Source organism: Mycoplasma sp. 1232 (genome assembly GCF_034863345.1).
In the GTDB taxonomy this organism is placed as follows: domain Bacteria; phylum Bacillota_I; class Bacilli_A; order Mycoplasmatales; family Metamycoplasmataceae; genus Mycoplasmopsis.
In genome coordinates, this window is record NZ_JAYFFB010000001.1 from 1 (window position 1) to 57671 (window position 57671).

28 protein-coding genes and 1 tRNA gene (1 of these 29 running past the window's edge) are annotated in these 57671 nt (G+C 28.5%); 15 read left to right on the forward strand and 14 right to left on the reverse strand.

Translation table 4 applies throughout. The features are described 5' to 3' along the window. The 7 genes from VBM88_RS00005 to VBM88_RS00035 all read right to left on the reverse strand — a co-directional run. A partial coding sequence (locus tag VBM88_RS00005; protein ID WP_323680121.1) for a lipoprotein 17-related variable surface protein occupies positions 1-11290 on the reverse strand: 11290 nt, incomplete at its 3' end. Between the two features lie 349 nt (positions 11291-11639). Further along, the gene (locus VBM88_RS00010) at positions 11640-21281 is read right to left on the reverse strand and encodes a hypothetical protein (protein WP_323680122.1); all 9642 of its coding nucleotides are present in this window, start codon (positions 21279-21281) and stop codon (positions 11640-11642) included. Between the two features lie 329 nt (positions 21282-21610). After that, positions 21611-31423 carry a hypothetical protein gene (locus VBM88_RS00015; protein WP_323680123.1) on the reverse strand — a complete coding sequence of 3271 codons (9813 nt, stop codon included), beginning with the start codon at positions 31421-31423 and terminating at the stop codon, positions 21611-21613. Positions 31424-32284: 861 nt separating this feature from the next. Next, the gene (locus VBM88_RS00020; protein ID WP_323680124.1) at positions 32285-32728 is read right to left on the reverse strand and encodes a hypothetical protein; all 444 of its coding nucleotides are present in this window, start codon (positions 32726-32728) and stop codon (positions 32285-32287) included. Continuing rightward, positions 32686-34083 (reverse strand): hypothetical protein, encoded by a 1398-nt coding sequence (locus tag VBM88_RS00025; RefSeq protein ID WP_323680125.1) that lies wholly within the window; start codon positions 34081-34083, stop codon positions 32686-32688. The genes VBM88_RS00020 and VBM88_RS00025 overlap by 43 nt, the downstream gene beginning before the upstream one ends. A 185-nt stretch (positions 34084-34268) precedes the next feature. Continuing rightward, on the reverse strand, positions 34269-34646 hold the full coding sequence (locus VBM88_RS00030; protein ID WP_323680126.1) for a hypothetical protein: 378 nt from the start codon (positions 34644-34646) through the stop codon (positions 34269-34271). Positions 34647-34774: 128 nt separating this feature from the next. Further along, positions 34775-36535 (reverse strand): GIY-YIG nuclease family protein, encoded by a 1761-nt coding sequence (locus tag VBM88_RS00035; protein ID WP_323680127.1) that lies wholly within the window; start codon positions 36533-36535, stop codon positions 34775-34777. A gap of 132 nt (positions 36536-36667) precedes the next feature. Here VBM88_RS00035 and VBM88_RS00040 point away from each other — a divergent pair, with 132 nt between their 5' ends. From VBM88_RS00040 to VBM88_RS00090, 11 genes are all read left to right on the forward strand, one after another. Next, positions 36668-38470, forward strand: coding sequence for an ABC transporter permease (locus VBM88_RS00040; RefSeq protein WP_323680128.1), 1803 nt, complete (start codon positions 36668-36670; stop codon positions 38468-38470). Further along, positions 38470-39183 carry an ABC transporter ATP-binding protein gene (locus tag VBM88_RS00045; RefSeq protein ID WP_323680129.1) on the forward strand — a complete coding sequence of 238 codons (714 nt, stop codon included), beginning with the start codon at positions 38470-38472 and terminating at the stop codon, positions 39181-39183. The genes VBM88_RS00040 and VBM88_RS00045 overlap by 1 nt, the downstream gene beginning before the upstream one ends. Beyond that, entirely contained in the window at positions 39161-40114 is a 954-nt protein-coding gene (locus tag VBM88_RS00050) for an aromatic motif membrane protein (RefSeq protein ID WP_323680130.1), read from the forward strand. The genes VBM88_RS00045 and VBM88_RS00050 overlap by 23 nt, the downstream gene beginning before the upstream one ends. Continuing rightward, a complete protein-coding gene (locus tag VBM88_RS00055; RefSeq protein ID WP_323680131.1) occupies positions 40107-41102 on the forward strand; it encodes an aromatic motif membrane protein in 996 nt (331 codons plus the stop codon). Before VBM88_RS00050 ends, VBM88_RS00055 begins: the two co-directional genes overlap by 8 nt. Further along, complete coding sequence (locus VBM88_RS00060) at positions 41092-41967, forward strand: aromatic motif membrane protein (RefSeq protein WP_323680132.1); 876 nt, start codon at positions 41092-41094, stop codon at positions 41965-41967. The genes VBM88_RS00055 and VBM88_RS00060 overlap by 11 nt, the downstream gene beginning before the upstream one ends. An 8-nt stretch (positions 41968-41975) precedes the next feature. Next, entirely contained in the window at positions 41976-42845 is an 870-nt protein-coding gene (locus tag VBM88_RS00065) for a hypothetical protein (RefSeq protein ID WP_323680133.1), read from the forward strand. A gap of 179 nt (positions 42846-43024) precedes the next feature. Then, complete coding sequence (locus VBM88_RS00070) at positions 43025-43168, forward strand: hypothetical protein (protein WP_257088689.1); 144 nt, start codon at positions 43025-43027, stop codon at positions 43166-43168. Positions 43169-43205: 37 nt separating this feature from the next. Continuing rightward, on the forward strand, positions 43206-44591 hold the full coding sequence (locus tag VBM88_RS00075; protein WP_323680134.1) for an ABC transporter ATP-binding protein: 1386 nt from the start codon (positions 43206-43208) through the stop codon (positions 44589-44591). Further along, positions 44575-45414: an ABC transporter permease gene (locus VBM88_RS00080; protein ID WP_323177435.1), complete on the forward strand. Its 840-nt coding sequence runs from the start codon at positions 44575-44577 to the stop codon at positions 45412-45414. Before VBM88_RS00075 ends, VBM88_RS00080 begins: the two co-directional genes overlap by 17 nt. Beyond that, a complete protein-coding gene (locus VBM88_RS00085) occupies positions 45407-46186 on the forward strand; it encodes an ABC transporter permease (protein ID WP_323680135.1) in 780 nt (259 codons plus the stop codon). The genes VBM88_RS00080 and VBM88_RS00085 overlap by 8 nt, the downstream gene beginning before the upstream one ends. A gap of 2 nt (positions 46187-46188) precedes the next feature. Then, a complete protein-coding gene (locus tag VBM88_RS00090; protein ID WP_323680136.1) occupies positions 46189-48237 on the forward strand; it encodes a hypothetical protein in 2049 nt (682 codons plus the stop codon). Between the two features lie 84 nt (positions 48238-48321). Here VBM88_RS00090 and VBM88_RS00095 read toward each other — a convergent pair whose 3' ends face one another. The 3 genes from VBM88_RS00095 to rpsD all read right to left on the reverse strand — a co-directional run bounded on the left by VBM88_RS00095 (position 48322) and on the right by rpsD (position 50334). Further along, complete coding sequence (locus tag VBM88_RS00095) at positions 48322-49314, reverse strand: YwaF family protein (protein ID WP_323680137.1); 993 nt, start codon at positions 49312-49314, stop codon at positions 48322-48324. Positions 49315-49494: 180 nt separating this feature from the next. Next, positions 49495-49707 (reverse strand): 50S ribosomal protein L31, encoded by a 213-nt coding sequence (gene rpmE, locus VBM88_RS00100; protein WP_323177431.1) that lies wholly within the window; start codon positions 49705-49707, stop codon positions 49495-49497. Between the two features lie 27 nt (positions 49708-49734). Further along, positions 49735-50334 carry a 30S ribosomal protein S4 gene (gene rpsD / locus VBM88_RS00105; RefSeq protein ID WP_257088713.1) on the reverse strand — a complete coding sequence of 200 codons (600 nt, stop codon included), beginning with the start codon at positions 50332-50334 and terminating at the stop codon, positions 49735-49737. 375 nt (positions 50335-50709) lie between these two features. Between rpsD and trpS the strand changes: the two genes are divergently transcribed. The 3 genes from trpS to VBM88_RS00120 are packed head-to-tail and all read left to right on the forward strand — an operon-like array spanning position 50710 to position 54041. Beyond that, the gene (trpS, locus tag VBM88_RS00110) at positions 50710-51732 is read left to right on the forward strand and encodes a tryptophan--tRNA ligase (RefSeq protein ID WP_323680138.1); all 1023 of its coding nucleotides are present in this window, start codon (positions 50710-50712) and stop codon (positions 51730-51732) included. Between the two features lie 13 nt (positions 51733-51745). After that, on the forward strand, positions 51746-53491 hold the full coding sequence (gene thrS / locus VBM88_RS00115; protein ID WP_323680139.1) for a threonine--tRNA ligase: 1746 nt from the start codon (positions 51746-51748) through the stop codon (positions 53489-53491). Then, positions 53484-54041: a hypothetical protein gene (locus tag VBM88_RS00120; RefSeq protein ID WP_323680140.1), complete on the forward strand. Its 558-nt coding sequence runs from the start codon at positions 53484-53486 to the stop codon at positions 54039-54041. The genes thrS and VBM88_RS00120 overlap by 8 nt, the downstream gene beginning before the upstream one ends. A gap of 148 nt (positions 54042-54189) precedes the next feature. Here the strand turns inward: VBM88_RS00120 and VBM88_RS00125 are convergent, their stop codons facing one another. Further along, positions 54190-55485 carry a hypothetical protein gene (locus tag VBM88_RS00125; protein WP_323680141.1) on the reverse strand — a complete coding sequence of 432 codons (1296 nt, stop codon included), beginning with the start codon at positions 55483-55485 and terminating at the stop codon, positions 54190-54192. A gap of 245 nt (positions 55486-55730) precedes the next feature. Then, positions 55731-56528 (reverse strand): PTS glucose transporter subunit IIA, encoded by a 798-nt coding sequence (locus VBM88_RS00130; RefSeq protein WP_323680142.1) that lies wholly within the window; start codon positions 56526-56528, stop codon positions 55731-55733. 143 nt (positions 56529-56671) lie between these two features. Here VBM88_RS00130 and VBM88_RS00135 point away from each other — a divergent pair. Further along, positions 56672-56747: transfer RNA gene (locus tag VBM88_RS00135), tRNA-His, on the forward strand. Between the two features lie 88 nt (positions 56748-56835). Here the strand turns inward: VBM88_RS00135 and atpC are convergent. Both atpC and atpD read right to left on the reverse strand, forming a co-directional pair. Continuing rightward, entirely contained in the window at positions 56836-57255 is a 420-nt protein-coding gene (gene atpC, locus VBM88_RS00140) for an ATP synthase F1 subunit epsilon (protein ID WP_257088725.1), read from the reverse strand. Further along, a protein-coding gene (gene atpD / locus VBM88_RS00145) for a F0F1 ATP synthase subunit beta (protein ID WP_323680143.1) crosses the window boundary here: on the reverse strand, positions 57255-57671 show its end. The gene runs 1020 nt beyond the window's last position; 417 of the gene's 1437 nt are visible here — the last part of the coding sequence; its start codon lies off the right edge, out of view; the stop codon is at positions 57255-57257. The genes atpC and atpD overlap by 1 nt, the downstream gene beginning before the upstream one ends.

Consider the following 57671-nt stretch of genomic DNA (forward strand, 5'->3'; position numbering starts at 1 on the left):
AAGTTGCTACTGAAGTAGCTACAAAGTATGGTCAGATTAAGATTGGCGATATTTCTTTTATTTTTTTATCAATAGTTGTTTGTTTAACTACATCTTCGTTGTTATGAGAGTTAAGATTATTTAAAATTTCATCTGAATCAGTAATTGCTTTATTAATTGCATCTTTTTGATATTTAGTTAATTTTTCAAATTTCTTAGATTCGGTTAAATCCACTAAATCATTTTTAGCTTTAGCTAATTCTTCAGCATCAACATATAATTGAGTAATTTGATTATGTTTATTATCAAATTCTTCGCTTGTAGCATTATTATCTAAAATGTTATTGATCAATGTTGCTTTGGTTGTGTCATTAAGCACATCGCTCGCTTTAACTTGTTGAATTAATTTGTCTTTAACTTTAACGTTATTTAAGTTATTTATAAAGCTTGAATCATTAACTAAATTGAGTGTTTCGCTAATTAATTTATCTCTAGTTTCGTCAGAAATTTTGTTGTCTTTAGCTTCTTGATGTAATTGATCAATTAATTCTAATCTAGCTTTTTCATTGTCTAATTTATTAGTAAATTCTTCGCTTGTTTCATCTAATTCTCTAATGTTTTGAGAAATTGAATCTTTTTGTTCTTGTGTCAAGTTTGGATTTTGTCTAATTTGATCAATTGCTTCTTGTTTTTTGTTAATGTTTTTAGCTATTTCATTGTAGTTTTGTTCAGTTGGATCGTTAGCTAAAACATCTTCAACTAATTTAGCTTTATCATTGTCACTTAAAGATTGATCATTATTAATTTTACTTAATTTATTTAATTGATCTTTGATGTTGTCAAAGCTTACTAAAGCATTTTCGCTATTAGCATTAATTGGGTCTAATTCAGCAATTAATGCATCTTTTTGAGCTTGTGGCAAGTCTGATTGGTTAATTTGTTCGTAAAGATTTGCTTTTTTATCAACATTACTAATTTGATGATCAAGACTTGATTTGGTTTGATTGTTATCTAAGTCAATAATTTCATTAACTAGATTTGCTTTATTTTCTTTAATTAACTCATCATTTGCTTTAATTTGTTCAATTGCTTTAACTTTAACTGAAATATTATTTGCTTCAGTAGCAAAATTATCTGAATCTTTTGCTAAGTTATGAACTTGATCAATTAAAGCTTCTTTAGTATTTTCATCTAAATTAGGGTTTTGTTTAATTTGATCAATTAAATTCAATTTAGATTCAATGTTATTTAATTTATCAGTTAATTTACTGTCATCATGAGGCACATTAATTACTTCATTTACTAATTTGTTTTTATCTTCATCGCTAATGTGTTCATTAGTTTGAATTTTTTCAATTAGTTCAGCTTTTTGGTCAATGTTAGCAATTTGATTTTCTAAATCATCTTGTTTATTGTTTAAGTTAGCAACTTCATCAATTAATTGTGCTTTTTGTTCATCAGTTAAATTAGGATTGCTTCTTATTTCTTTGATTTTATTTTCTTTAAGTTCTTCATTAGCTAATTGATCAGCAAATGTTTTATCTCTAGGGTCTAATTGACTGATATTATCACTTAATTTTGCTTTATCTTCAGCGTTTAATTGAGAGTCTTCAGTAGCGTTAATTCTTTCATAAGCTTTTTCTTTAGCTTTAATCTTGTCTAATGTATCACTATATGAATTTTTGTTAGCTTTGCTGTTTAATTTATCATCAACATTAGCTTTTTCAATATCGTCGATTAAATCTGCTTTTTGTTCAGGTGTTAAATTAGGATTATTTTTAACATCATTAATTAAGTCTGCTTTATTAACGATTTTATCTAAATTGTCTTTGAAGTTTTGAACTTCATCAGCATTATCTGAATTAGAAGGAATAGCTAAGTCTTTAACTTGATCTATTAAAGCTTGTTTTTCAGCAGGAGTTAAGTTGTTATTTTCATGAACTTTTTCAATCGCTTTTTGTTTAGCATATTCAAAGTTTTTATCACCATCAAGAGCATTTTTCGCATCAATTAATGCTTTTTCTAATTCTAATACTTTAGCAACGTCTTCATTAGTACCTTGTTTACTGATTAATTCATCAACTTTGGTTTTAGCTTCATCATAGTTAGCTTTTGGTTCTTGAGAAGCTGCAACATATTTAGGATTATCTGGTTGAGTTAATTCATCATTAATTGCCTTAGCTGTTTCTTTTAATTGACCCATAGCATTGTTCAATGTTTGAGCTTTATCAACCACTTTGTCAACATTAGCTAACAATTTAGCTTTATCAACTTCTTCAATTAAAGCTGTTTTTTGAGCGTCATTAAGATGTTCAAGGCTATTAATTAAGTTTTTTGCTTCAGCTTTTTTGTTATTGATTTTTTCATCACCGTCAAGGTTTTGAGCGGCAACATTTAATTTTTCAATTAATGAATCTATGTTGTCAACACTTAATTCAGCGCTTCCGTTTTCTTTATCAGCTAAATTACTTGCATCATTAAACGCTTTATCAAATTCACGCATTTTTTCTTCAGTTGCATTTTTGTAATCAACACTATTAGGTATGTCTTGATTGTCGACAACTGCTTGTTTAAGCTCAGCCATTTTTCCATCTAATGCTTGCGCTTCTTCAGTTACAGCTCTAACATCTTCAGGAGTTGTAGCCTTATCAACTTTAGCAATTAAAGCTAATTTTTGAGCATCATTAATGTTTTCTAAAGCATTAATTTTAGCAATTTCTTCAGCTCTAACTGTTTTAATGTGTTCTTTACCATTTAAGTTATTAATTGCTTCATGAACCGCATTGATTTTTTCTGCAATCTTGTCATTGCTTAAGATGTCTTTTGTATCATCGCTCGGTTCGTTTAAAGCTGTTTCATAGTCTTTTAAAGCTTGAATAGCATCGTCATATGCTTCTCTTAAATCTTCTTCTGAACCTGTGTAATTAATATCGTTTTTAATCTTAGATTCGTTGTTTAAGTATTGATCAAGTGTAGCCATTGTACCATTAACCAAAGCATTATTTGCATCAACTGTATTTACATCGGCAACTGAATTTTGCTCATTAATTTTAGCAATTGCTTCATCTTTTTGTTGATCGGTTAAATTGTTATAAATTGGGTTTTCACCTTTAATTTTAGCAATAGCGTTTTCTTTAGCTTGAGCAACTTTTTCATCACCGTTTAATCCGTTGATTGCATTATTTAGTTCAGTGATTTTAGTATCAATTTGCTCAACACTTAAATTAGTTCCATTATCACCTAAATCTTCAGCTCTAATTGCTACTTGATTATTGTATTTAACTTGACGATCTTCGTCAGCTTCAACATAATCAACACTTGTTTTGTCAACTTCGGCAATATCTTTGTAAGCTTTCATTTTGTCATTAATTGCTTTAGCTTTTTCAACAATATTATTAACTTCACTTGCCTGGTTATTTTTGACTTTTTCAGTTAAGAATGATTTTTGAGCTGGATTTAAGTTAGTTAATTTATTAATTGTTCCAATAGCTTTTGCTTTAGCTGTTTCATCAGTTTTGGCTTGATCTAAAAGATTTTTAACATTAATAGCAAAATCTTCATTTGTCTTATCTAATGTGGCAGCATCAATTTTAGCAATATATGTATCTTTTTCAGCTTTAGTTAAATTATCCAGTTTAGCTAATTCATCTTTGGCATTGGTTTGTGCATATTTAAGAGCCTTGTTATAAACAGCTTGTGTTTCTTCTTGTGTTGGAACTTTTGGTAATTTTTCGATTTCAGCTTTCAATAAGCCTTTTTGGTTTTCGTTTAGACTTGGGAAATGATTCTTAATGTCATTTCTTAATACTTCTCTATTTCCATCAAGGACTTCATCAGCAGTTTTTAAGGCTTCTTTACTTTGGTTTGCTTCATTAGCTAAACCATTTAATGAATCAGCAGTTGCATTGCTTAAATCTTTAGCTTTTAATTCTGCTAATTTATCTTTAGCATTTTTCAAGGCTTGATCAACAGTTTCTTTTCTATCTTGGACATCGTTGGTATAAATACTTGTTGCAACTTTAGCTTCTGTAGAAGTAATTTGTTTTTCTAAGTCACCAAGATCTAAGTTTAATTTTTGAGCTTTTTCTAAGATTTTTTGTGCAGCTTCTTCATCAGTAGCATTATTTAATAAGTCTTTAATTTTATCTTTTTGATCTTTTGATAAATTATCAAGTTTATCAACTGCTTTAGCTTTTTTGTTTTTGTTTTCTTCACCATTAAGTGCATTATAAGCAGAAATTAATTCTGTTTTAGCATTATCAATTTCTGTTTTTGAAGCATTATCTTTAACAATTAAATCATTTAAAGCCTGTAATTTTTCATCGTAAGTTTCTTTTAAAGCAGCATCTGCTAATCTATATTTGTCAGCAACTTTATTTGCTGATTTAGCTGTTTCATAGGTTAATCTGTCATCTTTTGCTAATTTTTGAATTTGTTCTTTTACAACATTCTTAGCTTCTAAAATGGCAGTATTTAAAGCTGTAGCAGTTTCTTGAACAGTTGAAGCTTGTGATGTTGGCGATGATTTAACTTGATTTTCAAATACGGCTTTTTGATTTGGGGTTAAATCACTTAAATCATTGATTGCGTTAATAGCTGCTTGTTTATTTTGATTTAATTGTTCAGCTTCTTGAATTATCGCTTTAACAGCAGCGTCATATTTGCGACCTTGAGTTTCATCAAGTGCAGCATTATTAACTTTTCTTACTAATTCAGTAATTTCATCATTTGAAAGATTTGCATAATTATTATTAATTTTGTTTGACGCTTTGGTTTTACTTAAACTTAATCCTTCTTGAAGGATGCTTGATTTTTCTTCTTGTGTTGGTTGTTTTTGTAAATTATCAACTTTGCCCTGTAAAGTTTTAATTTGACTAGCATCTAATAATTCTCAATTATTAAGATCTTCTTTGAATTTGTTTCTAAATCCATCTAAGGCATCAATTGCATCATTTAAGGTTGACGTTTGAGTGTTAATTTCACCGGTTTTTTCAGCAATTTGATCTTTGTTTAAATTACTTAAATCAGCTGTTTCATAGCCTTCTAAGGCTTTTTTAGCATCTTGAATTGCTTGGTCAAATTTAGCTTGGTTACCCGTTGTATCACCTGTATATTCAAGTTTATCTTTTTTGCCTTCAGCTTCAGATATTTTAGCTTTAAGATCAACAATAGCTTTATCTAAGTTTTTAGCTGCTTCATTAATTTTGTTTGCTTCTTCTTTATTAGCGGCTCCATCAATTTTATCTTTGATAGCTTGTTTTTGTTTAGGTGTTAAATTGTTTAAATCATCAATTCTTTGATTTAATGCATTTTGGTTTTGATCACCATTTAACTCACCATAAGCAGTTTGTAAATTGCTTAATACTGTTTCAACAGCACTTAATTCTGAGTTAGCGCCATTAGTTTTATTAAGTAATTCTTGAGCTGCTGATAAAGCATTATCATAAGCTTGTTTTTTATTAGCATCTGCTAAAGTATAAACAATAGCTGTTTTAGCATCATTGTTTTGATCATCTTCAACTGCCTTTTTAGTTAAAGCGGTTAATTCAGCTTTAACAGCATCACTTAATTCATTCATTTTGGCATTTAATGTGCTTGCTGTTGCACTACGAGTTTGAATTGCTTCAGTTGAAGTAGCTGATTTTAAATCTGCTTTATAAGCGTCTAATTGATTGTTATTTAAATAAGGGTAATTATTTGTTGCATCAGCAATAGCTTTTTCAATTTCTGCTTTAACTTGAACTTTAGCTACTTCATTAAGATTATTGGCTTTTTCTAATTCATCTAATAAAGTTTGTTTTTTTGCTTCAGGAACATTGTTATTAATGTATTGGGCAACTTTTTCTTTTTCAGCTTGTAAAGTAGTTTTAAAGCCTGTTAAAGTAATTTTTCTTGTGTTAGTTGAAACAACCGCTGGATTTTGTGGGTCATTATTTGAATTCAATATTGCTTTGGTAGAAGCAATTTTGAATGTTATATCTAATGTACCATTATCATTGTTTGGCGATAACTGAATACTGTTTAAATAACCTTCAACATCTAAGTTTGCTGGGTTGTTAAACGCTTTAATAGCTTTTTTAGCAACTTCACTTGGCAATTGATTTCTATCAATTGCGTTAGTATCACTTTCATCAATAGTAAATGAATTATTTGAATCAGCTAAAATAGCATCTACTCTTTCTTGTTCAGTTAAAGTGCTTAAGGCATTATCATTATTTAAAATATAAGTTTTACTTGATTGGATACTTTCAAGATTTTCCTTAGTTGATTGATATTTGTAACTTAAGTCTAATTTACCTGTTAGTTCATTTCGATTTGAAATAACTCAATCAACTGGTTTAACATCTGCAGGGATTGTAGAATCGTTAAATTCAACATCATCTTTAGTAATTTCACTAGCAGTTTTAGTATTTTTTGAATTATCTTTAACTTTGGCAGTTGCAGTTTGTAATGAATTTAATCTAGTTAATTCATCATTATAACGTTGTTGACCATTTAAATTATTAATTGCATTTTGAATTTCAGTATTCATTGAGTCAACATTAGTTTTATTCATCAAGTCAGAATTATTTTTAGTATTTAAAGCAGTTAATAAATCTTCTGCTTTTTTAATTGCGCCACCTTTTTGACCATTATTTTTAACAGGATTACCATCATAAGCAGATCTTAAATCATTTGTTGTGTAAATATAATCGCCACCTGTTACAACAGTATTTTGTTTCGTGATGTAATCACGCAAGGTTTTCATTGATGAATTTAACGCATTATTAGTTGCATCTTGACTGTTAACATCTGCAATGGTATTTTTAGCATTAATTAAAGCAATTGCTTTTTCTTTTTGTTTATCAGTTAATGATGAATAATCGGAATTAACTTTAGCAATTGCTTTTTCTTTAGCTTCTTGTAATCTTTCTTCACCGTTTAAATTACTAATTGCATCTTGAATTGCTTTAGTTCTCTTTTTAACTTCTTCTAATGATAAATTAGATCCTTTAGTCTTATCAACATCAGTTTTTTGTTGATTTACTGCATCATCTAAAGCACTTTGATTGTCTGCTTGAGTATAATTTGTGCCTTTTTTAATTGTTTCAATATTATTAGTTGCGTCAATGTAAGCTTTCATTGCATTATTTAAATCATTTGCATCAGAAACTTTTTGGTCTAATTGATCAATTGAAGCATTTTGGATCGCTTCTTTAATAGCATTTTTTTGTGCATCATTTAAATATTGATAATTATCAATTGCTTTTTTCTTTGCATCTTTTTGATTTTGTTCATATTGAGCTTGAGTTAAGAAACCAGCTCTAGTTTGAGGATTAGTTACATTACTATAAATATTGTTATTATTTACAGTTTGCCCTTCAATTGTTACAAGATCACTCGCTAATCTTGTAGTCTTAAATTTATATGTATAAGTAACTGAACCAGAATCATCATCAGTTGAAGTTTGATTCACATTTGTTAAACTAATTTTATTAGCATTAGCAAAATTAGAATCAATTAAATTAACATTATAATCAGTATTTAATGTTGAATCTGAAGCACGTTTAATTGGATTAGAAACAATTTTTATATTAGTAATTTTATTTGCATTAGAATCTTGATTTACTAAATTATTTAATCTAGTTACCTCATTTTGAAAACCAGTTATTTCTGCAGTCTTTTCTGTTGAAATTGCATTAACATCTTTGTTAGATTGCAATTTATAAGCAATTTTAATTTTGCCAGTTATATCGTTATAACCAAGATACTTAACACTATTTTCATAAATTTTTGTATTAGTTGGTAATTGTCAAACAATATCAATATTTGCTTTATTTGCTTTTACCACAGTTGAGGCTTGAATATTTGATTTTTGACTCGGATCTTTATATTCTGGAGTAGCGCTTAAAGTTTCAATTCTTGATTGTTCATCACTAAAACCAGTAATTTTATAAGTTTTATTTTCTGTATAGATGTTGTCTTTATCACTTGATTTAAGAATTTTATAAGTAACTACTAAAGTACCAGCATTATCATCAGCTTTAATACCAATAATTTTAGTTTCTACCCCTTGCTTATTAGGATCAATACTATCAGTAGTAATTAAACCTTGTTTTGCAGTTGAAGGTTTAATGTTTTTATCTGGATAACCAAAAGTAGCACTATAATCTTTAATTTTTTCACGTTCATTATTAATATCAGTTCATTTATCGACAATAGTTTTGATATTTTTATCTGAACCGATTAGAACTTTATTAGAATAGTCTTCATCAGCTACATAAGTATCTTTATACAATTGAGCTTGTCCAATTAATTGTTTAACATTATCTTTTTCATCTTTACTTAAATAAGTAAGACTATTAATTTGATCTTTGGCATTTTCTATTGCCATATCAAATGCAATTTGCATTTCATCATTAATAATTGAATAATAATTTGCATTAATTGCTAAAGTTTTAGTTTGAGCATTATAGGTAAAAGGACCTTTTCATCCCAATTTTCCTTCTAGAGAATTAATGATATAGAATTTTTCACCAATAGTTTCATTTCCATTTAAGAAAGTAAAATTGTTGATTTCTTTTTTAAATTCTTCAACAGCTCCATTAAGTTCATCACCAGTTAATTTATTGATTCAATTTTGTTGTAAAGTATTTTTTCCATTAGTGTAAAAAGTGGTTAACATGCTAGTTGATTCAAAAATGTTTGGAATTGTCTTATTATTTGCATCTTTTAAATTTGCATCAAAAGTATCAAAAGAATTTAAATTAATAGAATTGGTTGATTTTGTAAAAACAGCATAATTTTTAAAATCATTTTGAGGTTTTTGTTGCTCTAAAATTTGAGTTTTTAAATTATTTTTTTCTGTGACAAGAGAATTTAAATTTGCAATAGTATCTAAAACATTCTTAATATTAGATTCATAAGGCTTTGATTTTGTTGAGTCAAATGTTTTAACTTGTTCTTCAGTTGTTAAAGTATTAATAACATTTTGAATAAGATTATTAGTTAACAAATTAGTTGCTCTTGTATTATTTGTTGAATAAGTTTGAGAATTAGCTTTTGTAATTTCGTAATCATTCAATTTGCTATATAGAGAATTTAAATTATTTTTACCAGAAGTTAGAATTGCATCAAGTCTATCGCCTAAAACTTTTTTAATTGTTTGTAAAATTCGACTTAAAAAATCAAATGATTCTAATGTACTATATTTACTTGAATTACTTCTATCTTGTGCTTTTGGATCATCATTATATTCATCAGATTTAAGTTTAATAATGCTAGAATTTGTGTCAATAAAATCTTCTAAACTTTCTTTAACTGAGATATCAGCTAAAGCATAAAGCATTTTGTTTGTGGCAATTGTATTTCAATCACTATCATAAATTTCAGTATTAAGTGGAAATTCACAAACCTCTTTATATTTTTCTTCTATTGATTTTTGTAAATCATCAATTGTATCAATTTTGTTTTTTCAACTATTTTTAGCATCTGTATCTGTAAATTCATTATCAACATTAAAAGAAGTATCAGCTTCAACATATCTAGTTAAAGCATCTTTTTCACCTTTAGTTAATCATTTTTTAGATTGAATATATCTTTTAAGATATTCTAAATCTGTAAATGTGTATTCAATCGGTGCAAAATCAAGATACTCTCTTCCAAAAGTAGTTGACGCAGAAGCAGTTGAGGATTTAGTAATCATTCTTCATTTTTTGGTATCTGTACCTGGAACAAAAGAAGCATTTAGACGTAAATTATCCAAGTTATTGTATTTTTTATAATCTTGATAAATATTTCTGGTTCTAATTACATTTTTATTGTCATAAGAAACACCATTTTTATCTATATTGTATGCAAAAGCACTATTTCCGTTTTCAGAAATAGATAAATTAGCTTGTGGAATTCCATCAGTTACTTGATCGTAAAATTCAAGATCATTTTGAATTTTTTCTTCAGTATTAAATTTCTTTAAATATGACTGTTTCCGATCAGCCATTTTAATAAATCCACCAATAACCTTGTGTTCATCTCTATTATTTAAATTTCTATATTCTGAAACTCCAAAATATGTTTTCTTTTCAGTGGTTGAACCAGTATTACCAGCATATAATTGATTAAAAGGTTCAGTTGAATTATTGAATGGTTTCATTTCTAATTCAACTACAGCTCCTGCAACAATTTCATTATGTGATGTACTTGTATTAACTCTAAAAACAAATAAACCTCCTTGATTTTGAGTTATATTATTTTTAGTAATAACAGGAGTCTTATCCCTAATTATTGAGTGTTGAAATAAACCAAAAGCAACTTTATTGTATTTATCGGTTGTGAAAGTAAATTTAGAATTTCTTACCGCTTGTGGAGTATAACCTCTAATTAAAACATCATAAAGTTCATTACTTCCTTGTTGTCTAGTGTTTTGTCATCAGTTTCTTTGATTTTTATTTACATCTGACATATTATTTTTGTACTCATCAGGAATATGATCATAATATGGTAAATAAGCATAGTCACTAATGTAAGCCATTTTTGACTTACCATTTATGGTTGTACTAACTGATTTATCTGCGCTAGTTAATTGTTGCGTTTTACCTATTCATGGGCTTATTTCCATTTTGCCAATATTGGCTTTTGGATTATCATTGATATTTATAGTATATGTAGTTAATTTACCTTCAGTTTGATCAATATTAACACTGCTACTATCTTCTTTAACAAATAAGTGAATCTTGATATCACCAACTAATCTAATATCGTCAGAAAAGTAAATTCCAGCAGTAAAAAAGTCATTATTTGTATCAGCATTAGTTAAGTTAACACCAACTTTAACTTTTTTAGTATTAGTTAATGGATTATATCCATTTCCATTTCATCAAGAACCAGTGTTATCAGGTAATGATGATGAAGCACCATCTCTTTCTCAAGAATACATATTACCAATTTCATTAGCAAAACCCTCACCGTTTCAATTAGTTTGATTAATATTTGATGGTAAACCTGGGGTTGAAGCATCGAATAATCTATACCATGCATCGCCAGTTGCACTTCATTTAAGCTTATTATTTCCAGTTTGGCTTAAATTAGTTACTCCATTTGCATCTAAAGAGTTGTATCACCTATGGACTGTGCCATTACTATAATTATCATAACCTGTTCAAATATCATCTGAAATATTAGAATTAACTTTATCAAACACATAATTATCATTATTGATTGCAACATTCACATCTTGTTTTGAATGATTTGCTGAAAGAGTCAAAGTAAGTCCTATTAATGGTGCTGATGCAGGCACAATTAAAAGACCCTTTTTAAATGCTTTGTTTTTCATACATATCTCCTATTCTATATATATAACTATTCTGTAATATATATATATATATATAGATTTATTATATATTAATTGTAGAATTATGAAAACATTAAAACTTTTTTGAAAATTATATCAATTTCAGGTATGACATTAATTCCTGTGACATTTGTTGCTTCTTGTGAAAATTCTAAACAAAAGAAATAAACAGGGACACTAAAAGTGGACAGAAAGGTTAATTAGACATAATAACACCTCAATGTTGTTGGGGTGGTTTCACATTTATGAAATTTTTTGGTTTTTAAAAAATGCAAAAAAATCAGCACTATCTTTATCTAGTACTGATTGATTTTGATTGTTTATTAACTTCTTATTTCTTTCTACCGAATACAAAGATTAACATACCAATTAATCAAGTTGCAACTGAAGCTGCTATAAAGTATAGTCAAACCACCATTGGTGAGTTGTCTTTTAATGCTTTATTAATAGCTGTTGTAAGCACGTTTAATCCTTGAATATCTCCAGCCTTAGAAACTAATTGTTTAATGTTCTTAACGTCTGTTGAGTTAAGTTTATTCTTAGTTTTTGTAGATGTTTCAAAGTAATTGTGTTTAATTACAGCGTTTGCTAAAGTATCGATATTAGCAAGGTCTGAAGCGTCAGCTAATGCTTCAAAATTATTTCTTGATTTGTTTGTTGTGATTGAATCAACTAAATCAAGTAAGTTTTGAGCTTTAGCAATAGCAGCTTCTCCATTTGCATCTGAGAATGCTTTTGAATTAAATTCATTAATTGCTTTAACAACATTTTCCCTATGTTTGTTTGAAGCATCTGTTCCATATGTGCTTTGTAAGTATTGGTTTGTTAAATCATTTAATTCATCTACTTTTTTATCGTAGTTAGCTTTGTTTAAAGCTTTAGCATCTTCAATAGCTTTTTCTAATGATTCAGCATCTGTAGCGTTTTTAATAGCTTCAGAAGCTTTGGATTTTTCTGAATCTGATGAATTTGGTTCATCTGATAAGTATAAAAGTTTAGCAACTTCTTTAAGAGCTTCTTCTTTAGCAGCGTCTAAGCTTGCACTTCCATCAAGAGCAGCAGTTGCATTGTTTAATTTATTTGTTAAATCAACGATATTATCTACTGACTGATTAAAGTTAGTAATATCTTTAATTGCTTCTACATTAGCTTTAGCCGCATCAAAGTTAGCTTTTGGTTGGTCTGAAGCTTCTGTGTAAGCAAGTGTTTTTTGTGCTTTAGAAGCTTTATCTAGAGCTTCTAAAGCATTATTCATTAAAGTAGCATTGTTTACAATGTTATTTACATCTACAATAGCTTCTTTAGCATTAATATCAGCTTTAGCAGTATCTTTTTGCGCTTCTGATAAGTAACTTAACTTATCAATAGCATCAATAGCATCTGCTTGTGCTTTTGTTAAGTTTGAATCTCCATTCAATGCTTTGTGAGCATCTTTAAGAGTTTGCACTTTATATTGTAAGTTTTCTACAGCGTTCTCGAAGTCTTCTTTACTTTCTAATGAATTTAAATTATCTAATGCTGTAGTTAATGCATTTTGTTTGTCTGCATCAGCTTCTTTGAATTGAGCTTTTTCTTTAACTGGAGCAATGTCTTTAATTGTTCCTAGAGCAGCATCAACTGCTTCTGTATTTGAAACAATGTTATTTACATTGTCAATTGTGTTTTGTTTTTCAACTTTAGCTTTAGCAGCATCTTTTTGTGTTTCTGAGATGTTTTGTAATGCATCAATATCTTTATTAGCTTTTTCTTTAGCTTTAGCTAATCTATCTTTACCATCAAGGTTACTAATAGCATTTGCTAATTTGCTTGTTAATAATTCAATGTCTTGTACTTTGTTTTCAAAGTTCATTGTATCTTTGATTGCATTTACAGCGTCTTTAGCTTTATCAAATGCATCTTTAGCAGCATCTGAAGCTTGTGTGTAATCCACTTTATCTAATTTTTCGTTAGCTGATTTAAGTGTAGCTAATGCATTGTTTAATAATTTTGCATTATTAATAATGTCTTGTACTTTTGCAAGTGTGTTCGTGTCTTCAGATTTAATTGAATCTTTAGCGGCATCTTTTTGAGTTTTTGATAAGTTGGTTAATTTATCAATTTCTTTAATTGCTTCAGTTTTAGCTGTAGCTAATTTATGATCTCCATTTAATTTTCCAGTTGCTAATGTCATATCTGATAATAAGTTATCTGCGTTAGCAATTGGTTGCTTTGGATCTGTAAAGCTTGCAATAGCATCTTTGATAGCGTCTTTAGCATTAGCAAATGCAGTTTGTCTATCTTTATCAGCTTCTGTGTAATCAGGAGTTGTTTGTTTTGATTTAGCATCATCTAATGCATCAACTAATTCTTTTAATTTAGCAGCATTATCAAGGATTTGATCAATTAATTGTCTTGAATTTGTTGATTCATCTTCAATAGCAGCTTTAATTAAATCTTTTTTACCTTGAGATAATCCTTCAATTCCATCAACTGTTTTCTTAGCTTCTTCTTTTGCTGTCGCTAAGTTAGCTAAACCATCAAGCAATTCAGATTTAGCATCTAAAGCACTAATAAGTGCATCAGGATCATTACTTAATACTTCAAAGTTTGTTGTGTTCTTGATTGCATCAAGTGCTTCTTTAGCTTTGTTAAAGTTTTCTTTTGGTTCATCTGAAGCTTCTACATAAGCTGGTGTGTTTTGTTTATCAGCAGCTTCATTTGATTTAGCGATAGCTTTATCAACTTTTTGAGCATTTGAAAGCACGTTAGCTACTTGATCTTTAGTTGTAGCGTTTCTGATTGCATCCTTAGCAGCGACTTTTTGATCTGTTGTTAAGTTTACTAAAGCATCAATCTTAGCAATAGCATCATCCTGAGCTTCTTTTAAGTTTCTAGCTCCATCTAAGTTGCTGATTGAATTATTTAAGTTAGATGTTAATGTGTCGATGTTTGCAATAGGTTGTGAGAAGTCTTCAACATCTTTAATTGCATTAACTTTGTCTTTTGCATCATTAAATGCATCTTTAGCAGTTTTTGAAGCATCAATGTATGCTTTTGTTTTTTCAACTTCATTTGCTGCGTTTAATGCTCCTTTAGCAACATTTAACTTTTTAGCATTTTCAAGAGTTGCTTGAACATCGGCAATTGTTTGTTTTTTCTCAACTTCAACTTTAGCAGCTTGTTTTTGTGTATCTGATAAGTTTACTAATCCTTCTATTTCAGCTTTAGCAGCGACTTTTGCAGCATCTAAGTTTCGCTGACCATCGAGTGAATCAATTGCGTTTTTAAGTTCTTCTGTTTTGTTTGTAATTTGATCAATTTGACTTGTTCTAAAGTCCATAATTGATTCAACACCTGGTAATTTATCAAACGCTGTTTGAGCAGCTTGTTTTTTATCTGAATCAGCTTCTGTAAATTGTGGTTTTGATTTAACATCATTAAATCTTTGAACTTGTTCGATAGCAACATCAACGTTTGTTGCGTTTGTTGCAATGTCTTTTGCTTCTTGAACTGTTATAGCAGCATTTACTAATTGTTTTGCTTTATCTTTTTGAGTTTCTGATAAGTGTTGTAATCCTTCGATTTTAGCTTTAGCAGCGACTTTTGCGTCATCTAAGTTTTGTTGACCATCAAGTGAGTTGATTGCGTTTTTAAGAGCTTCTGTTTTCTCTGCGATGTCAGCAATAGGACTTGTTGTAAAGTCTGTTACTGTTTCAACATCTGATAAGTTATCAAACGCTGTTTGAGCAGCTTGTTTTTTATCTGTAGGTGTTGTTGATGCTTCTGTGAATTGTGGTTTTGATTTAACGTCATTAAATCTTTGAATTTGTTCGATAGCAGCATTGACATTTGTTGCGTTTGTAGCAATGTCTTTTGCTTCTTGAACTGTTGTAGCAGCATTTACTAATTGTTTTGCTTTATCTTTTTGAGTTTTTGATAAGTATTGTAAGTTTTCAATTTCTCTAAGAGCAGCATCTTGAGCATCTTTTAATTTGTTTGCTCCAGATAAACCATCTTTTGCGTTATTTAAATTATTAATTAATTCTTGTTTATTATCAACTTGTTGTGTTCCATCTGATTTTGCAGCAATAGCATTTTCAATCGCTTTTTTAGCGTCATTGAATTGTTGTTGCTCCTCAGGTGTTGATTGTGTGTATTTTGGAGAATTAATAATTTCTTTAGCTTCTTCAAGTTTTTGTGCTAATTCTTTTAAGTCATTAGCATTATTTTTAATGCTTTCTACAACTTGTGAATTTGCAGCTTTTTGAATTTGATCTTTAATTTTGTTTTTGATTTGTTCATCTAATGGAGATAACTTATCAATTTGAGCTTTAGCAGCATCTTTTTTACTTTGAAGTTCTGTTTCTCCATTAAGAGCATTTTTAGCATTAGTTAAGTTTGTTAATTTAGTTTTTAACTGTTCGTCTGCATTTTGGAAGTCAACTTTTTGTTTTAAGTCAGTAACTTTATCAAGCGCATTGTCAAATGCAGTTTGTAAACTTCCTTTTGCTTCTGTATATTTAACTTGTTGTTTAACTTTAGCATCTTCTTTAGCTTGTGCTAAAGCAGAATCAATATCTTGAGCATTTTTAGCAATACCTTTTATTTGTTCTAAATCATTTGAATTTGCAACTAAATTGTTGGCAGCTGTTACTTGAGTTGATGTTATGTTTTGTAAATTATCAATAATAGATTTAGCTTTTGCTCTTTCAGTTCTAAGTCTTTCTTCTCCATCAAGAGCACCTTTAGCATTAGTTAATGCTTGTTTTAAATTATCAATATTTGAAATTGGATTGTTAAAGTCAGTGTGATTGCTATATGCAGCAACTGCTTTTTTAGCATCATCAAATGCTTGTTGATTTGAAGCTTGTGTGTAGTTTGGTGTAGTTTCTGTTGCGACAGCCTCTTTTAAAACACCTAAAGCATCATTTAATTTAGATGCATTGTTTTTAATTGATTCGATTGAGCCAAGATTATCTGCAGCTTGAACAGCGGCTTTAGCAGCTGTTTTTTGAGCATCTGATAAATTAGACATTCCTTCAATAGCGGTTTTAGCTGCTATTTGAGCTGTGGTTAATCTACCTTGACCATTAAGACTTGCAATAGCATTTTCTAAGTTTTTAGCTAATTGAGCATTAACTGGTTGAGTAAAGTCTGTTTGATCTTTAATGTTGTTAACTGCATTTTTAGCATTAATAAATGATTGCTTTTTATCATCTGAAGCTTGTTTATAGTTTGCGGTTTTTTCTGCTTCTAATGCTCTTTTTAATTGAGCTTTAGCAGCGTCAAGATTTTTTACATTTGCTTTAATAGCATCAATTGTTGCAACTACATTTGAACCATTAACAGCATTTCTTGCAGCTGTAATTTGTTCTTCAGTTAAGTGTGATGCAGCATCAATAGCAGCAAGCGCTTCTTGTCTTGCAGTTTGTAATCTTTCATCTCCATTAAGAGCTTCTCTTGTAGTTTTTAATCTTTGTAAATCTGTAGATAAGTTAGGAGTTGGTTGTGTAAACTCTGTTACTGATTTTCAAGATTCTAATTCTCCAACAACTGAATCAAAGTTTCTTTGTGGATCGTCTTCAGATTGTTTGTAATCATCTGTTTGTTTAACAGCTTCATTATTCTTAAGCTGACCAATAGCATTATTTAAATCTCTTACATTTGCTGAAATAGAATCTATTAATGCGAAAGTTTGTGCATTATTAATAGCTTCAATAGCTTTTGTTTTTTGAACCTCTAATAAATGAGGTGTTTGAGCAGCATTATTGATTTTAGCAATAGCAGCTTCTTTAGCTTTTGTTAATCTATCATTTCCGTTAAGAGCAGCTGTTTTAGTATTTAAATCACTTGTTAATGTTTGGATATTTGGTGTTTCATATTCGAAATTATTTTGTGATTTAATTGCATCTACTTTTCCTCTGGCAGTTTCATATGCTTTTTTTATGTCTGTATCTGCTTGTAAATGGTTTGGTGTTTGTCATTGAGCATTTGCAGTTTCTAATGCAGCTAAAGCAGCATTAAGTTTTTCAGCATTAGCTTTAATTGATTGTACTTTAGCAATTGTGTTTGTTGCTTCTTTTTCTACAGTAGCTATTGCAAGATTTCTTTGTGATTGTTCATCTAATTTAGTATATGACTGGATATCTCTGATAGCATTCTCTTTAGCTTTTGCTAAGTTTGTATCCCCATCAAGAGCAGTTGTTTTTCTCTTAAGGTCAATTGCAGCTGCATTAAATTGACTTTGTGTTGTTTTGTTTACAAGTGATTCAAAGTTTGTCTCTGTTTCTAAGTTGTAAGCATTTATTTTACCTAATGATGTATCAAAAGCTGTTTTTAGGTTTGTTGGTGTTGTTGAAGCTTCTGTATATTTAGGTGAATTCTTTGCTGTTTTAGCATCATTAAGAATAGCAAGAGCACTATTGACTAATTTATATGCTGCTACTAAATCTTTAAATTCTTCATTTGTTGATTTTGAACTAATTAATTCTTTTGCTTTAAGTTTTTGCTCTTTTGATAAGTTTGTTAAATTATCAATTTGATCAAAAGCATATTGTTTTTGTGCTTCTAATAATTTATCATTAACACTAGCAATTGTATTTTGTGAATCAATTTCATTTTTAGCAGTTTGTTTTTGTGTTGTAGTTCACGTGTCAGAGCTAAATCCATCAATAGTATTTTTAGCAGCTGTTTTTGCATTATTTAAGTTTGTAGTTCCATCTAGATTTCTAATAGCATTTTGTAAATCAGTAGTTAAGCTATCAATATTTGGAATAGCAGTTTTAAAGTCGCTTGTATCTTTTATAGCATCAACAGCATTTCTTGCTGATTCAAAAGCAACTTTTTTATTTTTTGGTGTTGTTGAGGCTTCTGTATGGTTAGGTTGATTAAGATGATTGTTATTAGCAATTTGTAATTGTTCACGTGCAGCATTTAATTTTCTTGCATTTGAAACAATTTCATCAACTTTAGCGCTTGAGTTTGTATCTGCCTCATTTACTTGACTTTTAGCAAGTTGTGTTTGAGATGGTGATAAGAAAGTCAATTTGCCAATTTCAATTAAAGCGTTTGATTTAGATGTAGATAAATTTGTATTTCCATTTAAATCACGAATAGCACTAGTCATATTTGAAACTAAAGTGCTTAAATCACTAATTGGAGTAGTAAAGTTTGTATTATCTTTTACTCCATTAAGAGCTTCAAATGCATTATCCAAGTTTGATTTATTTGGATTCGGTGTTGCTTCAATATAGTTTGGTTTAGCTTTTTCTGCAAGAGCTTCATCATATTTAGCTCTAGCATTTGATAAACCTTCAACATTTGTTTTCACTGCATTAACTGAATTAATTGTTGTTTGTTGATTAATTTGTTTTTCAGCTTCATCTTTTTGTGTGTCACTTAAATTTAAACCTTTAACTGCAGCAATAGCATTTGTTTTAGCTGTGTTTAAATTTGTAACTCCATTAAGATTATCTGTTGCATTCGATAAATCAGTTAACCTAGTTTGTAAGTTTGGATATGCTGTATCAAAGTCTGTATATGTAGTTAAATCATTTAATGCTGAAATAGCATTATCAAAGTTTGATTTATTTGGAGTCGGTGATGCTTCTGTATATCTTATTTCATTATTTGTTTCAATTGCTTTAGCAGCAGTAAGTTTTGGAACTTCATTATTGACAGATGTTGCATTATTAACAATGGCATCAATTTGATCTTTAGATGATTTTGAGTCAATTAAACGTTTAGCAGCATCTCTTTGAGTATTTGTCAAGTTACTTAATTGATGAATTTTATTTTTAGCATCAAGTTTTTGTGCTTCAAATAATTTATCATTAACGCCAGCAATTGTAGATTGACTTTCAACTTGATTATTAGCATTATTTTTTTCTGTTCCACTCAAGTTTGGAAGTGAATTAATAGTTTGTTGAGCAGCAGCTTTAGCAGCATTCACATTATCAAATCCGTTAAGTGCTTTACGAGTTTTTACTAATGCATCTTTAGCAGATTTAATTGTATTAATAGATTCTGATGAGTAGGTTGAAATATCTTTTAAGTTTTCAGCAACTTTGATCGCTTTATCAAAATTATCTTTTTTATTATCACTCGGTTCTTTTGCACCTGTTGTAGCTTCTGTGTAATTACTATGATTATTATTATCTTGGTTTTCTTTAATATCCTTAGATAGCTCTAATTCTTTTCTTAAATCATTAAGCTCTTCTGCTCAAGTTCGAATAGGAGTAGCATCTGAAATACTTTTTGCATTACTAATTAAATTTCAAGCTTTATCTCTTTGAAGTGTCAATAATTTATTTAGAGGTATTAATGATACAGTAGTTCCATCTTCTTCTCAAGTAGGATTACTTTCAAAAAGGACTTTTCTAGCTTTCTCTTTGAAATTATCGAAGTTTATCTTTCCATTTAATTTCAATCTTGCTTGATTTAAACTTTGATATGCCGCGTTAACTTGAGGTTGTCTTGCACTAGCATTTTCAAATACTTTTTTAGCTTCTGTTAAAGCTGCATTGTAAGCATTTTTTAAATCATTATCTGCATCAAGATATGGATGCTGATTAAAGAAATCGCCTTTCGAACAATTAATTTCTTCTTCAAGTTTTGTTTTATCGGCTTTTTTTCTGTATACAATTTGCACTACTACAGCATCTTCTAGAAATGAATTATTAAGTTTTTTTCTATATACATTCTTATTTGTTGAAACAATATCAAATCCAGGTATTGCAGTAGGATTAAATGAAATAGAGTTCGCTTTCTGCTCATTTGAAAGTCCATTTAAACTAGCAGGAATAATATCATTTATTAAATATTCATTTTTCACTGTATAAGATGCATTACCTGATGTTGGAGTTAATCTTTGCGCAGGAATTTGAACATCTTTAGTGAATGTTTTATATGATCAATCCACTGGAGATGTAATAGTCTTTGTTAATGTTGAATTGGTTGCAGGTATATTTGTAGTGTCATAAATGTCCTCAAACACTTGTTCTACAATAACAGGATATCTTTCAAATTTCTTTGTTTCTTTCTTTCTAACACCATTTAAAAGAACTCTAGAGTACGTACCATCATCTTGCCGTGATCTTTCAGATGTCATAACTCCTGAAAAATAACCTTTTTGTGCCCCTGGAATAGGTGCTGTTTTAAATTTAATCTCATATTTTGAATGATCTCATCCAGCGGTTTGAAATTCATAATCGTAAGTAAAATCTCTAATTGATGTTTTCTTACCATCAATAAATTTACCACCTGGATCATTAATATCGTTTGTATTTCATGTCGAAAATAGAAGATTATCCCTATGATTAGAACTATCGCTTGGTTTATTCTGAAGGTTATATCACTCAACTTTAGCCAGTGAAGATCTAGTTAGTTCATCATTTGTACCATAGTGATGTCAAGAACCACCAAGACCAACTTGTTTTAATTGACTTGAAGATAATTCATGTCCTGGTTGTAACGTAACTGAACTAGTGATTAGTCTATCAGAACCATCTTTTTCGAATCTCTTAATTTCGACAGGTGAACTTAATTGTATGTCTTTAGTAAGAAAGAAAGCAAAATATGCTTTTTGTTCACTATCAATACCTTCTATTTCTACGAAACCAAAAGGTTTAAAATACTGAAGTGTCCAATCAATTGTACCATCTTCATTTACGACTTTATCTATTTGCATAGATTCTCTTACTTTGGACTCAGGAAACTCTTTTATGTGACTCCATGATCAATGTTTATAATAGTATGTTCCATATTCATCACAATCTTCTCATACATAATCTGTCTGACTTGGATGGAATGTTCCTATATTCTCTCTACCTGTTCAATTTTGAATACCCTCATCTCATCTACCTGTTGGTAATAAACTCACTTCACGGGGTTCATTATTTGCAGATGCACTTACTGTTGTAAGTAAAGCAAGTGGAGCTGTAACTCCTGCGCTTAATGGTAAAAGAATTCATTTTTTCTTGTTTTTTAAATTCATAAAATTTCCTTTTTCAACAAATACTTAAAGAAGCTAAAAACATCAATTTTTAAGCTAGAAAAGCACTTATTTTATTCTTTTTTATAAGTCAAATATTCATATTAAATATACTTATATATAGCATAAAAATCATATTTGAGGCAACTTTTTTTTTTTTTTTTACAAAAAATGTAATTTTTTACATATTTTCACCCTTAAAGTTTCACATTTATTAAATTTTTAAGTGATTTTTGTGAAATTTTTTGGTTTTTAAAAAAATACAAAAAAATCAGCACTATTTTATCTAGTACTGATTGATTTTGATTGTTTATTAATTGTTAATTAACTTCTTATTTTTTCTTTCTACCAAATACAAAGATTAACATACCAATTAATCAAGATACAAATGAAGCAGCTACAAAGTATGGTCAGATTAAGATTGGCGATGTTGCTTTTAATTTTTTATCAATAGTTGTTTGTTTAACTACATCTTCATTGTTATAAGAGTTAAGATTATTTAAAATTTCATCTGAATCGGCAATTGCTTTATTAATTGCATCTTGTTTATCTTTAGATAATTTTTCAAATTTCTTAGATTTCGTTAAATCTACTAAATCATTTTTAGCTTTAGCCAATTCTTCAGCATCAACATATAATTGAGCAATTTGATTATGTTTATTATCAAATTCTGTGCTTGTAGCATTATTATCTAAAATGTTATTGATTAATGTTGTTTTGGTTGTGTCATTAAGCACGTCGCTCTCTTTAACTTGTTGAATTAATTTGTCTTTAACTTTAACATTATTTAAGTTATTTACAAAGCTTGAATCTTTAACTAAATCCAGTGTTTCGCTAATTAATTTATCTCTGGTTTCATCAGAAATTTTGTTGTCTTTAGCTTCTTGATGTAATTGATCAATTAAGTCTAATCTAGCTTTTTCATTGGCTAATTTATTAGTAAATTCTTCGCTTGTTTCATCTAATTCTGTAATGTTTTGAGAAATTGAATTTTTTTGTTCTTGTGTCAAGTTTGGATTTTGTCTAATTTGATCAATTGCTTCTTGTTTCTTGTTAATGTTTTTAGCTATTTCATTGTATTTTTCGTCTTTTGGATCGTTAGCTAAAACATCTTCAACTAATTGAGCTTTGTCTTCTTGGCTTAAGTTTGGATCTTCTTGAATTTCTTTCAATTTATTGAATTGATCACGAATTTTGTCAAGAATTACTGGAGCTTTGTCATCGTTTCCTTTGAATGAATTTATTTCATTAATTAAAGCTTCTTTTTGTTCATTTGGTAGATTTGAAGCTTGAATTTCGTCTATTAATTTTTGTTTTTCTTTAACCTTATCAATTTGGTGATTTAATGCTGGTTTAGCTTGTTTATTTTCTAATTCAGCAATTTCATTAGCTAAATTGTTCTTTGTTGTTTCAGGTAAATTATTATCGTTTCTAATTTCTTTAATAGCATCTTGTTTGATTTTTTCATTGTTTAACTCTTCATTAAATTTAGGACTATTAGGCTCGATGTTGGCTATGTTTTCGCTTAATTTAGCCTTATCGTCTTCTGTTAATGAATCGTCATTATTTAATGTTTTATATGCATCTTCTTTAGCTTTGATTTTACCAAGCACATCATCATAGTTTGCTTGTGTTGAATCTGCTTTAACAATGTCATCAATCAAGTCTGCTTTTTGTTCTGGAGTTAAATTGTCATCATTCTTAATTGTTTCAATTAATTTTGTTTTATTAACAATTTTGTCTAAATTATTTAAAAATTCTTCTTTAGTAATTGCTTCATTGTCGTTAGGAGATTCAACATTATTTAATTGGTCAATTAAGGCTGTTTTTTCTTCATCTGTTAAATTAGGATTGCTTTGAATTTTTTCAATTGCTTTATTTCTAAAGTAATCATAGTTAGTTTCTCCATCAAGTGCTTTTTCAGCCGCTATTAAGGCTTTTTGTAAGTCTTGAACTTCTTTCAAGTTTAAGTTATTACCACTAGGAGCAACTAACGCATCAACTTTGCCTTTAACATTATCATAATTTGTTTTTGGCTCTTCTGTTGCTGCTACATATTTATAATTACCTTCTTGGGCTAAATCATTAGCTATTTCTTGAGCTTTAGCTTTAATTTCAGCCATTGCGTTATCAAGAAGTTTAGCATCTTCCCCAACTTGTTTAAGGTCGGCAATTAATTTTTTCTCATTTAATGATTCTTTAAGAGCTGCTTTTTGAGCATCATTTAAATGTTCTAAAGCATCGATATCAGCAATAATTTGTTGTTTTACTTCATCAAATTTCTCATTACCATCTAGAGCTTGTTCAGCAACTTTGATGTTATTAATTAAGTCAGCAACTGCTTCTGGACTTAGTTGAGCACCACCATTTTCTTTGTCAACTAAAAATGTAGCTTCATTTAATAAATCATCATATTTATTGCGAGGATCTTCATCAGCATTTAAGTATTTAGGTGTGTCTTTAACTGGTGCTTGATTTGCTAATTCCTCTTTCAATAAGCCCATTTGGTCATTTAAATTAGTTGCATTAGCAACAATTTCGTCAATTTCTTCTGGTGATGTTGCATTATCGATTTGAGTAGTTAAACCTGCTTTTTGTAAATTATTAATGTGTTCTAATTCTTCTAATTTAGCTAAAGCTTCTTCTCTACGTTTTTTAATGTTTTGTTCACCATTTAAGGCAGCAATTGCATCATGAACTGCTTGGTTTTGGTTTTTAATTCTATCTAAATCAACAATATTATTAGTATCTGAATTTGGCTGATTTAATTTAGCTAATAATTCTTTAGCTGCATCAATGGCTTCGTCATAATTCCCTTTTACATCATGTTCTGAACCTGTGTAATGAATTGAGTCTTTAATACCACTTTCACCATCAATATTGTCTTTAAGCATTTTGGTTAAATCGTTAATTTGCTTGTTCTTAGCATCAACTGTATTAACATCGGCAATTGATGTTTGAGCATTGATTTGATTAATTAAAGCTGTTTTTTGAGCATCTGTTAAATCAGTGTAAGTTGGATTATCACCATTGATTTTAGCAATCGCTTCATTTTTAGCTCTTTGTAATCTTTCTTCACCGTTTAAATCGTTGATTGCTTTATTTAATTTTTTGATTGCTTCATTAACTTGGTCTAATGATAAATTAGCACCATCAACTTTATTTAAAGCATTGTCACGATTAGTAATTTGATTGTTGTATTCGGCTTGTCTATCTTCGAATGCTTCTTTATATTTGATGCTATCTTTATCAACAGAGGCAATTTCGCTATATGTTTTCATTGCGTCATCTAATGATTTAGCATCTTTTTCAAATTCATTAAGTTCAGCTAATGGAGTTTTATAAACTTTGTCAATTAAAGCCGCTTTTTGAGCATCGTTTAAATATTGCTTGTCATTAATAGCTTTAATTAAAGCTTTTTTGGCCTCATCATCAGCTTTGGCTTGGGTTAAGATGTCATTAATATTTTTGTCATATTTTTCACCGTCTGCAGTGTTTAATTCAGCCTCTTTAACGGTATCTTTATAAGCTTGTTTTTCTGCTTGTGTTAAATGTGTTAATTTGTCTATTTCATCATTAATGTTAGTTTTAGTTAAGTTTAATGCTTGGTTTAGATAATCAGCCACTTTCTCAGCACTTAACTCTTTGTCATCGGCATTAATTAAATTGATTAATGCTTGCTTGTTGTCAGGAGTTAAGTTATCAAAATTGTTTAATTTATCTTTAAGATCGCTTCTAATACCATCTAATAGGCCTTTAGCTTGATTTGCTTCATTTACTTTGGCGTCTAAATTAGTAGCTTCACTGTTAAGATCGTCAGCGCTTACAGAAGTTAAGTCTTTGTTGCTTAATTCATCTAAAGCATTTTGAAGATTTTTAAGTGCTGTATCATAAGCGTCTTTATTTTCTTTATCTAATTTATAAACATCATTGTTTTTGTAATCATTTAATTCGTCTAATTGTTCTTTAACATCGGCAATTTTGGCATCTAATGTTTCTGCTGCTTCTACAATAGTTTCAGCATCTGCTTGAGCGTCGGCGTTAGCAATATTTTCTTTTAATTGTGCTTTTTGATCATCAGTTAAATTGTTTAAAGCATCAATTCTTTCGTTTAATGCATTTTGGTTTTGATCACCATTTAACTCACTATAAGCAGTTTGTAAATTACTTAATACTGTTTCAACAGCACTCAATTCTGAGTTAGCACCATCAGTTTCACTAAGTAATTCTTGAGCTGTTGATAGAGCATTATCATAATCTTGTTTTTTATCAGCATCTGCTAAAGTATAAACAATAGCTGTTTTAGCATCGTTGTTTTGATTATCTTCAACAACTTTATTGGTTAAAGCAGTTAATTCAGCTTTAACAGCATCACTTAATTCTTTCATTTTAGCATTTAATGTGTTCGCTGTTGTGCTACGAGCTTGAATTGCTTCAGTTGAAGTAGCTGATTTTAAATCTGCTTTATAAGCATCTAATTGATTGTTGTTTAAATAAGGGTAATTATTTGTTGCATCTGCAATAGCTTTTTCAATTTCTGCTTTAAGTTGAACTTTAGCTACTTCATCAAGAGTATTAGCGTTTGCTAATTCATCTAATAAAGCTTGTTTTTGTTCTTCAGGAACATTGTTATTAATGTATTGGGTAACTTTTTCTTTTTCAACTTGTAAAGTTGTTTTAAAGCCTGTTAAAGTAATTGTTCTTGTGTTAGTTGAAACAACTACTGGATTTTGTGGATCATTATTTGAATTCAATATTGCTTTGGTTGAAGCAATTTTGAATTTTATATCTAATGTACCATTATCATTGTTTGGAGATAATTCAATGCTGTTTAAATAACCTTCAACATTTAAGTCTGCCGGGTTGTTAAACGCTTTAATAGCTTCTTTAGCAACTTCACTTGCCAATTGATTTCTGTTAATTGCGTTAGTATCATTTTCATTAATAGTAAATGGAATGTTTGAATCAGCTAAAATAGCGTCCACTCTTTCTTGTTCAGTTAAAGTGCTTAAGGCATTATTGTTATTTAATGTATAAACTTTGGTTGATTTAACATTTTCAAGATTTTCTTTAGTTGATTGATATTTGTAACTTAAGTCTAATTTACCTGTTAATTCATTTGGATTTGAAATAACTAAATCAACTGGTTTAACATCTGCAGGGATTGTAGAATCGTTAAATTCAATTTCATCAGTTGTAATTTCACTCGCTGTATCTGTAGCTCGATTTGCATCTTTAACTTTAGCTAAAGCAAGAGATAAATCATTTAATCTTGCAACTTCTTCATCATAACGTTGTTGACCGTTTAAAGCATCAATTGCGCTTTTAATTTTTTTGTTTAAAGCATCAATTGTTTCTTTATTCATTAAATCAGAATTATTTTCAGTATTTAAAGCAGCTACTAAATCTTCTGCTTCTTTAATCACTCCACCTTTTTGATTACCATCTTTAGTTGGATTTCCATCATAGGCTTCTCTTAAGGCGTTAGTAGTATAAGTATAATTATTGCCTGCTGTTACAGCATCTTGATCTGCTATGTAATCGTTCAAGGTTTCCATTGAAGAATTTAATGCACTATTAGCTGCATCTTGACTAGTAACACCATCAATTGTTGTTTGTTCATTAATTAAAGCAATTGCTTTTTCTTTTTGTTTATCAGTTAATGATGAATAATCAGAATTAATTTTTCTAATCGCTTCATCTTTAGCTTCTTGTAATTTTTCATCACCATTTAAATTACTAATTGCGTCTTGAATTGCTTTAGTTCTCTTTTTAACTTCTTCTAATGATAAATTAGATCCTTTAGTTTTATCAACATCGGTTTTTTGTTGATTTACTGCGTTATCTAAAGCACTCTTATTATTATTATCTGCTTGAGTATAATCTGTGCCTTCTTTAATTGTTTCAATATTATTAGTTGCATCGTTGTAAGCTTCCATTGCTTCATTTAAATCACTTGCATCTTGTGCAATTTGATCTAATTGATTTAGATTAGCTTGATCAATTTTATTTTTAAGTGCTGTTTTTTGTGCATCATTTAAATATTGATGATTATCAATTGCTTTTTTCTTTGCATCTTTTTGATTTTTTTCATATTCAGCTTGAGTTAAAAAGCCAGTTCTTGTTTGCAATGCTGAAACATCACTATAAATATCATTGTTGTCAAGTGCTTCATCAGTAATTGTTACTAAATCTTCTTTAGTTCTTGTAGTTTTTAATTTATATGTATATGAAACTGAACCATCAGTATCATTTGGTGTAGGAGATGATAAATCAGTTAATTCAACTTGATTAGTAGTTCCATAATTATCTGCTAAAGCAATTGTGTAATCAGTATTTAAAGTTGAATCTGAAGCACGTTTAATAGGGTCTGCAGTGATGTTAAGAATTGTATTTTGATTAGTATCTGTGTCTTGTTTGACTAAATTATTTAATCTAGTAGATTCTGTTTCAAAACCAGTAATTTCTGCAGTTTTTTCATCAGAAATTGCACTTGCATTAACAGTTGACTGTAATTTATATGCAATTTTAATTTTTCCGGTTATATCGTTATAACCAAGATATCTAACACTATCTGCATAAATTTGTGTTTTTGTTGGCAATACTCAAGCAATATCTTCAGTATTATTATCTCTTTTTACAACAGATGAAGCTTGAATATTTGGTTTTTCACTCGCATCTTTATAATCTGGAGTAGCATTTAATTTATTAACTCTATTTTCTTCATTAGCAAAACCAGTAATATCATAGGTTTTATCTTGAGTATAAACATTAGTTTTATCACTTGATTTTACTACTCTATAAGTAACAGTTAAAGTTCCTGTGTCATTATTACCGCTAATAGAAATAACTTCAGTTTCTAAACCACCGGCATCAGGAGAAATGCTTAGTTGAGAAACTAATTTTTTGTCAGCAGTTGTAGGTTCAATATTTTTATTTGGATAATCAAAAGTAGCAGTATAGTCTTTAATTCTGCCTCTTTCATTATTAATATCAGTTCATTTTTCTACAATTGCTTTAATATTTTTGTCTGAACCTATTAAAATTTTGTCAGTAAATGGTTGATTTGCATCATAATTGTCTTTGTAAAGAGTGGCATTTTCTATTTCTTGTTTAACTTTATTTTGTTCTGTTTCTATTAATTCATTTAATGCTGAAATTTGAGTTTTAGCTGTTGTTTTTGCAGTCACAAAAGCACTAGCCATTTGTCCGTTTATTTTTTTAATAAATTCACTATTTACACTAAGTGTGACTGTATTTTCATTATAAGAAAAAATATTGAATGTACTCAAAGCACTTTTTAAATCATTTTTAGCAGTTGTTTTTTGATTTGCATCTAAATAGTTAAAATTATCTATTTCGGTATTAAATTCATTAATTGCACCATCAAGACCTTTTGCTTTTTCTATTCATTGTTTAGCAAAAATGTCATTATTATCATTATAAAACTTAGTAAGAATATCAGTTGATTCAAAAATATTTTGAATAGTTTTATCAGAAGCATTTTTTAAGTTTTTATCAAATGCATCAAGAGCTTTTAAATCAATCTGACTTTTAGAACTTGCAAATTCAAAAGAACCTAAATTATTAAAGTCATTTTCTGATTGTTTATAAATTTCAATTTGTGACTTAACTGAATTTTTGTCTTTATTTAATTTATTAACTTTACTAATTAACTCAATAATTGCTTTAATTTGCTCGTTTGTAGCATCTAAATTAGCAAATGGATTTAGTTGGCTTTTTAAACTAAGGTTTTTAACTTGAGCTTTAATTGTATTGATAATAAGGTTTTTAGCTTTATTGTAATTTCCACTATAAGTTGAAGAATTTTGTTCAGTAATTGGATAATCTGCTAATTTTGCAAAATATTTTTCAATTTCAGTTTTACCACTATTTATTACAGCAGTTAAATAATTATTAAGTGCATTGTAGACTGAATCCATTGAAGTTTTTAAATTATTATATGATGCACCACTTGGAGTAGAAATTGAATATTCTGTAGAAGTAGTTCTATCGATTGCACCAGTTTCGGTATTGTATTCAGTTGAACGGAAATTAATTTTGTTAATGTTTCTACTTATTATTGAATCTAAAGAATCTTTAGATGATTTTGTAGCTAAAGCATAAATGATTTTGTTAGTTATATTTTCATTGTAAGTTGAATCATAAACATCATTACTAAGAGGGAAATCACGAATTTCTTTATATTTTTTTTCAATTGTTTCTTGTTGTTTATCAAGAGTATCAATTTTCTCTTTTCATTTAGTTAAAATAGTACTATCTGAATATTGCTTACTTGCTTCAAATCCTGATTCATTATCTAATACCATTTTTAAATAATCTTTTTGACCTTTGTTTAATCATTGTTTATTATCAACATATTTCTTAGCTAATTCAAGATCAGTATATGTATAAGTAATTGGATTGAATTCAATTCCATCACTATCAAATCTACTTGATGGTAATGGGCTAGCGGTTAATGAACTGCCGTTTTTAACTTTTCATTTTTTAGCATCTCTACTATTAATTGTACTTGTTAAACGTAAAGAATTTCTACTATTTACTGCTTTTGTATCTTGATAAACACTTTTGGTACTAATTGTTTTTTTGTTTCTATTAATTCCATCTTTATTAATCTCATAATTAATATTTGAATTTCCATTTTCAGCAATTCTTAAAGTCGTTTCCGGAAATGCATCACTCTTAGGATCATAAAGATCAGAACCAAGTTCTGAATCAACAAGTTCTAAAGTATAGAATTTTTTACGTTGAGATTCAGATCTATCAGCTATTTTTCAAAATCCAGAAACAATTCTTTGATTATCGTCATCATCTTTTTGACGATATTCAGCTGATCCAAAGAAAGATTTATTGGTTGTTGATGAACCGGTATTACCAAAAAATGTTGTAGTGCTTGCGTTAGCCACATCATTATATGGCTCAAATTCTACTTCTGCTACTGCTCCGGCAACTAAATAATCAAGCTTTTTATCCATTTCTATATTGAAGACAAATAAACCACCTTGATTGTTATATATAATGTCAGCCGGTCTATCATTATTAATAAGATTTTTTTGGAATAAACCAAAATTTACATATGAACCACTGCTATTTGATAACTGAAATCCTCTTGATCTAATATCTGACATATTGGTTGGAGTAGATACTAAAATATCATACATTCCGTTATGCTTATCTGAAGATCTATAATTGTCTCAAGTTCTTTTTTGACTAAGCAAATCAGCACTCAACCCATTTGTATATGATGTTGGAGTGTTTTTGTAATAAGGCAAGTATGCATAATTAGTTAATCATGCTTCTAAAGTATCTCCAGCTTGAGAAGCACGAAGAGGATCTTTATTTACTCTTTGTACTTTTCCAATTCAAGGTGAAATATCATAATCAGATAAGTTAGCATTTTTTTCTTCTTTTAATTTGATAGTATAAGTTTTTTGTTGTAAAACATTTGAATTATTTCTATCATCAACTTTAATATACAAGTGAATTTTAATATCACTTGCTATTTTCATATCATTTGAAAAATAAAATGCTCCTGTATAGAATGTTGATTGCGCACCTTGAGTTGCAGAACCATGTAATGGTTTATTAACTAAGTTGTAACCTATTTTAAATCTTTTGGTATCAGTACTTGGATTATATCCATTCCCATTTCATCACGGTCCATGATCTACACCTTTGTCTCTAAAACCATCTACTTGTCAAGAATAAAGTGTTCCACTTTCTGTTGCATAATTAGTACCTGTTCAATCGGAAACATTTACGTTGTTTGGAAAACCTGGATTTGAGGCATCAAATAATCTAAATCATGAATCTCCAACTGCTCGATATTGTCAATTAGCATTGGTGTCGTTGAAATTCTGATTACCGTTTGAATTAAAAATATTTATATATCTATATGGTGCATATCTGGCATTATGATTTGAAGTTGGAAGTGAATTATAGTTCTTTCAAAGATTATCCTGTAAATCAATATTAACTTTATCAAAAGTTCAATTAGTGCCTGAAGTAGTTTTACTTGTCACATTGGTTGAGCTTGTAGTCGATGAAAGAGTCAAAACAAGTCCTGCTAATGGTACTGATGCAGGAATAATTAAAAGGCTCCTTTTTAATGCTTTATTTTTCATACATATCTCCTATTCTATATATATATATATATGTATATATGTAATATAAGTGTCAATTGTATCAGAATTACTAAGAGAATTATGAAAAAATTCAAACTTTTTTGAAAATTAAATCAATTTCAGATATGACGTTAATTCTTGTGGAATTTGTTGCCTCTTGTGAAAATTCTAAACAAAATAAATAAACAGACACACTAAAGGTGGATAGAAGGGTTAATTAGACATAATATCATCTCAACGTTGTCGGGGTGTTTTTCAATCTGATTTTGATTGAATACTTTCGTTGATGTATCAAAAATAAACTCATTAATTATTTTGCTAAGATCATCAAAAGTTATCTTGGTTATATAAATTAGTTTTAAACATTCAGATTCTAAAATCGAAAATAAATATTCTGCTTCTATGTTGTATGGCGAGTTGCTAACTCTCTCCATTGAAACAATGCCATTATTTTTAGATATTGTTTGCAAATAATCTTTAGTTAAATATTGGAAACAATGGTCTAAATGTGCTATTCATTGTTTGTTTAATTTTATTTTGACATGTATTTCATAACTAAATCTAAATCATTTATTTTGGACAAATTGTAATTTACAATAAATTTAGTTTTGTGGTCAATGTGAATTGACAAAAAACAAAATTGTTTTTAAAATTATTTTTTGACATTAGACCCTTTTTAAAATCATCATAATCTGAAAAAAGTTCAAGTCATTCATGCTGATTAAGTTGTCTCATATATTCTCCTATACAAAAAACACGAAATATGGATTGTCCATATTTCGTGTCCCAGTTTAAATACAGTTTTGTCCATATTTTGTGTTCTGGTTTAAATAATTTTGTCTTTTTTATATGTTTTTTAGGTTAATTAAGATTGGTTTTTGCAAGAAAAGTATCCATATCAATTCATTCATTTTTCGGGTAGAAAGCACCAGTGTCAACAAAGTATTTATAAACTTGATCCATTTTAGATATGTTAGCTTGATAACCTTTTTTGTGGTCAGTATAATAAGTATCACGAGATAAAATGTTAAAGGTATTTGCTAATGGGAAGTTTTGTATATTGACAAAGCTTTTCATTTTTTCTAAATCTCAACCGAATGTTTGTTTTAGGAATGTCATTGTGGTTAAAAGCACTGTTGTTGTACCTTGTAAGCCATATAATTGAGTTCTTGAATTATTATTTCGATCAAATAATACTGATGTGCCCTTTTCAATGTTATGATAATCAATTGCCAACATATTTTCTCAAGCAATTGTAGGATTTAATGTAATTGTATTAGCATATTCTTTTTCGCCAACGAGCAATTTAATGTATTCAACAGCATCTTGAGCACTATAACTTGGATGCAATTTAAAGAAGTAATTATATTGATCTGCAGGATATAACACTTTAATTTTGGCGAAATAAGCCTTGACTTCATTGTAAGCATTTTCATTTTGATTCAATCTTCAGCCTTTGTCATTTTTTTAAATAATGAAGAACCCATAAAGATTAAATTCTTTTTGTTTGGAGAATAATTGTTTTTGCCTTCAACAATAAGATCTAAAAAGCTCTTGCTATAAATTTGATTTAAGCGTTCGAAGTCACCTTGATAATCAATGTTTTCGGCAAATTGCATGTAATCCTTATACATAAATGGATTAATTGGATATGACTTAATGTTTAATTTGGCTCAAGCTTTACCTGCGTTTTCCAATCTTTGATTAAAAGCATTAATGTATGTGTTTTCTAAGTTGTAAATTTTAACTTTCTCTTGTAAAGTAAAGAAATAACGACAATCAATAGGCATTTTAATATATTCATCTGCTTGTAAATCATTTCAGTGTTTAAGCAATTCTGCTTGAGTGTATGATTTACCTGCTTTTAGAGCAAAATTTAAATAATAATTCTCAATAAAATCATAGGGTTGAGAATTACCATCACTCAAAATAACTATTTTATTGGCATGTTTAAAAATTCAATCTCTTACAACAACGCGATCTTCATCCGATAAAGCTATTAAAGATACATCAGGTATATAAAAATCAAATTTATCAATTCCAGCTTCTAGATATGGTTGTAAATAAGTTGTTAATTCTTCTAAAGTTGTTGGTGTTACTGAATAAGCTTTATCTTTTTGATTGTTAGTTGCATATTTCAAGTTGTCTAAAACCAATAATTTTCCATCTTTAACATTCATTTCGCCTGTTTCTGTATTTAGTACAGGTGTAAATTTGTTTAATAAATACTTAAAATTAAACCTTTGACTTTCTGAATTTTCATTAGTTTTGTCAATGTCCCAAACATCTTGATCAATTAAATAAACAACATCGTTGTAAGGTTGTTTTTCATTGTTGGCCGCGTTTAAATGACCAACAATTTGCATAAATGATGATAAAAATACTTGTGATGCGTTTCTAGAAAGAACAACCGTTGGATATGAATTATCTGCCGAGTCTTTTAAATCAGCATAAAAATCTCTAAAATCAGCTCCTGGGGCAACTTCTGGATTTAATAATTTAATTTTTGATGAACTATTTTGTAATTCAGTTAAATTTTTTGAATTTGTGTTATTTGTTCAAGGATCTTTTGTTTTTTTCGCACATGAAGCTAGCAATGCTGTAGGAATAACCGATAATGGGGCAATTGCACAAAATAGTTTTCTTTTAAATTTTTTCATAGGCAAATTATAATGTTTTTATTTTTAATCGTTAAAATAAGCGTTTTTTAATTAATTAACAACAATTAATAAATATTTATAAATAAAAATGTTAATTAATAAATCTCATAATTACTGTAATGAATTTAATTCATAAATAAAAAGACAAAACTATTATTACTTAAACTAATTGTTTAGAATAACCTTTATATTTCATAATTGTTTCTTTTTAATCTCCTTAATTCTTCAAGAATACGATAATAAGTTGTGCTAAAAAGGTTAGTATTAAGAATGCGGTTAGCATTATCAAGTGCAATGGGTTTAGTTGTTTGTAAATCAAAAACTAATCTCAATATCGCTTTTAGTCCTCAATTAATTAAACATCCGTTATATCATTTTTCTTCGGTGGTTTCTTTCTTTAGACTAATACTATTACCAAATCTAATGGCATCCATTTCAATTAAACCAAACGGTTGGTTGTAATTAATTAACCACCAATTGTTAATCAAAGCAATGATTTGGTTAATATCATTTGCGAACATTGTTTCTAAATGTCTTGAAATATTAGACGGTAATAGTTTCATTTTCTCTCCTTTGTCTATACAATTAAATTTTAGTATTTATAAAATTTTATAAAAAGATTAAAAAAGTAAAATGGGTCACAAAATATGGACAATCCATATTTCGTGACCCATTTTAAAACTTAAACATTTTATTTTGAATATGTTTCGAAAATAATTTTAGATTTCTTTTTATCAATAACGTTGTTTAATTCTTCTATTGATGCATTTTTAACATTTTCAAATGTCTTAAAATAATCTAGAAGTTTTTTGACAGTTGCATCACCAATCCCTGGTATTGAGTTTAAATCTGATTCTCTGAATTTATTTAAATATTTATGTTTCATTTTACTTTTAGCATACCTGTCAACTTCATTTTGCATTCTTGTAAACAAAAATAAAGCATCTTGTGAAATATTAATTATTTGATTTTTATCATTAATCAATTTTTCAGTTTTGTGTTTTGAATTTTTAACAAGACCAAAAACTTTTATATTTTCAAATTCTAATTCTTTTAATGCATATTTTGCTTCTTTTAATTGTTCAAACGAACCATCAACAATAAAAATATCATTTTCGTCAATATTTAAAGGTTTTGCAAACGTTTTAACAAATTTAAAAACAGTTAGATACATAAGTTCTAAATCAGAATGTTTGCTCATTTGTTTAAATTCTTCTTCATGATTAAAAAATCTATAATTCTCATGAATTTTTTTACCGCTTGAAAAGCAAACTGAAACTCCTATTGGATTTTCTAAATATCAATGTGAATTATCAAACAAATAAATATTTTTAATTTTATTTTCAGCATTTAAAATATTTTCTAATTCTTTTTGAGTTTTAATATTGATTTCTTCTTTTAAAATTGCATCATTAATATTAATCTTTAAATATTCATTGTTATTTAACAATGATAAATTCAAGATTTCTAAGAATAATCCTTTTTTGGGAAAGATGATTTTATTATTCAGTTTTGTATTAAGTTGAATTTGTTCATATTCACTTTGTAGAATAATGTGATCTGGATAATCTTTATCTGAATAGTATCTTTCTAAATAATCAGATACATAATCAATTACATTTTCAATGTAATAGTTATTTAATTTATTGATTTCATTATTGTGTGCAGTTTGGACTCCATATCTATAAAATAAACTTTGTATAGATATGTGTTCATCTTTAACAATGAATGTATGCACATCAATGTTTTTGATGTTTTGAAGTTCAACTAATTGTGTATCTTTGATTCTTTTCAATAAATGATAAGAATCATTATATTCTTTAGCAAGTTCAAAATCTCAATTTTCACTTGCTTTATCTCTTAAAGAAATTAATTTATCTAAAAAGTCATTATTTTGAAATTTTAAAATTTCAATGATTTTGTCAAATTTGTATTTTGACACAGAATAAGCTTGATTTTTAATTGGTAATCCATTTTCATACATAAAGAATCTAGTTAAAACCTTTAACAAATGTTTAAACTCGTGTTGATTTGAAAAAGGACCATATGAAAATGTTGTATCTGTTGTTTTAGAATATACATAGTTTCTGTATATTTCCAATTGGTCTTTAGTATTTATATTCAATTTTAAATATGGATATCTCTTATCATCAAGTAACTTGATGTTATATTTGGGCTGATATTTTTCAATATAGTTCTTTTCGGCTAAAAAAGCTTCTTGATCTGTATTGTATGTAACAAAATCAAAATCATAGATTTCATCAATCATTTTGTATGTCTTATAAGAGTTAATTGAATTGTTTAAATATTGATTTAATCTATTGTTTAAATCAATAGCTTTACCGATGTAAATGACTTGATCTAATTCGTTTTTTCATAAGTAAATTCCACTCTTATGTGGAGTTTTTTTAATCTTCTCTTTTATTCTGCTTATTCTTAAATCATCGTTCATAAGATATATTTTACCTATTTATTTTTAAAAAAAATATAAAGAATATAACCATCAGGTTATTTAATTAATGTATAATATTATCAAATTATTAATAATATTAAAGTAATATGAAAGTGCAAAAAGGAGTTAATAATGACACAAATAAAAAACTATGTCTACTTTCTTCATAAGGTAATTTTAAAGAAAAAAAGCAGTTGAATCTTACCTGCTTTAGTTGGAACAATAATGATTGTTCTTTCAATTATTATTTCAATTTTGAATATACAAAACAAATCGCTAGTTATTTATTGTGCTAGTTTTGGATTGTTATTTATAACTATCTTCTTTTCTTCATTAAAGTCAATTAACTTATATAAAGATTTAGAGGAAGAAGGTTTAGAAATAATTACATTTTCTAAGCCCATATCCAGAAAAACTATTTTTATAAGTAAAATGTTAATGTTTTTATTAATGGGGTTATATTGAGCATTATTTTGTTCTTTATTTAATTTAATATTAGGATTAACTTTAAAATTAGATGCTAGTTACTTTGTAGCATTCGTATTTATCACGCTAATCACAATATTTTTAGCATTTATCTTCTTTGGTTCAATTGCTTCGTTAATAAGCTATAAACTTAATTCAAAGATTGCTATAACAGTTCCACTGTTATTCAGTATTCCGATGTTTTTAGCTGGAGGATTTATCTCATCAAACTCAACATCAACAGCTAATAACTTTGCTTACTATTTAAATTCTAAAAACCCTAATCAACCATCAGGTAATGATTCAAATACTAATTACTTTTATTTAGATAACAATAAAGATAATTACTACATCATTCCTAACGGATATGATGCAACGAGTTTTAGTCAAAAACAAGATGCATACTTATCAGAGGCATACGAGATTTCAAAAAACTCATCTACTTCGTGAAGTGTTTATTCTTATTTAGCAATTCCTTATCAAATGTTAGAAATATTCAACATTAATAATGAAGATATATTTAATAAACTAAATAATCAGAACACTAATAATTTAAGTGATTACTTATATTACAAGAACACTGATTCTCAAGTATATTCATATATTCTCGAGAAACAACCGAACCTACGTAAGTATCAAATAAGTGAAGGTAAAGAACAATATATAGTTCCAGGTGCACTTAAAAATCAATCATCTATTACAAATATCATCAACACAGATATCATCTATGTAAGAGATGGCGCTTCAGACTTTAACATTATTTACCCAGAAGACAAATACAACTTTGTTACATCTGAAAACTTAGTCGGAAAACTAAAATGAGAAAACATACAACAACTATTAAAATCAAATGTATTTAATAGTTTTACAAACAAATACTTTGCTCAATTATTTAATTCAGAAGAATTACAAGAATATGTAAAAAACAATGATTTAGTTTCAATTAAAAACTTCATCTTAAGCGATATTCAAAGAAACTTAAATGATGAGAACTCTGAATTAAACAATTTAATTGATAACAACACAAATGTTCTTGATGAAAATGCTATTAAAAATAAATTAGTTAAATCAAAAGTTGAAAAACAAATTTATTTATATTCATCACTTATTTACTACATTTACTTTACTTACAATGATTCAATTTACTTAAATGCTCTTTTAGTAAATGATGACTACACAGATACATATGCGCCATCTCAATTCAAAGTTAGATTAGATGATTACAATTATCAAATCGGTGGATTTGAAACATATGTACCAAAACAACAAATCATCAATGACCAAATTGTCATCAGATACGATTTAACAAAATCAAATAACTATTTATTTGCTACAACAGATCAAATTTATTCAATTCAAAGAAACAAAAAAGTTGTTAACAAATCAATCTTTGTTGTGATTTGAATAATCTTAGGAGCTTCTCTATTAGCTGCAAATACACTTTTATACATTAGAAAGGATTATAAATAATGAATAACACAAGTATTAAAGTTCAAAATTTAACAAAGATTTATAATCATAACTCTAATGAGAAAAAAGGAGTATTTGATTTAAGTTTTGAAGTACCTAAAGGTTCTTTCCACGCATTTATTGGAGAAAATGGTTCAGGGAAAACAACAACAATCAAATCAATCATTGGTTCATACACAAACTTTAGTGGACAAATTTACATTAATGGAATTATTAACTCAAATCCTGAATCAAAAGCAAAACTTGGTTATGTTCCTGAAAATGCAATTTTCCCTAAAGAATTAAATGTATTTGAATATTTATACATTGTTTCTTTATTTGGAAACAAAGACAAACAACAATTAAAAGACAAAATCAATAACTTTTTAGAAAAGTTTGAAATCTCTGATTTGAAGAAAAACAAACCTAACAACTTATCATCAGGTCAAAAGAAAAAAGTTTTATTAATTCAAGCATTATTAAATGACCCTGATTTAATCATTCTTGATGAACCTGCTGCTAACTTAGACCCAACAGCTAGATTTAGATTGTTTGAAATATTATCTGAATTAAATAAACAAGGTAAGACAATAATTATCAGTTCTCACATTTTAAGTGAGATTGATAAGTACGCAACTTCATACACACTTATTCATAAAGGTAAATTGGTTTCATCAGGACAAAAACATAGAAGTCTTGAAGATATCTATTATGAAAAGATTATTCAAAATTAAGCTTCTTGCACCTTTATTGTTCTTACCAACAATAGCACTCTCTTGTACTAATAAAACAGAAAACACTACTCCACAAGTTTCAAAAGAAAAAAGACCACATCAAGCATTTCTAAAGAAATTAGGATCTTCTGAATTTATAAATAATTCAAGAGATTTGAATTTATATATAAATGCACAAAACAATATTCCAGATGAATTTATTAAAGAAATTCAATCATCATTGGTATATGCGCAAATATTAAACAATCCAATTTTAGAAAACAACACTCAAATTCAAGATACGTTAAAAGCATCAAAAACATTAGAAATGCTATTTAGAGATAACTGATTTTGATACTTAAGTAATCTAAATAAATTCAATTACTATTTAAACTTTTATCCATCAAGTTTCAAAGATAAAAAAAATGATGATGGTGTGAATTTAACATTAGCAAAATACACAAAAGCAACGCAAGATGGTATTAAGTCAAATATTGATTTACATAATTACAAATTGAATAAATATGTTGTTAAAAATATTCAGTTGGATAGCAACTCAACACTTCAAAGTTTAGATGTGATTTACATTGTCCTAAACGAAAATTTAATACTACCTGTATTTAAATATTCACAAGAAGGCAAAACACATTTAAAAGCATCTGCTGAAATCTTAAAAGTTGTCTCTACAGATAACATTGATGCAACAATTGATAATTTACACAGCAAATTAGTTGCTGCACACAATAAACTATTAAATGATGACATTGAATACAGTAAAAGTATAAATGTTGAAGATTTATCATTTATATATAAGAATTTTGATTATGCTAAATTTATTATGTTATTTAATTCATACAATTACTTTCAAAGCTTGTACTTAGCGTTAGAAGAAATTAATCAAGATAACTGACAAATTATTAGATACACATTAGTAGGAGTACAAAATGATTAAAATTAAAAAAATATTAAGTTTAATTAGTTTACCTCTTATTAGTGGAGTTGCAATTTCTTGTGCTAATTACACATCTTCAGACAAATTAGAAGTATACATAGATAACTCAACACAAATTAACCCTAAAGTTGAAAACTTGCAGCAAGTTAATCATAAAAAGATTATCGAAACTCTTTTAAACAACGTTTACAAACCAGAAAGTCAAAGAGAACGCAGTTTATATCTATACAATCAAGAACAAGACGCATCATCAATCATTCAAAAATTCAAAGAAATAACAACAAGTTACAAACAAGAATTTAGATCTGATGAATTAAATGATTCTCTTGCTGAAAAAAGCAGACTACAAGATCTCTTGGTCTACTTTTCAGGTGATGAAAGAACAGAAGCAGAAAACAAAATAACTGAATTAACAACAAAAATTAATGAAATTAAAGAACATAATACACCTGCTAAAAAAGAAAAATTCGCTAATAGTTTCTCAGATTTTATTTCTGAAAACTGATACTTTATCTTAAATAATTTAGATAAATTTGACTTCGCATTTGTATCATGATTATTAGATCCAATCGGAAATGGTTATACACTATCAGACGAATACCAACAATCATTAAAAACAAAAAGTGAATACAAAAACTACAACGTACCAAACACATACATTGACGACATCAAATTAGGTGATGAATCAGGTGAAATGGCTGATGCTAGGGTTTATTATTTAAAGAAAAATAAACTAGTTTTCAGAATTACTATCAACAACATTTTGCAACCTGTTTCTAATTTAAAGTTAGAACCGTTAAACTGATACTTTGGAGATTTAAAAAATAACAAAATATCACTTAACTTAATTTCTAATATTGTTCACTCAAGATTTATTCACGGATACGAAACAGGATTAGTTCAATTTGAAAAAAGTATGGTTAAAGATCTAAGTTATGGAGAACCTGCTAATGTTTTCTTCTTATGAAAGGGGACTAATGAAAATTAGTAAATTATTTAAAAAGATTTTAATGATATCACCATTAAGTTTACCTTTAGCAACTTTATCTTTTACACCTAGCACAGTATCAAAAACAGATGAAACTAACGAACAAGAAAACGCTTTAAAACTTGAATGAAATAACTTTATTAAACAAGATTCAATTTGAAACTTACTTAACATCGTATATAAAGATGAAGCTCAAAAACAAGCTTACATTGACTCACAATTTGAATTACTAAGCAATCCTGATTACAAACAGCAAATTAAAAATGCATTTGTATTCGGGAACAACATGACTCAATCATTTATTCAAGGAGAATTTGATTGAGGAACATTCTCAAGGATAAAACCATTTATAGTAGAACAATCAACTGCTCAAATAGATCAATTATTATCAACAAATTGACTATATGCACTATTTACAATTACTCAATTTGATTTAATCAAATCAACATTATTAGATAATGAAAACTTAGATGTCGCATCTAATGATCCTGAAAAAATTTATTCAAACTATGCAAAAATAAGTTCAAATCAATTCATTGATTATGTTTATGCAAAAAACAGTGATGAAACACTTGATAATTTATATTACTTATTATCTAAAAATGGATTTATCTTAGAAATTGGAATTGAAAAGGATTGACAAAATCCTGAATTACTCAAACCTAAATTACACGGATATGTAAAAACATTTCCAAATATTATCAATAATCACTATATATTAGACATTTTTGATTTAAACAAATATGTGCAGTTATTTGCTCCATTCGGTGTAGATAACTCGAACAAAGCTAACACCAATGAAATTTTATTTATAGACAATTATGGAGGGGTAAAATTAACATATACATTTGTAGATGTTAATTAACATTCATTATGAAAAAATTACTATTCTCACTTTCTTTACTTAGTTTCTCGGCATTACCAATTGCTTCTGTAGCTTGCATTGATTTAACAGGTGGCAATCAATACAAAATAGCTAAACCTTACGTAGTAACTAAATTTGATGAATTTTTAAAAGAACAAAACATTACATTAGATCCTAAATACAAAGAAAAATTAGATAACTTCACAAATGAAGATTTAACTAAGTTAAGAAGCAAATTAGCAACACTTAAAGACACAGTTTTAAAACTTAAAAAGGAAAACGAAGGTGCACAAAAACCTGAATTCGCTGCTTCATTAGAGCAAATGTCACAATTGCTATCTGAAAACATTTACATCTTCTTACAATACATTTACTACTTTAACACTGTGTTTTACGATTACGGTTTATTATCATTTAACTTTGAAGATGATTCAAAACCAAGACATTCAGATGAATATTTACACTATTCAATTAACCAAGTTAATAGTTTCTCAGAAGTTAATGCAACTTCAGGACATACACACTATACATATATCACAAATGAAATCAAACCAGTTGGAAATATGTGGCCAACAAGTTTTTCAAATGTAACTGAATCAATAATTAAACCGGGATACTATGAATTTTATGTTTCATTTTCAAACATTGTCTATAAGTTTTATGTAAAAGAAGAAAGTGGTGTTTCACAAATTATTATGGATCCAATTTGCTTTGCATTCAAATCATCTTTAGGCCAAATTGATGCACAACAAATTGAAGAGCTATACAATATAAATTTAGAAGAATTAGAATTAGATAGAGCAAACCAAATTCTTAGAACTTTTGAAAACACAACACAAAGAGAACTTAAGTTCCCTCAAAGAAATATTATTTTCTAATAAACAAGACCACCACAAGGTGGTTTTTGTTTTAAATTTAAGCTCAAAGATTCAATCAAAATCAAACCATTTTAACACACTTATTTTTTATACTCTTACAAAATAATTTGCTCAAAATTTACCTCAAAAAAGTTAAAAAAATTAGGGCCAAAATTAATCAATTTAGTAAAATAGCATTTATGAAAAGTAAGGCGCTTTTAATTCAAATTTTACCTATATCAAATGTATTAAAAGTATTCAATGATATTGACTATTCAACTAAAAAATACTTACGTGAAGAATACATTGAAAACTTATTTGATACGGTCTCCCTTTTAAAATAGCTATTAAAACTATATTAAGGAAAGGAGATTAAAAATAATGGCTATTAAAGTTAAAAGAAAAAAAGATAAGCAACCAATTATTGAATTAATTGACGTTGTTAAAGAATTTCAAAATAAAACAGTTTTACATAGTATTAATTTACAAATTCAACCAGGTGAGTTTGTTACTTTATTAGGTCCATCAGGTTCAGGGAAAACCACTATTTTAAGATTAATCGGTGGTTTTGAGTGAACTACACGTGGTGAAATTAAATTCAATGGTTTAGACATTAAAGATCTTGAACCGCACAAAAGAAATGTTTCAACAATCTTCCAAGATTATGCACTTTTTCCACACTTAAACGTTTATGGAAACATTGCATATGGTCTTAAACTTAAAAGAATTCCTAAAGAAGTTATTGACCAAAAGAAAGTAAAACTTCTTGAACAATTAACTAAAAAATGAGATGTTTTAAGTCATAAAAAAATGGAACAACTTGACAAGTTACAAGAAAAATATGAAGAACAACTTGAAAACTTAAAAGAAGGAACATACCAATACAAGAAAATTCAAAAATGACTTGATAACTCAGACTTCGTTTATTCATATTGAGAAAGTTACACAGCATTAAAAGTTGAAGCGTTCCAAAACCTACACTTCAAACGTAGAATGACAAGACAAGAAATGGATGAAAAAATTAAGAAAATCATCGATCTTGTAGGTCTTACAGGAAATGCTGATAAAGCTATTTCTGAACTTTCAGGTGGTATGAAACAGCGTGTTGCATTAGCTCGTTCACTTGTTATTGAACCTGAAATCTTACTCTTAGATGAACCACTTAGTGCACTTGATGCAAAAATTAGACAAAAAATGCAAGTGTTATTAAGAAGTATTCAACAAGAATTAGGTCTTACATTTATTTTTGTTACTCACGACCAAGACGAAGCACTTGAACTTTCAGATAGAGTTGCTGTTATGCGTGATGGTGTTATTGAACAATATGACACACCTAAAAACATCTACGACTATCCAGTTAACATCTGAGTTGCTAAATTTATCGGTGATTCAAACATCTTTGATGCTAAATTCACAAAACAAGGCAAAATTAAGATATTAAACAAAGAGTTCAAAACAATTCACGAAGCAGATGAATTTGAATCAGGTGAAGTACTTGATGCACTTATTAGACCAGAAGACATTGACATTTACTCAGAACCATCTAAAACTTCAAACAAATTATCAGGACACATTTCTGACATTTCTTACAGAGGAAGCTACTACTACATTAAAGTTGAAATTGATGAACAAACAGTTATTTATGTAGAAACATCTAAGAAATTTGAACTAGGTGAAAAAGTTTACTTAAGTTGAACAATTGACTCAGTCCATTTAATGCGTAAAGACGCTAAGTGAGATTATTCAAATAATGAATTCCAAAACTAATAAATTCAACTTCACTTTTGATAAAAAAACACATCTAGTTTGACCTTATTTCTTAATTGCGCTCTTACTTATTATTCTTCCAATTATTTTAATTGTGCTTTATGCACTTATTCCGAACGAAAGTTTTGATAACTGAGTTTTAATCAAGTCATCAAGTACTTGAAAAATTATGGGACGTTCATTATGAATAGGATTAGCAGCATCAATGTTATGCTTAATCATTGGATTCCCATATGCTTACTTTGTTTCAACATCTAAATCTAAGATTTTTAAAATTTGTGCACTTAGTTTAATAATTTCACCACTTGCAATTTTTACAATTGCTAGAATTTATTCAATTAAGGCCTTATTCTTAGGGATTATGGCACACAACACAAAAAGTTTAAACAATGAAGCATTTATGGTATTTGGACTTATGTACCTTAACTTACCTTTAATGATTATGCCTTTATACACAGTGTTTAAAGATATGCCAAAAAACATCATTGAAGCAAGTCACGACTTAGGTTACAATCAAACTCAAACAATTTTCAAAGTTATAATTCCATATGGTATTAGAGCTATCTTAAGTGGTTTTGGTATGGTGTTCCTTGCATCAGCTACAACTTTTGTTATTTCAGCAAAACTTCTGCCAGATGGTTCACAATATCAAACAGTTGGAGATATTATCAACTCAAGAGCAAACCCAGGAAATAAATTTGACTTAGCAGCAGTTTCTGTTTTAGTTATCGTGGTATCTGCTATTTTCTTAAGTATTTATGGAATTATTTTATTAACTCCTAAAATAATTTTCAGACTTAAAAAAGGAGCACACTATGAGTAAATTCTTAAAAAGATCTTATATTTACATCATTTTAGCAATCGTTTATATACCACTTTTATTTGGAGTTATTTACTCATTTAACCAACCAACACCAAAAGGTCAATTTAACCCAACTTGAACTAAAGGTACATTTGACAACTGACTTCATTTATTTGATAACAACAGAGCAATGTCACTTGTAAACAGCTTACTTTTAGCGCTTATTGTAAGCTTTTTAGTATGTACAATTTCACTTATAACTGTATATGCACTATACAGACAAAAGAACAAAATTGTTAGATCATACGTAAGCTCTACAATTAATATTCCTCTTATTAACCCAGACAACATTACAGCTATTGGACTTGTTCTTGTTTTTGGTATCTTCTTTGGAGTTATTCAAACAGATAGCGAAGGATTTGGACGTGTTGTAGTAGCTCACACAATTATGACACTTCCATATGCAATTTCACTTATGTTACCAAGAAGTGAAAAATTCAACAACAACCTTTACGAAGCAAGTCAAGATTTAGGATACTCAAAATTAAGATCTTGATTCAAAACTTACTTTGTTTATATGATCCCTTCAATTATTATGTCTGTAATAGTAGCTTCTGTTCTTTCATTTGATGATTTTATCATCACTAGAACAGTGTCTAATATGCAAACAGTTGGAACTGATTTATATGCAGGTTCATTTGAGCCTTGAGGACTTATTTTTGGTGCTATTATCCTTGTATTAACTATTATCGGAAACATTATTTACGTTGCAGTTAAGAAAGGTAAGAAATAATAATGAAGAAAATTATTAAAACATCATTAATTAGTGCTGGGATTTTAACAATCGCAGCAGTAGGAACTGGCTTAATTGTTTCAAAAGCAATTAACGGTTATAAACCACCCTTTTACAACTTTAGATCATATATGTCAGATGATAATAAAGAGAAGTTAAGAGACGTATTCAGTTATGCTGAATTTAACGAAGTTAATGAGTTTAATAATGCAATAATCAACCACAAAGCAGCTGCAGGAATCAGTGGAGATTTCCTAGCTGCATCACTTATTAAAAAAGAATGCTTACAAAAAATTGATTATTCAATTTTACTTAACAAACCTGAACTTAAAAACGACAGAGAAAAAACAAAACAATATCTTAAAAACATTATCAAATCAGAAGTTTGAGAGCATCTTGAAGATTACAACGAACAATTAAAGACTAAATTTAATGGTGAAGAACTTAAAGATGAAAAAGGTAATTACCCTGAACTTTGAGAATACTTTTTCCCTTACTTTTCTCAAGATATGGTAATCGCTTACAACATTAAGAAAAAACCAATTGCACCTGAAAAGAAAACTGAAGATGGTGCAATTAATCTTGATTTATACGCTGATAAATTTAATAATGGATATAAAACAAATTCCATTATCAACTCACTTAAAATAGTTGCTGATAATGGATTTGATTCTTGAATCATCACTGACGCAGTCAGAGATAACTTGTTATATGGTTCATCTTATTGAACAAATGCAGATGGAACTCACAGTGCTGATCAGTTCACTGGTGCAGTTACAAAAGAAACATACAAAGGTCTAATTGATTCATTTGTTTCACTTATTAAAGATGGAACAGGTTTCCCAATTGGACACAAAAACATCTCATTCCAAGGAGATGGACTTGAATTATTAAATAACTTAATTAACCCTAAAAGAGATGTCAATGCAGCTATTATGTACAATGGTGATGCTATTGATGCATACTATGGAGAAGATAACTTCCCAGGTAAAGTCGAAGATGGCGAAATTAGAGTTATTAAACCTAAAGAAAACATTTTATTAGTCGATGGACTTATCTTATCTAAAGTTAACACAGAAGAATCAAACAAACTCTACTTAGAAACAATTAGAGATGGATTCTTAGATAACTTACCAGAATTAGCAGAACAATTCGATCAAATCGACAAAAAATATACAGAACAAGAATTCGGTCTTAAAAAACAATTATTCATTGAGCACGCTGTTGCACAAAGATGAAAAGCCCTTCAAACAGGTACAGAAGATTCACCAAGTGCATTTAAGGAATTAGCTACTGATAAATTCGTTGAGCTAGGTCTCATAGACCAAAACGAAAATCAAGACAAATTAAATAACGTAATTATCAAATACGCTGACTTACTTGATTTATCACTTCCTGCTAACAAAGAATACTTAGATAAGTATCTTGAATTAAATGCAGAACACAACAAATTCTTACATCACGAACGTGAAGAAGATGTTGATCTAGACGATAGAATTAACATCTATCCTTACAGACTTAAAGATTACTTTAGTAAAACAGAAAACTTAAACAACTTCTTTACACAAATTGCAACTGATATTAAGAACTTTACATATCCAGAAGCAGACGAAGAAGCTTCAGCACTTTCATTGCCTGAAAATGCAGATGATGAAATTAAAGTCTTATTTGCATTAGTTTTTGAAAATGAAAAAACATTTAAAGAGCAAAAAGAAGAAAATGCAGAAATTACAATTGAAAAATTAGCAGACTTTATTAAGTCTTACATTGCAAAAGTAATTTCATACCTCGATTTAAGTAATGAAGATGTTATTGGTGCATACAAAAACTTAACAAACTTCAATTACATTAACTATGTTCCTTCACAAGCAGTTGATTATGAATTAGTGCTTAGAAACTACTTCGCTTCAGCTGAAGATGGAATAGATGCTAACGTAATTGATATTTATGAAATCAATAATAGTTCAACAATTCATAAAACACTTCAACCAATTAATGATGAACTTTCATCAAGCACAAGCACATATTACAATGAAAAAACTAAAGGGTAGTCAGCAATGACTGCTCTTTTTTTACAGCTTGTAGACTATTGTAAAAGAAAAAAAGCAACCAAATTTGATTGCTTAATTTTCTAATTAAAATACATATAAATTATCATACTTTTTAACATTGAATCTAGGTTTTAAGAATTGTTTTGAAGACTTACCAAATGATAAGAATTTCTTACCTTTTCCAAAGTTAAAAATAATTTTATCTTGAAGAATAAAGATACCGGCACATGCATATAAGTAAAGCGTTCCTATTGCAATTAATGTAAACACATTAAATGGTCATTTCATTAATGGACCAATTAAACTTGAGAATGGATTATATTTGTCTTTTCCTACGTAAATGTAATTGCTCTTTCAAGCACTTGGTGCTAAGTCATCAAGTGTTCAGTTTAAGAAGAAGCAAGCTACAACAAGTAATCCGAATAACGCAAGTGTTGTTAAGATATCTTTGTTTCTCATTGAATATGGATACACAATAGAAACAATAAATGTAGAAAGCAACATAAATACGTGAAGCGCCATTAAATCATAGAATATGTAGTTATCATAGTAAATATGGAACTCGTATTCTTTACCTTTTTCATAGAATTTACCAAATGCTGTAAATGTTTCATCAGGTGTGTAAGTTATCTTAACATCAGGTAATATAAGCGCAATAGTTGCACCAAGGAAACTAAGTGAAATTAAATATTTCATTCATTGTGGTTTATTTAATAAAAGCACAATACCAATTGAAATTCCTAAAATTCTACACATATGAAGTGGTATAGTTTCTCATTTACCTGGATATTGTGTAACTCCAAACATAATAGCTCTAGCAACGATAAATGTAAGTGTTAATGCTCCTGCAGTTCTAATTAATATTTCTTGAGTTTTTGCAGACACATTTTTACGCTTAATTGCTTCGTGTATTTGTCTTTTGAAAATTCAAATAACAAAAATAATCAACATAGCAATAACTCAAGATAATCTAAGACCTAAATTAGTTTGAGCTAGCATTGTCTCTGATATTTGACCTCCACCGGTTCAAGATCAGAAACCAGGTTTTAAGAAAAAATATTTTTCTTCAAAGTTCATAATGCTCCTTTAAGGGTTTAAAAAATATCTAATAATTATAATTCTTTATATATAAAAGTGAAATTTTATTATTAAGTTATTTAATTTATTAAATAAACTAAATTACCTTGTCCCTAGGCGAAAAAGAAAAACCCAAACTACATAAAGTAATTTGAGTTAGATGTATAAATGAAACAATAATTATTTACCGTTCATTTTTTCAAGTCTTTTGTTGAATCTGTCGATTCTACCTGTCGCTTTAACTTGTGCTCTTGACCCTGTGTAAACTGGGTGACATCCTGAACATACGTCTACTGTAAAGTTTGGTTTAACTGATTTGAATTGGAACACTTTGTGGCAAGTTGAACAAGTAACGTTTACTTCGTGGTATGGTAAGTGAATATCTTTTTTCATAAATAAAACTCCTAATATTCCTAATTACTATTTTGAGTAGAACTCAACGATTAAAGCATCCTTGATTTCTGGGTGAATTTCGTTACGTTCTGGTAAACGGTCTAATTTAACTGAAAAGTCTTTTCTTGTCATTCAAGCTGAAGCAGCTTTTTGTTCCATAGCTTCAAGAATTTGTTTGTTGTCTCTTGATTTTTCTTTAAGAGTAATTTCTGAACCTAATGAGATTGACATTGAAGGGATGTTTGCTTTTTTACCATCAACAACAAAGTGTCCGTGGTTAACAAGTTGACGAGCTTGTCTTCTTGTTGTAGCAAATCCTGCTCTATAAACTAAGTTATCTAAACGAACTTCTAATAATTGAAGTAAGTTTGTCCCTGTAATCCCTTTAGCTTTAACAGCTTTTTCAAAAACTCTTCTTAATTGTTTTTCATTTAAACCAAATAAGTGTTTAACTTTTTGTTTTTCGTATAAGTGTAATCCGTATTCAGATAATTTAACACGTTTGTTTCCGTGTTGTCCTGGAGCATAAGTTCTCTTTTTACCTTTAGCGAATTCTTTACCTGATTCTAAGATAGAGAATCCTAAACGACGTGACTTTTTAAATACAGGTCCTGTGTATCTTGACATAGTATTTTTACCTCTTTCTGCATAACTTAGAGGGTTTATTTCTAACTAGTTAAATTTAACTTAATGCTTTGGATTAAATCAGCTAATCTACTCGCAATGTTATAGTCATGTTAAATTTATTTAAAAGTCATAATAAACTGCTGTTTTATGCTTATTTATTCTATCATTATTTTATAAACAATGAATTATTATTTAGCTCTATATAACCTATTTAAAAAGATTTTTTAGTTTGCTTCTTTTTGCTTAATTTATTAATTAATTTTGTTTGATTAATTCGGCTATTTGCATTTGTAAAATCAATCAACAAAATGAATATACATTATTTAAAAAACAATATAATTAATAAATAACTTTATTAATTAGTTAAGGAGTGTTATGAAACAAAAATTATTAAGTGGAATAAAACCAACCGGTGATTTAACATTAGGTAATTACATTGGTGCAATTAGGAACTTTGTGCAAATGCAGAATGATTATGAATCATACATTTTTGTAGCTGACTTACACGCACTTACAACTGGAAGTGTCGATCCAGTTGAACTTAAAAAAGCAAGAAAAACCATTGTTGCACTTTATTTAGCTTGTGGACTTAATCCAGAAAATGTAACAATTTTCTATCAATCACAAGTCAGTGCACATGGAATGATGAATTGACTTTGTACATCAGAAACGACAATTGGCGAATTGCAAAGAATGACCCAATTCAAAGATAAGTCACAACAAATCAAACAAGCTAACGGGACTTCTAAAATACCTACTGGTCTTTTAATGTATCCAGTATTAATGGCTGCTGATATTCTTTTATACAACCCTGATGTGGTTCCTATTGGAGAAGATCAAACTCAGCACCTTGAATTAACCAGAAACATTGCTGAAAGATTTAATTCAAAATACAATGCTAACTTCACAATTCCTAACGGAGTTGTTCCTAAAGTTGGAGCAAGAATTAAATCACTTACTAATCCTGCTGCTAAAATGTCAAAAAGTGAACATGGTACCAAATCAACCATTTACTTACTTGAAGACCCACAGCAAGCTTACAACAAGATTATGAAAGCAGTTACTGACTCAGAAGGTAAAGTATATATTTCAAATGATAAACCTGGTATTTTAAACTTACTTAATATCTATGCTTCATTAAATAACATAACACTTGAACAAGCAGAAGAATTATTTAAAGATAAAAACTATAAAGAATTTAAAGAAGCAGTTGCTACATCAGTTAAAAATCTTTTAATTGATATTCAATCAAAATACAATGCAGCTTTAAAAGAAGTTGACAAAATAACTGATGAAGGTGCAATTAGAGCTTCTAAAATCGCAGATTATAATTTAAACAAGTTAATGAAAAAAATGGGACTCTATTCCTCATTGACAAAACCCAAAAATGATAAATAAGAGGTAAATTAATATGAAAGCTAATAAAAAACTTAACCATACAACAAGTCACTTACTTGGTGCTGCTGTTGAAAAACTTTATCCAAATGTTAAATTAGGATTTGGTCCAGCTACTGAAGAAGGTTTTTACTATGACTTTGAATTTGCTGAACCACTTTCAGAAACAGAATTACCTAAAATTGAAAAGTTTATGAAAAAACTTGCTTCAAGGAATTTAGTTATGAAGCAAGTTTCAATTGATGAATATTCATTTGAACGTAAACCTTACAAAAAAGAACTTTATGACGAATTAGTAGCAGCAGGTAAAGAAGTTACATTCTATGCTCTTGTAGATCCTTTAAGTAATGAAACAATCTTTGTTGACTTATGTGCTGGTGGACACGTTGAAGACACAAAACACATTAAACACTTTAAATTACTTAACTTAGCTGGTGCATACTGAAGAGGAAATTCAGATAACATCCAATTAACAAGAATTTATGGAACATCTTGAGATACAGCAGCAGAACTTGAAGAATACTTAGAAATTCTTAAAGATAGAAAAGAAAGAGACCACCGTAAAATTGGTAAAGAAATGAAATTATTCACATTCAACAAATTAGGTGGTCAAGGATTACCATTCTGATTAGAAGATGGAATGTACATTCACAATGAAATTAGAAACCTTGTTCTTAAAATGGACAGAAAATACGGTTTCACAGAAGTTTTAACACCACACTTTGGTGAAGAAGAGCTTTACAGAATTTCAGGACACTTAGCTCACTACAAAGATGATATGTTTAAACCAGTTGTGCTTGAAAACGAAAAGTTAATTGCACGTCCAATGACTTGTCCTCACCACATTATTTGCTACAACACAGAAAAACGTTCATACCGTGACTTACCAATTAGATATTCAGAACAATCACAACTTTACAGATATGAAAAATCAGGTGCTCTTACAGGTCTTGAACGTGTTAGAGGAATGCTTTTAACAGAAGGGCACTTATTTGTTAGAAAAGATCAAATTGCTCAAGAATTCAAATCAATGTATCAATTAATTAAAGAAACATTAGAAATCTTTAAAATTCAAATTAGTTATGTTTCTTTAAGTTTAAGAGATCCTGAAAACACAGATAAGTACTATTCAGATGACAAGATGTGAAATGAAGCTGAAAATGAACTTAGAAATGTGCTTAATGAATTAGGTGTTAAATACGAAGAGAAAATCGGAGAAGCTGCTTTCTATGGGCCTAAAATGGATATTCAAATCTTTACAGCTTTAGGACACGAAATCACAGTTTCTACATTACAACTTGACTTCTTATTACCTGAAAGATTTGATATTACATACACAAACAAAGACAATCAAGAAGAACGTCCAGTTATGATCCACAGAGGTCTTATTGGAACATATGAACGTTTTGTTTCAATTCTTTTAGAACAAACAAAAGGTGTGCTTCCATTCTGATTAGCACCAAAACAATTCACAGTTATTCCTGCTACAAATAATCCAGAAGATGTTAAATACGCATCAGACATCAACCAATTATTATTCAATGCAGACTTTAGGTCTAAATTAGACGACCGTGAAGAACGTTTAGGTAAAAAAGTGCGTGAAGCACAAATGTCAAAATCTAAATTCCAAATCATTGTTGGAGAAGCTGAAAGATTAAATGAAACTGTTTCATATCGTGAATATGGTAAACAAGAAACAACAACAATGCCTGTTGCAGAATTCGTCCTAAAAATGATGAGATTGAGAGATTCTCGTGAATAATAAAAAACAAGAAAATAAAAACGAAAAAAAAGTTAGAAAACCAATTAATGGTTGATACATATCATTTTTAGTAATATTTTGAGTTTTAGCAGCTGCAATGATTTTAACAAGTGGAAACATCATCCCTTGAGATAGAATCGTTCCAAATTCTGTTTATAATGTACCTCTTTATGCACGTATATTAGCATCAATTTTCTTTCCAATTTTAGTTTTATCATTTGGTTTCTTTGTTGTTTTCAAAGAAAAAATGAGTGTTTGAAGACTTGTTAACTATGTATTCATTATTGGAATTATAATCACACTATTTTGAGTTCCTAGAATGATTAATGTTAACGAAGGAACAGAGAAAGCTGAAGCTAGTTGACAACCAAAATGACTATTATTCCCTTATGATGTAACTGTCGTATTTGGTGTTTGTGTAATCTTATATGCTTTATGTTTATACTTTATTACACCAAAATTTGTAAGTTACATGAGACCAAAAATCCAAAAATTCTTAAGTCGTTTCAATAAACAAAAATCAATTTTAGAACAAGAATCAAAAAACTAAAATTAATAATTATTAAAAATTCCTATCACTGCTGAAGCGATAGGAATTTTTAATATACTTTTCATAAAAAAATCCACCAGCCATATTGAGCTGAAATAAGGTAGAAAAACAGTTTTTTTGATTTTCTATCTTACTTTTATCAACCTAGTTACATTAATCCGGCCGCTTTTAGAATACCAAGAAGAATTCCTACCAAAATTAATGTTAATATAGCTCCTAAGGAAGTTCACGCAGCTTTACCCTTCACATCTTTTCTTTGAGCACTAATTTTATTTGCAAGTTCATTCATAAGATCAGTTTTAACAAAGATCTGCTTTTTAACTTGAGCGCCATTTCTTTTAGCAGGTAACTGATGATCACAAACAATAACATTTGTTTCAGTAGGTTTCTCAGCTTTAAATTCAATACTTTCAATTAATGAGTTATATTTATTGGTTTTATTATTAATAAGAATGTAAATGTATCAACATAATTGATGAATATTTCGGTCACTTTTTAGATAGTTAGAATCAGAATACGTCTTGAAATCATAAATAAATGGCTTCAATATATTTACGTTATCTAAATCAACCATAAACTTTTTATCTGAAAATGTTCCTTCAGTTGAGTCTATGTGATTAAAATCAGAAATTTCTAATGCCTTAAGATATAAAGATGTTTCAGCATAAAAATGATAGTAATTTGCAAGAATAAATGTAAGTGAATTAGGATAATCTTCTGTTTTATTGCCACAAATAATATATCATCATAATCTTTGCATCTCACTCTCATTGAATATTTTCACAAGTGATTCGTCGCGAAATATTAGTTTCAAGAAGTAATATACAAATCATAATACAGGATTATCTTGTTCAAATTTTTCACAATTGAAATATTTGTGATTTTTAGCAGGATAATTTGCAAAGTTATCTTTTCCCTTTTCAAAGAATTTTTCCAAACACTCAGTAGCCTTTTTATTTTTTATAAATTCCTCATCTTTTTTCAATATGTCATCAATATTAAACTTTTCTCAATTCTTTACTTTGGAATCTGTGAAACATATTGCTTTAAATAAGTATTCTGGCATTTTACCTTTAAAATTTGCCACTTTTGTAATATCAGTTATTTTTTCAATAGCTAATTTTTCAATGGCATCAGTATATATTTCATATTTAGTTTTTTCTTCATTGTTTGAGTTTTGATACAAAGTCGAAAAATCCACTTCTGTCTGCTTGCTATTGAATAATTCTTGAACATTCTCAAAAATTTCCTTATCAGTAAAATCACTATCAGAAAATGATGAAAAATTATCCTTAATATTTGAATTTGAATTATCAAACTTTTTTAAAAGTGAATTTGAAATTGAGACTTTGTGAATTTCTCGTGTTTTTAGATCTATAAAACCTGTCAATAATTCTGTGTGACTAAATCATCTATGTCCTTTGGTATTCTTACTTTTACTCATAATATAAAATTGTAATACAAAAAAAGAAAAGCACCATTTAAACGGTGCTTGTTTCCCGGAAAAAGAGATGCTATCAAAGAGTTTATATTTTCTAATTCCAGGTTACCTCATTAAATATCAAAATAATGAGGTACTTTTATTTTAAAACTTTTTTGGAATATATATCACCAAAAAAATATTTTTTTAATAAATAAAAAAGAACAGATTTTTTCTGCTCTGATTTACAACTCAGTTTAATCTAAAGATTAAACTAATTTAGCAATAACTTCTGAATGTTTGATGTTTTTGTGTTCTAAGTTTTTAAAGTTTTGTAATTTTGAATCAGTTGTTAATGCAAAAATAATTTCTTGATCAATGTTTTCTGCTTTGAATCTGTTTAAATCTAAAACGATTAATTCATCTCCTGATTTAACTTCTTGGTTTAATGAAACTTTAGCATCCATACCAATTCCATTTAATTTGTATGAGTTTAAACCAAAAACAATAACAGCTTCAACACCTAATGATGTGCTAGATAAGATAACTTGTGATTTACTTGCTGGTTGCATTGTTATTTTCCCATCAAATGGAGCAACAATTTTACCTGATGTTCCATCTAATTTGATTGCAAATCCTTTTCCAACTAAATCATTTGAAAATACGCCATCATTTAATGATTCAAGTGAAACAATGTGCCCTGAAGCAGGTGCTAAGATTTCTAATTCTGAAACTACTTGAGTAGATGCTGTAGCATTATTTGATGTTGAAACAGTTGAAACTTCAACTGATTTACACATTGTTGAAATTAAGTCTTTGTTAATTTTGATAAGTGCATTTAAAGCTTCTGCATTTGGCAATTCAACTTGAACGTGTTTTTGTGCTTCGAAAATTTTAACTGATGTAGCACCTAATTGTTCAAAATCTGCTTTTGAAACTAATGAAACATTTTTAACATCATATCTTAATTGTGATGCTGAATTATTGAATGAAGTAATATTGTCAAGCCCACCGAATGCATCAACAATTTTTACTAATAAGTCTATGTATTTATCTCTTTCAGTCATAATAATATACTCCTTAAATAAAATAAATTTTATATCATTTTTATAATGTTGAAAATAGATTTTAACACCTTAATATAAGGTCTAAAAATTAATTAAATTGTTTACTAGATGCTTAAAATAGTGGTATAATAGTTTTACTTATGGCGAACGTGGTGAAGTGGTTAACACAGTGGGTTGTGGTCCCATCATGCGCGGGTTCGAATCCCGTCGTTCGCCCCATATGAAAGAAAGTTGTTAATAGCAACTTTTTTTGTTTTCCTTTTTTCATCAAGTGCATAATAAAAGCAACCTAAAAAGGTTGCAAATATTATTTATTGAATAAATTGTATGCATCAATTTTAAAAAGAGCTTTTTTAAGTTTAGACTCTAATTTTGTTTTGTTTACTGAATCATTATGTGAAGCCTCTTCGATTTGTTTAATAAGTTTATCACGGTCACGAAGCGCTCTTTGGACATCAATGTTTTTAACATTGATAATATCATCTGTTATGATTGATACTTTTTTCTCATCAGCATATACAAGACCACCACCGATGTAACAACGAATTTCTTCACCATTTTCAGGTTTGATTGATAAGTTGCAAATCTCAATGTTTGAGAAAAGTGGTGTTCTATTAGCTTGAAGCCCGATGTAACCTGATGCTGTTTTTAATGTAACAATGTTTACGTCACCTTCATAAAATACACCTGATGGTACTGTGATTAATAAATGAGTTGTATTATTCATTATTTTTTATCTGTTGATGATTCAGTTGAAATGTTATTTTCTTCTTGATATTTTTTGTAACGTTCAATAACATCATCAATGCTTCCAGCATATCTGAACATTTCTTCTGGAAGGTTATCTAATTCACCTGAAAGAATAACTTTGAAACTTCTAATTGTTTCAGATAATGGAACATATCTACCTTTAATACCACTGAATTTTTCGGCAACTGTGAAAGGTTGAGATAAGAATTGTCTAATTCTTCTTGCTCTGTTAACAATTTTCTTATCTTCTTCAGATAATTCACCCATCCCTAAGATTGCAATAATATCTTGAAGTTCTTTAAATCTTTGTAAGATTGCGACAACTTCTTGAGCTGTTTCGTAGTGTTCATATCCAACAATTAATGGATCAAGTAATCTTGATGAAGAGTTAAG